Genomic DNA, 56,754 nt, shown 5'->3' on the forward strand with positions numbered 1-56,754 from the left:
CATCAGGATCAGGGCAGGGTGGCGGGCGAGGGCGGCGTCGAGATCAAACTCCTGCACCAGACGACCACGGTGCTGAATGCGTTTTGGCGGCAGCAGGCTCAGGCCGGGCAGCAGGGCCTCAGTCTCTTTACGCCCGTGGGTTTCCACCACGCCGACCAAAACATCGAGGCCCGTGGCGCGTAAACGCTGGGCCTCTTGTAACATGGCAAAGGTTTTTCCAACGCCCGCACAGGCACCGAAAAAGACTTTTAATTGACCGCGCGGCTTCTCATTAGCGAGCGCCAGAAGACTATCGGGGTCGGGGCGTTGTGATTCTTCCACCATGTGTTTTCCCATCATAATTTAGAAAGCCGAACGGGCGCAGCATGTTGCATTTTCCGAGGGGGAATCTCGAAAGGTGCAGCGTGTTGCGCCCTAATCACTGATCCTCTTTATCTAGAGGACATCTTTATTCGAACCCTTACTGCGCTTTCAGGTTGTCCAGCGCATGGTTTAATTCAAGCACGTTGACCACGGTTGGGCCGATAAAGCTCGCCAGCGGCGACGAGGTATTATCATCAATCAGTTTATTGACTTGCGCCAGCGTTAAGCCACGCGCCGTTGCCACGCGCTGGGCCTGCCACTGTGCGGCTTCCACCGAAATTTGTGGGTCAAGGCCGCTGCCCGATGCGGTGACTAAATCCACCGGAACCTGTGGCGAACTTTGTGGGTTCGCTTTACGCAGTGCCGCCACGCGATCCGCCACGGCTTTGTCCAGCGCCGGATTGCTCGCCGCCATGTTGCTGCCGCCGGACGCCATTGGATTATAGGGGGTATCGGACGTCGCCGACGGACGCCCCCAGAAATAGTTGTCGCGAGTGAAGTTCTGGCCAATCAGCTCAGAACCGACAATCACGCCATTGTCACGGATCAGCGAACCTTCAGCGCGGTAGTTGAATACCGCGGTGGAGATCCCGGTGGTGACGAACGGGTAGACCACCCCGGTCGCCAGCGTCAGCAGCACCGTCATCACAATCGCAGGACGCAGATAGCTCATGCGGGTTGGCGCTGGAGCTTGGTTAGCAGACTGAGCACGTAAAACAGACATAGTCTTTATCCCTTAACTTAAGTGTAAAACGGTGAGGATCACGTCGATAATCTTGATACCGATAAACGGCACCACCAGACCACCCACGCCATAAATCCACAGGTTGCGACGCAGCAGCGACGCGGCGCTCATGGCTTTATAACTCACACCGCGTAACGCCAGTGGGATCAGGAACACAATCACCAAGGCGTTGAAAATCACTGCTGACATAATCGCCGAAGCAGGGGAGGTCAGGTGCATCACGTTCAGCGCGTTCAGCTGCGGATAGGTCGCCGCGAACGCCGCCGGGATAATGGCGAAATACTTCGCCACGTCGTTGGCGATACTGAAGGTGGTCAGCGAGCCGCGCGTCATCAGCATCTGCTTACCGATATGGACCACTTCAATCAGCTTGGTCGGGTTGGAATCCAGGTCCACCATGTTGCCGGCTTCTTTCGCCGCTTGGGTACCTGAGTTCATCGCCACCGCCACGTCAGCCTGTGCCAGAGCAGGGGCGTCGTTGGTACCGTCGCCGGTCATCGCCACCAGACGGCCTTCTGACTGGTATTGGCGAATCAGCGCCAGCTTGGCTTCCGGCGTAGCTTCAGACAGGAAGTCATCCACCCCGGCTTCTGCCGCGATAGCGGCGGCGGTCAGACGGTTGTCACCGGTGATCATCACCGTTTTGATCCCCATCTTACGCAGCTCGGCAAAGCGCTCTTTGATGCCGCCTTTGACGATGTCCTTCAGCTCAACCACGCCCAGAACGCGCGCACCTTCAGCCACGACCAGCGGCGTACCGCCTTTACGAGCCACGTTTTCCACCAGGCCTTCGATAGCCTGCGGGAAGCTGCCGCCGTTGGTTTCCACGTGGCGACGAATGGCGTCCACCGAGCCTTTACGAATGCTGCGGTCGCCGATGTTCACGCCGCTCATGCGGGTTTGCGCAGAGAACGGAACAAAGGTGGCGTTCAGCGAATGGATATCGCGTTCGCGCAGGTTAAAGCGCTGTTTCGCCAGCACCACGATGCTGCGGCCTTCCGGCGTTTCGTCCGCCAGTGAGGATAACTGTGCGGCATCGGCCAGTTCCTGTTCCGTCACCTGAGGTGCGGGCAGGAACTGCGATGCCTGACGGTTACCCAGCGTAATGGTCCCGGTCTTGTCGAGCAGCAGCACGTCAACGTCACCCGCCGCTTCTACAGCACGGCCGCTGGTGGCAATCACGTTGGCTTCCAGCATGCGGCTCATACCCGCCACGCCGATGGCCGACAGCAGGCCGCCGATGGTGGTAGGGATCAGACAGACTAACAGCGCGACCAGTACGGTGACGGTGACTGGAACGCCCATGTGGCTGGCGTCAACGCTAAACAGCGAGAACGGATAGAGCGTTGCTGTGGCTAGAACGAACACCAGCGTCAGCGCAACCAGCAGAATAGTCAGAGCCACTTCGTTTGGCGTTTTGCGACGTTTTGCGCCTTCCACCATGGCGATCATCCGGTCAAGGAAGGTGTCGCCTGGGTTCGCCGTACACTCAACAATCAGCCAGTCAGACAGCACGCGAGTACCGCCGGTGACGGAGGAGAAGTCACCGCCTGACTCACGAATCACCGGTGCGGATTCACCAGTAATGGCGCTCTCATCCACTGACGCACCGCCGACCAGTACTTCACCGTCGCACGGCACGGTATCACCGGCTTCGATCAGCACCATGTCGCCTTTACGCAGGCTGTCGGCGGCCACTTTAACCACCGGAGATTCCGGGCGCGGTTCGTAGATTTTCTTCGCCCAGCTGGTCTTCTGCACGCCTTTCAGGCTCTGTGCCTGCGCCTTGCTGCGGCCTTCTGCCAACGCTTCGGCAAAGTTGGCGAACAGCACGGTGAACCACAGCCACAGTGACACGCTGCCGGTGAAGGCGGCGCTGCCGTCAGTCTGTTTGAACAAAATAGCCAGCCAAATAATGGTGGTCAGAATACTGCCCAGATACACCACGAACATCACCGGGTTACGCCACTGGACGCGCGGGTCCAGTTTCTTCACCGAGTCGAGCAGGGCGGTGCGGATCAGGCGCGGTTCAAACAGCGCACGTTGTTTACGAGTCATTTTATTAATCTCACTCATTATCAGTTCAACGGGTTACGCGGCATTAATGGCCGGACCACACCTGCAAATGTTCTGCTACCGGACCGAGGGCCAGGGCCGGAACGAAGGTCAGCGCACCAACCAGCAGAACCGTACCGACCAGCAGGCCGATAAACAGTGGGCCGGAGGTAGGCAGCGTACCGTTGCCCGCTTTCTGACGTTTTTTCGCTACCAGTGAACCAGCGATAGCCAGCACCGGCAGAATCACCCCAAAGCGACCGAAGAACATACATACCGACAACAGCACGTTATAGAACGGGGTGTTGACGCTTAAACCACCGAAGGCGCTACCGTTGTTGTTGGCGGCAGAGGAGACGGCATACAGCACTTCGCTAAAACCATGCGCACCTGGGTTGGAAATACCGGCGCGACCTGCGTCAGTCACCAGAGCCAGCGCGGTACCCAGCAACACCAGCGTTGGTGTCACCAGAATCGCCAGCGCGGTCATCTTCATGTCGTAAACATCAATCTTCTTACCAAGGTATTCCGGCGTGCGGCCAATCATCAGGCCAGCGATAAACACCGTCAGCAGCACGAACAGCAGCATGCCGTACAGGCCAGAGCCGACGCCGCCGAACACCACTTCACCAATCTGCATCAGCCACATTGGCACCAGACCACCGAGGGCGGTGAAGGAGTCATGCATGGCGTTCACCGCACCGCAAGAGGCGGCGGTAGTGACGGCAGCAAAGAAGCTAGAAGCTAAGATGCCGAAGCGACTCTCCTTACCTTCCATATTGATGTTGCTGGTCGCACCGAGCTGCGTGAAGTGCGGGTTACCCTGCAATTCGGCGTACATAATGACCACCACCGACACCACGAAAATCACTGACATCGCCCACACCAGCGCGTGGCCCTGACGGTTGTCACCGACCACGCGACCGAACGCAAAGCACAGTGCGCAAGGGATCAGGAAAATCGACAGCATCTGCACCATGTTGGTCATGGCGGTTGGGTTTTCGAACGGGTGCGCGGAGTTAGCGCCGAAGAAGCCACCGCCGTTAGTCCCGAGCATTTTTATCGCTTCTTGAGAGGCGACTGGGCCCATTGGCAACAGCTGCTGCGCGCCTTCCAGCGTGGTTACGTGCTGATAAACTTCGAAGTTCTGAATCACTCCTTGGCTGACGAAGTAGAGCGCTATCAACAGAGAAATTGGCAGCAGCAGATAAATCGTGATGCGCCACAGGTCTGCCCAGGCGTTACCAATGGTGTGAGCCGAAGGGCGCGCGAAAGCGCGGATCAGCGCAAAGGCCACGGCAATACCGGTGGCGGCGGACAGGAAGTTCTGCACCGTCAAACCAATCATCTGGCTGAAGTAGCTCAGCGTGCTTTCGCCGCTGTACGCCTGCCAGTTGGTGTTACTCACAAAGCTGACTGCCGTGTTGAAAGCCAGATCCCATGACAGGCCGCCGAAGTTCTGCGGGTTCATTGGCAACCAGCCTTGCGCCAACAGCATCACCATCAAAACGACGATGCCTAAAATGTTGAACACCATGATGGCGAGGGCGTACTGCCACCAGTTCATTTCTGTTTCGGAACTACCTGCTGTGCGAAATACCCCACGATCAAAACGTTGTAACAACCCTACAGGCTGACCTTCAATCAGCTGAGCAATGAAATTCCCCAGTGGTTTTGAGAGCAGCAATAACACCAACATAAAGCTGGCGATCATTAAAAAGCCCGAAGCTGCCATTTTTAAAACTCCTCCGCATTAAGCAGGGCATAAACCAAGTAGCCGAGTAACAACAGAACCAGCAGTGCGCCGCAGATTACGCCAACAGTCACAGTCCACCTCCACAGGTGTTTTTTTATGTTGCAGCGAGGATAGGGAATCGCAGGCAAAGATCCTGAAAAGAAAGCAGTCTTCAGTATAAAAATTATATAAAAATCCCGGCGCCCTTTGAGTTGTCTCGGCGTTGGCTGCCCTCACTCACCCCAGTCACTTACTTATGTAAGCTCCTGGGATTCATTCAGTTGCCGCCTTGATACAACTCAAATGGCTTGGGATTTGGGCTGGAGAGTAAAAATCTGATAGGTGATCGAGTTGTTATAAAAATGAAATGTAAGAAGTGTTTTTATTTAACTTTTCTGTAACTCAATTACATCGATAGGCAAAATTTGGTGTTTTTTTACACTTTAAGTGGTCAGATGAGTAGTAAACTTTCAGCCATTGCGGTAAAATTTTGTTCAATTTACAGATTCCATTAATTCTTAAACATTTCCGAAAGGAGCAACGCTATGTCTGATTACACGCCGTATACGCTGACCCGTATTCTTGTTCGCCGCGCTCTGGTGCTTGCCGCAGGCGTGCTGGCATTACCGGTGATGCTGTTCCGCCAGGACCGCGCCCGTTTTTATAGTTATTTACACCGCGTCTGGCTGAAAACCAGCGATAAGCCTGTTTGGCTGTCGCATGCGGAACTCGCTTCGCAAGATTTTTATTGATCTTTGCTCCTTCCCTTCCTGATAAGGAAAGAAGCTAAAAACCCCGACTGAAAAGCCGGGGTTTTTTATTACCTCAATCTAAAGTTGTACAACATTATTTTGTTGTATAACTTATACTGATTCATAACGAGGGCAGATAGCTCTTTTCCTAAGTGCCATGGCCAACATCATCAGGGAGTTGCTAATGAGTGAACACATTCCGATCGGCATCAGTGCCTGCCTGCTGGGGGAGAACGTGCGTTTTGACGGCGGCCACAAGCGGCTGGCTTTCGCCGTTGAGCAACTTGCGCCCTATGTACGCTTCGAAGCGATTTGCCCTGAGATGGCGATTGGCCTGCCGACGCCGCGCCCAGCCTTGCGTTTGGTTCGTCAGGATGACGGCGTGGCGATGCGTTTCAGTAATGATGAATCCATTGATGTGACAGAGAAAATGCAGAGTTATGCCGAGGAGCGCATTGAGCCTTTGGGGCATCTGTGTGGCTATATTCTCTGCGCCAAGTCGCCGAGCTGTGGCATGGAAAGAGTGCGGGTCTACAGCGCCAACGGCAAAGACGGCAAGAAATGCGGCGTGGGCATTTATGCCGCCGCGTTGATGAAACGCTACCCGTGGCTGCCAGTGGAAGAGGATGGGCGGCTCAATGACCCGGTACTGCGTGAGAACTTTGTCGAGCGCGTGTTTGCCTTATATGAGCTTAACCAGCTGCGGGCCAGCGGCCTGTCGCGCGGCAAGCTGATGGCTTTCCACAGCCGTTACAAACTTTCGCTTTTGGCACACTCCCAGCCACAATATCGCGAGTTAGGCCGATTCGTCGCGGGCATGGCCGAGTGGACTTCGCTGGAAGAGTACTTCGTCGAATATCGCCAGCGGCTGATGAATCTGTTGCAGCACAAGGCCACGCGCCGCAATCACACCAACGTATTGATGCACGTTCAGGGCTATTTCCGCCGCCAGCTTAATGCTCACCAGCGCCAAGAACTGACCCAGCTTATCGACCGCTATCGTCAGGGCGTTCAGCCTCTGCTGGCACCCATCACCCTGCTTAAACACTATATGGCTGAGTATCCGGACGCTTATCTAGCGGATCAGCGGTATTTTGAGCCATATCCAGAGGCTCTGCGGTTACGCTACGGCCATTAATGAAGGATCTTTATGACTACCCATCTCGTCTGGTTCCGCAACGACCTGCGTATCACCGATAACCGCGCGCTGCACGCCGCCTGCGAGGACCCGCAGGCTAAGGTGCTCGCGCTATTTATCGCCACGCCGAAACAGTGGCAACAGCACGTCATGGCGCCGCGTCAGGCGGCCTTTATTTACCAGCACGTTCAGGCTTTGCAGGCTTCCCTGGCCGAGCGTGGCATTCCGCTGTTCTACCAGCAGTGCGATGACTTCGCCGCCAGCAATGTCTGGCTGAAGGATTTCTGCGCCGAGCAAAACGTGGATGCGTTGTTCTACAACCGCCAGTATGAAATCAACGAGTTAGAGCGCGACGCCGCCCTCGAAAAAAGCCTCTCCGGCGAGGTCATTTGTCGCAGTTTTGATGACAGCCTGCTGTTACCCCCCGGCTCGGTAACTACCGGCGAAGGCAGCATGTACAAGGTCTACACGCCATTTCGTCGCGCCTTTCTTGAACGCCTGACCGAGTCCGACAGCCGCTCGCTGCCTGCGCCGCAGGCCCGCGACATCGACGGCGAAGTCAAACTGCACGCGCTGACTCCCTTCGACTATCCGCAGCAGGAGATTGGCGATGACTTCCCGGTCGGCGAAGAGGCGGCGCGTGACCGTTTACGCCGTTTTTGCCGCGAGCAGGTGCAGGATTATCTCGAGCAGCGCGACCTGCCCGCCGTCGACGGCACCAGCTCGCTTTCCCCTTATTTAGCCATCGGCGTGCTGTCGCCACGCCAGTGCTTTAACCGCCTGCGCACCGAATGCCCGGACGTGCTCGAGCGCCGCGACGGCGGGGCCTTTGGCTGGCTGAACGAGCTGGTGTGGCGCGAGTTTTACCGTCATTTGTTGGTGGCCTGGCCGATGCTGTGTAAACACCGGCCTTTCATCGACTGGACCGATAATGTCCGCTGGCGGCACGCGCCGGAAGATCTTCAGGCGTGGAAAGAGGGTAAAACTGGCTATCCGATTGTCGACGCGGCCATGCGCCAGTTGAACGCCACCGGCTGGATGCACAACCGCCTGCGGATGATTGTCGCCAGTTTCTTGGTCAAAGATCTGCTGATCGACTGGCGCGAGGGCGAACGCTATTTTATGTCGCAACTGCTGGATGGTGATTTGGCGGCCAACAATGGCGGCTGGCAGTGGGGCGCGTCCACCGGCACCGACGCCGCGCCTTACTTCCGCATTTTCAACCCTACCACTCAGGGGGAGCGTTTTGACAAAGCCGGGCGATTTATCAGAGCTTGGGTGCCGGAGTTGACCGATGTCCCAGAAAAAGGAATTCACCAGCCACATCAATGGGCTGAGAAAACCCAGCGCGTGCTAGACTATCCTCAGCCGGTTATCGATCACTCCACCGCCCGTAAAGACACACTGGCGGCGTTCGAGGCGGCGAAACGAGGGAATCAGCCACAGGGCTGAGAACCAACAGAAATCTTCACCACACACGGAGCGATGTGATGAGAAACAAAATGTTGGCGCTGATCCTGGCGTGTTCCGCGAGTCAGGCATTCGCAGGTTTTGACGTGGTGGCGCTTGGCGTTCACGGCGGCGTTGAGGAGGGCAACCTGACCTCCTATCTGATTCGCAGCGATGACCAAAAAGTTTATCTCGGGCTGGATGCCGGTTCGGTTCTGCCCGGGATCAGTAAGGCGTTGGAAAAGGGCGCCTTTCCTCAGGTGACGCCAGAAAATGCCGCGCCTTACACCCCGCAGGGCGCGGTTTTCCGCAATCTGATTGGCGGCTACTTCATCAGCCACGGCCATCTCGACCATCTTGCCGGGCTTATCATCAGCTCTCCCGAAGACAGTAAAAAACCGATTTACGGCACCGCCGATACCATCGGCACCCTGCGCCAGCACTACTTCAACGGCAAAGTGTGGCCAAACTTCACGGATGCCGGCAGCGGCCTACGCATCGGCACCTATCGCCTGAATGCGCCGCGCCCGGCCCAGCGTTTTTCCGTCGGGCTTACCGGGCTTGATGGCGTGATTTACCCCCTCAGCCACGGCGGTACGCCGTCGAGCATGATCCTGCTCAGCCGCAATAAAGAGTCTTTTGCCTACTTTGGCGATACCGGCCCGGACGCGGTGGAGAAGTCGAACAATCTGGCGGCGGTGTGGCAGGTGCTGGGTGCTGAGGTGAAAGCCAAGCGGCTCAATGGCATCATCATCGAAACCTCTTATCCCGACGACGTGGCCGACGGCAAGCTGTTTGGTCATCTGACCCCTGAATGGCTGCTCAAAGAGCTGAAAGTCTTGGAAACCGCCAGCGGCGGCAAAGGCTCTCTCGACGGCCTGAGTGTGATCATCAGCCACATCAAGCCCAGCCTGAAAGCCGGTGAAAATCCAGAAACCGCAATCATGCAGCAGTTGGAGAAAGGCAATGACCTTGGGGTGAAGTTTATCAGGATGCAGCAGGGCGACCACTTAACCTTATAGCCAGCCGTGTTGAAGGTTGGGTGTTAGCGGCTTGTCAGTTATCATCACCCTAAATATTCAGACCCAATGAGAGACCGATATGATCACCAACCTTCAGCTTGAATCCTTGATTAATCAGAAACTTGATGTCAGTAGCTTCCATGACTATGCGCCGAACGGCTTACAGGTGGAAGGGCGCAAGGAGATCAACCGCGTCGTGACCGGCGTGACGGCTTCTCAGGCTTTACTGGACGCGGCGGTGGAGCACAAGGCCGACGCTATCTTGGTTCACCACGGCTATTTCTGGAAAAACGAGCCATCGGTAGTGCGCGGCATGAAGCGCAACCGGTTGAAAACTCTGCTACTTAACGACATAAACCTCTACGGCTACCACTTGCCCCTTGACGCCCACCCGGAGTTGGGCAACAACGCGCAGCTGGCCAAAATGTTTGGCATTGAGGTGCTGGGTGAAGTGATGCCGCTGGTGCCTTTCGGCGAGCTGAAAACGCCACTCAGCGGCGAAGCTTTGCGCCAGCGCATTGAAGTGCTGCTGGACCGTAAGGTGCTGCACAGCGGCCAGGGCGGCCCGGCTGAGATTCGTCGCGTGGCCTGGTGCTCCGGCGGCGGTCAGGGCTTTATCCAGCAGGCGGCGGAGTTTGGCGTTGATGCCTTTATCAGCGGCGAAGTCTCCGAGCAGACCATCCACATTGCCCGCGAGATGGGCCTGCACTTCTACGCCGCAGGCCACCACGCCACCGAGCGCTATGGCGTGAAAGCGCTGGGGGAGTGGCTGGAGAAAGAACACAAATTAGAAGTCACATTTATAGATATCGATAACCCAGCTTAAAGGCTATTTTTAGCCATTAAAGCACGCGCCGCTCTTTCTCTTCGGGCGGCTCTTCCGGCGCGCTATCTTCCAGCAGGGTGAAGGCGCGCTGTAAGCCGGTATCGGCGTCGGGGTCTGCCCCCTGTGGCGCGAAGGCGCTCGGCTCCTCCTCTTCTTCCTTCTCAATATCATCATTGGCGGCCGCGTCTTCATTGGCCATTTCCGGTGCGGGCATGGTTTCCTGAATCAGCTGCTCATCAAAGGCTGGGTTCAAGGCTGGCGACAGCGGCGAACTGCTCAAGCTGTCCGGCATGGCGATATGCGGCAGTGGCGCATCCATCGCCATCACCGTCTCTTCCTCTTTGGCCGAAGTTCGGCTCAGGGCCACAATCCCGCCGCCGCACAGGGCAAAGAAGGCATACAGAATGTTGCCGCCCAGAGGTTCAATCAGCGCACCCACCGCCAGCGGGCCTATACAGGCACCTACGCCAAAGGCCATCAACAGACAGGCGGAAAGGGAAACGCGCCGCTCCGGCTCAATCATATCATTCGCTAACGCCACCACCAGTGGATAGAGGGTGAACTGCATCAGGCTGACCACAAAGCCGACGCCCAGTAGCACCGGGAAAGAGATATGGGTGAAGATCGCCAGCGGCAGCGCGGTTACCGCCAGCAGCACGGCGTTAATGCGCATCAGCATGTTGCGGTTGTAGTGGTCCGACAGCCAGCTCAGCGGGAACTGCGCCAGCAGCCCGGCGAAAATCGCCAGCGCCATAAACAGGCCGGTTTGCTGAGTGGTTAGCTCTTGCTGGCTGGTGTAAATGGGCGCCAAACCGTAGAACGACCCGACCACCATGCCAATCAGCAGGGTAGTGGCGAGCACCTTAGGAATAGCGCCAATAAAGAACTTCAGCTCCATCGGCGCGGGGGACATATGGCTGACATTGGTGCGGGTGGTTAGAGCAATCGGCACCAGACAGAGGGCGAAGCAGAGCGCGATGATAATCAGCGTGCTGACCCCCAGCCCGTCGTTAATCATCAGCACCACCTGCCCCAGCGCCATGCCGAGATAAGAGGCGACCATATAGAAGCCAAACACCACGCCGCGCTGGGCGGCTTCCGCCTGATCGTTCAGCCAGCTTTCCAGTACCATGTATTGGCACATCATGCACAGGCCGATGATTAAACGCAGCACCACCCAAATCGGGATCATCTCAGTCAGACCGTGGCCTAGCACGGCGGCGGTGATGATCCCCGAGCAGGAGACATAGGCGCGAATATGGCCGACGCGGGCGATAAGGATATGGCCGATTTTGCCGCCAATCACCAGCCCGATGTAGTTGGCGGCGATGATGGCACCAATCATTGCGCCGCTGACGTGGATAGCCGACAGCCGCAGAGAGATGTAAGTGGTGAGCAGGCCCGAACCGAGCAGCATCAGCAGGGTGGTGGTGTATAGCGGAAAGAATAATGCCAGCGGCTTTTTCAAATCATCTCCCTTGGTGTTTCTAAAAAGGCTTTATCCGAAAGCACAAAAATAAAGCAATAGATTGAGAGTAGCAGTAGAACACGGGAGGCGAAACCTGAAAGGGGTCCGAAACTGGCGGTTGTTGAGTTGACATCCTCCGTCCGTTTCACGCATAACTGTTTCCAGTCTAACGATTTTCTTTCTGCAGTTTATTTAACAGCTGCTTTTGCGGCTGCATCAACAACGGCTTTTTTGAGGAGTGTTTGAGTGCAACGAGCACGGTGTTACCTGTTGGGCGAACGCGCGGTGGTTCTGGAGCTTGAACCGCCAGTTTCATTAGCCAGCCAGCAACGCATTTGGGGACTTGCCCAGCGTTTGCAGGACTATCCCGGCGTGCGGGAAGTGATCCCCGGCATGAATAATCTCACAGTATTACTGACCGACCCGGAAAGCTTTGTGCTGGACGCCATTGAGCGTTTACAGCAGTGGTGGGAAGAGAGTGATTCGGTGGAGCTTGAGTCGCGAGTGGTTGAAATCCCAGTGATTTACGGCGGTAAGCACGGTCCCGATTTGGAATTTGTTGCCCAGCACACTGGCATGAAACCGCGCAAAGTGGTGGAGTGCCATGCCAGCGCTGAGTACATCGTCTACTTCCTCGGCTTCCAGCCCGGTTTTCCTTATCTCGGCGGCATGCCGGAGAAGCTCAATACCCCGCGCCACGCGGAGCCTCGGCTGACGGTACCTGCCGGCTCTGTGGGCATTGGCGGCAGCCAAACAGGCATTTACCCACTGATCACCCCCGGCGGCTGGCAAATTATTGGCCATACGCCGCTGGCGATGTTTGACGCGCGCCAGTCCCCGCCAAGCTTGTTGCGTCCCGGAGATAAAGTGCGCTTTGTGCCGCAAAAGGAGGGGGTATGTTAAGCATTATTCGCGCAGGTATTTTCACCACGGTGCAGGATTTAGGCCGCAGCGGTTATCGCCAACTGGGCGTCAGCCAGACCGGCGCGCTGGACGCTCCCGCGCTGCGCATCGCCAACCTGCTGGTGGGCAATGACCAAAACGCCGCCGGGCTGGAAATCACCCTCGGGCAGTTCAGCGCCGAATTTAAACGCGCGGGCTGGATAGCCCTGACTGGTGCAGGCTGCCACGCCGAGCTGGACGGCAAAGTGTTGTGGACCGGCTGGCGTTATCCGGTAAAAGCCGGGCAGGTCATCACCCTCAAAACCCCCGCGCGCGGCATGCGCAGCTATCTGGCGGTGTCCGGCGGTATCGACGTGCCGGAGGTGCTCGGCTCGCGCAGCACCGACCTTAAAACGGCCTTTGGTGGCTTAGAGGGCCGCCCGCTGCGCGACGGCGATAAGCTACCGATCGGCAAGAAAGGCCAGACTCCGCAGCAGTCGACTGGCATCAAACAGCTGCTGTTCGGTAATCGCATTCGCGCCCTGCCGGGGCCGGAATATCTGGAATTTAGTGAAGAGGCGCGCGAGGCGTTTTGGCGCACCTCTTGGCAGCTTAGCCCGCAGAGCAATCGCATGGGGTATCGCCTGCACGGCCATAGTCTGAAACGTGAAAGCAATCGCGAAATGTTGTCCCACGGCCTGATCCCAGGCGTGGTGCAGGTGCCGCACGGCGGCCAGCCCATCGTGCTGATGGCTGACGCGCAGACCACCGGCGGCTATCCGCGCATCGCCTGCGTGATTGAAGCTGACCTCTACAACTTGGCGCAAATCCGCCTCGGCGAGCCGGTGCATTTCGTCAAATGCTCGCTGGAAGAGGCGCAGCTGGCGTCGAAAGAGCAGGAACGCTTTATCGAACAGATTAAGTGGGGGCTGCATGGCCGCTGATCTCAGGGTGGATTTAAACGCCGATCTCGGCGAAGGCTGCGACAACGATCAGGCCCTGCTGCAGTTGGTGAGTTCGGCCAATATTGCCTGCGGCTTCCACGCCGGTGACGCCCAAACCATGCTGCAATCGGTGCGCTGGGCGCTGCAATACGGCGTGGCGATTGGCGCGCACCCAAGCTTCCCGGATCGCGAAAACTTTGGCCGCACGGCGATGCAGCTGCCGCCGGAAACGGTCTATGCGCAGGTGGTGTATCAGCTTGGGGCGCTGGCGGCGATTGCCCGCGCCGAGGGCGGCAAGATGGTGCACGTCAAGCCGCACGGCATGCTCTACAACCAGGCGGCGACTGACCCGGCCTTGGCCGACACCATTGCCCGCGCGGTGCACAGTGTAGATCCTGCTTTGAAGCTGGTGGGGCTGGCGGGCAGCGAGCTGATTCGCGCCGGATCGCGTTTGGGGCTGGCGACGTCGCAAGAGGTGTTTGCCGATCGCCGCTATCAAAGCAGTGGCAATTTGGTGCCGCGCAGCCAGCCGGATGCGCTGATTGAAAGTGACGAGTTGGCGCTGCAACAGACCCTGATGATGGTTCAACAGCAAAAAGTGGTCAGCCGCGAGGGGGTCGCAGTGCCGGTGCAGGCCGATACTGTCTGCCTGCACGGCGACGGCGAGCACGCTCTGGCCTTCGCCCGCCGTCTGCGCGAGGCGTTTCGTCAGCAGAATATTCAGGTTTCAGCCTGAAACAATAAAAGGATCTCTTATGCGTAAAGTTCTGGTAACCGGTTTTGAGCCCTTTGACGGGGAGCGCCTTAATCCTTCGTGGGAAGTGGTGAAGAAGTTAGAAGATCTGGAGATCTCCGGCGCGCGCATTGTGATTCGCCAACTGCCTTGCGTGTTCGGCAAAGCCATTGACGCGCTGAATGCCGCGATTGATGAAGTGGATCCGGCGATGGTGATCGCGGTGGGGCAGGCGGGCGGTCGGGCTGACTTTAGCGTCGAACGTGTGGCTATCAACGTCGATGATGCAAGAATTCCCGACAATGACGGCAACCAGCCGGTTGACCTGCCTATCGTCGCCGACGGCCCGGCGGCCTACTTCTCACTGCTGCCAATCAAGGCGATTGTCAGCGGGTTGCGCGAGGCGGGCATTCCGGCCTCGGTGTCGCAGACGGCGGGCACTTACGTCTGTAACCACATCATGTACGGCCTGCTGCATCGTCTGGCGCAGCCGGGCTGCAAGGTGGTGAAGGGCGGCTTTATTCATATCCCATATTTGCCCGAACAAGCGGCAAAACATCCCGGCCAGCCGAGTATGTCGGTGAAAACCGTGCTTGAAGCGCTCGAGCTGACCATCGCTATTGCCCTGCATACTGAGGAAGATTTGAGGGTGGCGGGAGGCGCGACGCACTGATGCCTGAAGGTCCTGAAATTCGCCGCGCCGCTGACCAGTTAGTGCGCGCGGTGGTCAATAAACCGCTGACCGACGTCTGGTTTGCCTTTCCCGAGTTACAGCCCTACCAGTCGGCGCTGATTGGCACGCAGATTACGGCGATTGAAACGCGCGGTAAGGCGCTGCTGACGCATTTCTCCAATGGCTTAACCCTCTACAGCCATAATCAGCTGTACGGCGTCTGGCGGGTGGTTGAGGCGGGGCAGCAGCCGAAGGAGAGCAAGCGTTCGCTGCGGGTGAAGCTGCAAAGCACCGACGGTACCATTCTGCTCTACAGCGCGTCTGAGATTGAGATGTGGTCGAGCGATGAGATAGAAAATCATCCGTTCTTGCAGCGTATTGGCCCCGACGTGCTGGATGAGACGCTGACCGTGGAGCAAGTGCGCGAGCGGCTACTCTCTGCCAAATTCCGCAATCGTCAGCTGGGCGGCATGCTGCTCGATCAGGCATTCTTGGCTGGGCTAGGCAACTATTTGCGGGCGGAAATTCTCTGGCAGGCCAAGCTGCTTCCCACGCATAAACCCAAAGACTTGAATGAACAGCAGCTAGATGACTTGGCTGACGCCTGTCTGTCCATTGCACGCTTGTCTTATGCTACGCGCGGGCAGGTGCAGGAGAACAAACACCACGGCGCGCTGTTCAGCTTTCGGGTATTTGGTCGGGCAGGCAAGGCCTGTAAGCGCTGTGGCGAAACCATCGTCAAAACCTCGGTGTCTACCCGGCCCTTTTTCCACTGTCCCGGCTGTCAGCACTAGGTTTTGAGCAATAAAAAAGGCACTCAATGAGTGCCTTTTTCTCGTCTGCTGACAGACTTATTTCTTTTTCACCTGAGAGCTGAAATCACGTTTGTCATAGCCGGTGTACAGCTGACGTGGACGAGCGATTTTGATGCCGTCCTGGTGCATTTCGTTCCAGTGTGCAATCCAACCCACGGTACGCGCCATCGCGAAGATAACGGTAAACATGGAAGAAGGAATACCCATGGCTTTCAAGATGATGCCTGAGTAGAAGTCTACGTTCGGGTAGAGTTTCTTCTCGATGAAGTACGGGTCGTTCAGCGCGATGTGCTCAAGCTCCATCGCCACTTCCAGCAGGTTGTCTTTCAGATCCAGCTCTTTCAGCACTTCGTGGCAAGTGTCACGCATTACGGTGGCACGAGGGTCATAGTTTTTGTAAACACGGTGACCGAAGCCCATCAGACGGAACGAATCGTTTTTGTCTTTCGCACGTTTGATGAATTCTGGGATGTGATCGACGCTGCTGATCTCTTCAAGCATTTTCAATGCAGCTTCGTTGGCGCCGCCGTGAGCCGGTCCCCAAAGAGATGCGATACCCGCCGCGATACAGGCAAATGGGTTAGCGCCAGAAGAGCCTGCGGTACGCACGGTAGAGGTTGATGCGTTCTGTTCGTGGTCAGCGTGCAGGATAAGAATTCGGTCCATTGCGCGTTCCAGCACTGGGTTCACCACATACTCTTCGCAAGGGGTTGCGAACATCATGTGCAGGAAGTTGCCAGCGTAGGAGAGGTCATTGCGCGGATAAACGAACGGTTGGCCAATGGAATACTTGTAACACATGGCGGCAACGGTCGGCATTTTGGACAGCAGACGGTAAGCAGCGATTTCGCGGTGACGCTCGTTTTCCACGTCGATAGAGTCGTGGTAGAACGCCGCCAGAGCACCGGTCACGCCGCACAGCACGGCCATTGGGTGCGAGTCACGGCGGAAGCCGTGGAACAGGCGAGTGATCTGCTCGTGAACCATGGTGTGGCGTTCAACGATTTTTTTGAAATCTTCGTATTGAGCCTGAGTTGGCGCTTCGCCGTACAGCAGCAAATAGCTCACTTCCAGGAAGGTTGACTCTTTCGCCAACTGATCAATCGGGAAACCGCGGTGTAACAGAACGCCTTCGTCACCGTCGATGTAAGTAATTTTGGATTCGCAAGATGCGGTAGAGGTAAAGCCGGGGTCAAAGGTGAACAAGCCTTTGGAGCCGAGGGTACGAATGTCAATTTCGTCCTGACCCAAGGTGCCGGATAGCACGTCGAGTTCAATTGGGTCTTGACCTTGTAGGGTAAGTGTCGCTTTCTTATCAGCCATTTACAGTCTCCTTAGCGCCTTTATTTTAAAAATCGTCAACAACTGAACAGCCTAAAATATCACCTCAATCCCCGTCATTATTATTTCGGCGGACTCTGCGATCGATTTTAGAAAGGGAACGTAGAGCCAATCGGCTGTGACCTTGGATCACGATTTGACGGACAGGCGACACTTCATCGTTGTTAAAGATTCGATAGATCTTACAATTCTGTTACTCAGCTTTCGGTGGATCAGTACTTACGACAAGGTTATGGATATAACACAATCCCCACTTTTGCATAACTTGGCGTAACAGGGAAGGGTGGATGTGTCTGTCGTAGTCATCACGGATGTGAGCGAATGGCTAATATGTAATGGAAATGTTGATCCAATGTCAAACTACATAATTTATTTTGTTTGGATTGTGAAAAATGGGAGCCTAATCACTGTTTCGCAGAAATGTGACCAAAGCGTTTGTAGGGGAATTGTAATAGGAATGTGATCAACCTATACTTTGCGCCAGGTCTCCGGGTAACCCGAAGTAGGAGCACCCAGCACATCTTCTTTGTCTTTCAAATTTCTGCCTTGGTGGCTGATTTTTCGCCTGTTAGCAGTGATTTAAAAGCCTTTGAAACATGAATTCAGTCTACGCGTCTTGATTACAATGGATGTCGTTGTTTGAGCGTACGACCTGAAGAGCATATCGCTCATTCATGCTCGAAGTGAGTGAAGTTGCAGGAAGGCGGCAATTGAGTGAACACGATGAGCTTACGTTGGTAAGTGATTCGGGTGAACGAGTGCAGCCAACGCATCTGCGGCATCACTCAAGAAGAGGATGAGTTGTCTGAACACCGCCAAGGCCGGAGGAAGGAAAATAATAAGACCTTCGTCATCAACGCGATTGCCGCGATCACGAAAAGGTTCTATGAGGTGTGTGGGCAAAACCGTGAAAAAACAAAGACCTGTCAATCTGGATCTGCAAACGATCCGGTTTCCCGTAACTGCAATAGCGTCCATCTTACACCGTGTCTCCGGCGTCATTACCTTCGTCGCTGTCGGTATCCTCCTCTGGCTGCTCGGCATGTCACTCTCTTCGCCTGAAGGGTTTGCACACGCAGCTGAAATCATGAATGGCTTCATTGTGAAATTCATCTTCTGGGGAATACTCACCGCACTGGCCTATCACGTCTGCGGTGGCATTCGTCACTTGCTGATGGATTTCGGCTATATCGAAGAGAGTTTAGCTGTCGGTACCCGTTCAGCCCAAGTGGTGATCGGCCTTACCGTCGTGCTGTCAATTCTGGCTGGAGTCTTCGTATGGTAAACAATGTTTCGGCATTAGGACGCAATGGTGTCCACGACTGGCTGCTGCTGCGCGCATCGGCGATCGTTATCACGCTGTATATCCTTTATATTCTGGGCTTCGTTGTGATGGCTCAGGACATTACTTTTGATGTCTGGCAAGGCTTCTTTGCTTCCTCCATTACCAAAGTATTTACCCTGCTGACGCTGCTTTCGATTCTGATCCACGCGTGGATTGGCATGTGGCAGGTGTTAACGGACTACGTCAAGCCTCTGGCTGTGCGACTGGTGCTGCAACTGGCTATCGTCGTGACGTTAGTGGTTTATCTACTTTATGGAACAATTGTTGTTTGGGGAGCGTAGTCAATGAGTCTGCCAGTCAGAGAGTTTGATGCTGTCGTTATCGGTGCAGGTGGCGCCGGTATGCGTGCCGCATTACAGATTTCACAAACGGGCCAAACTTGCGCCCTGATTTCTAAAGTATTCCCAACCCGCTCCCATACGGTGTCAGCGCAGGGCGGTATCACCGTAGCCCTCGGTAACACCCATGAGGATGACTGGGAATGGCATATGTACGATACCGTGAAAGGCTCCGACTACATCGGTGACCAGGACGCGATTGAATATATGTGTAAAACCGGCCCGGAAGCGATTCTTGAGCTGGAACATATGGGTCTGCCTTTCTCCCGTCTTGACGACGGCCGAATTTATCAGCGTCCGTTTGGTGGCCAGTCGAAGAACTTCGGCGGCGAGCAGGCGGCACGTACTGCGGCAGCGGCTGACCGTACAGGTCACGCCCTGTTGCACACCCTTTATCAGCAGAACCTGAAAAACGGCACCACTATCTTCTCCGAATGGTATTCACTGGATTTAGTGAAAAACCAAGACGGCGCGGTAGTCGGTTGTACTGCAATCTGTATCGAAACCGGCGAAGTGGTTTACTTCAAAGCGAAAGCTACCGTGCTGGCGACCGGCGGTGCAGGCCGTATTTACCAATCCACCACTAACGCACATATCAACACCGGTGACGGCGTAGGTATGGCATTGCGTGCAGGCGTTCCGGTGCAGGATATGGAAATGTGGCAGTTCCACCCGACGGGTATTGCGGGCGCGGGCGTGCTGGTGACCGAAGGTTGCCGTGGTGAAGGTGGTTACCTGCTGAACAAAGACGGCGAGCGCTTCATGGAGCGTTACGCACCTAATGCTAAAGACCTGGCGGGTCGTGACGTGGTGGCGCGTTCCATCATGATCGAAATCCGCGAAGGCCGTGGCTGTGACGGTCCTTGGGGCCCACACGCCAAGCTGAAACTTGACCACTTGGGCAAAGACGTTCTGGAATCACGCCTGCCGGGCATCCTTGAGCTGTCTCGTACCTTTGCTCACGTTGACCCAGTCAAAGAGCCAATCCCGGTTATCCCAACCTGTCACTACATGATGGGCGGCATTCCGACCAAGGTGACCGGTCAGGCGCTGCGCGTGAATGAGAAAGGCGAAGACGTGGTGATCCCAGGTCTGTTCGCAGTAGGCGAAATTGCCTGCGTATCCGTTCACGGTGCTAACCGTCTCGGGGGGAACTCACTGCTCGACCTGGTGGTCTTCGGCCGCGCGGCGGGTCTGCATCTGCAAGAATCCATCAACGAGCAGGGCGACAGCCGCGATGCATCGCAAGATGATATCGACCACGCCCTTGAGCGTCTGAACCGTTGGAACAACACCCGTTCCGGTGAAGATCCGGTGGCGATTCGTAAAGACCTGCAATCCTGTATGCAGCACAACTTCTCGGTATTCCGCGAAGGCGATGCGATGGCGAAAGGTCTGCAAGAGCTGAAAGAGATCCGTGAGCGTCTGAAAAATGCCCGTCTGGATGACACTTCAACAGAATTCAACACCCAGCGCGTTGAATGTCTGGAGCTGGATAACCTGATGGAAACCGCATTCTCCACCGCCGTTTCTGCGAACTACCGTACTGAAAGCCGTGGCGCGCACAGCCGCTTCGACTTCCCAGATCGTGATGATGCTAACTGGCTCTGCCACACGCTTTATCAACCGGAAACTGAGAGCATGACTCGCCGTGAGGTGAACATGCAGCCTAAGCTTCGCGCGGCGTTCCCGCCGAAAGCGCGTACTTACTAGGGCGTTGCGGAGACAGATTATGAAACTCGAATTTTCGATTTATCGCTATAACCCAGATGTTGACGACGCGCCGTACATGAAAGATTACGTACTGGAAGCGGAAGAAGGGCGCGACATGATGGTGCTGGACGCGTTAATCCAGCTGAAAGAGCAGGATCCAACCCTCTCTTTCCGTCGCTCCTGCCGTGAGGGCGTGTGTGGCTCAGACGGCATCAACATGAACGGTAAAAACGGTCTGGCTTGTATCACGCCAGTTTCGGCTTTACAGAAAGGCAGTAAGAAGATTGTTATCCGTCCTCTGCCGGGTCTGCCAGTGGTGCGTGACTTGGTTGTGGACATGGGGCAGTTCTATAAGCAGTATGAGAAAATCAAACCTTACCTGTTGAATGATGGGAAGAATCCCCCGGCGCGCGAGCACTTGCAGATGCCGGAAGAGCGCGAAAAGCTGGACGGATTGTACGAATGTATTCTCTGCGCCTGCTGTTCGACTTCTTGCCCGTCGTTCTGGTGGAACCCGGACAAATTCGTTGGTCCGGCCGGTTTGCTGGCGGCTTATCGCTTCCTGATCGACAGCCGTGACACAGAAACGCAATCTCGTCTGGATAATCTGGACGACGCTTTCAGTGTATTCCGGTGCCACAGCATCATGAACTGTGTCAGCGTGTGTCCTAAAGGCCTTAACCCTACCAAGGCTATCGGTCACATCAAATCGATGCTGCTTCAGCGCGGTGCCTGAGTCAGTAAGATGATGTTCAATAGCGGGAACTCAGGTTCCCGCTAACATTAAGTGAGTTATTGGTAACATATTCGCAACAAGGTGCAACAAAGTTGCCCCCGATTGGAGTAGTATAAGAACAGGAGAAAATAATAAGGTCGGATAACGCAGGGTAGCGCCAAAAGCCAACATGTAACACGAGGCAGCAAGTTGATTTTTGGAGGTTCCTTGACAGAGCCGCAGGCTCCAGACCAATGAACTGAATATGTATGGAAAACCGTCTTACCACGGTGTATCACGGTCAATATTATTAACCACGGCGAAAACTAAAGCTTCAATGCTTAAGGGATCACGATGCAGAACGGCGCAATGAAGGCCTGGCTGGATTCCTCCTATCTGGCGGGTGCAAACCAGTCTTACATAGAACAACTCTATGAAGACTACTTAACCGATCCTGGTTCCGTTGACGATAGCTGGCGTTCAATTTTTAAACAGCTTCCGACAGTGGGTGTCAAACCAGAGCAACTCCATTCTCAAACACGCGATTATTTCCGACGTCTGGCAAAAGACGCTTCTCGCTATAACTCCGCTATCAGCGATCCGGAAACGGATGCCAAGCAAGTTAAAGTGTTGCAGCTGATTAACGCCTTCCGCTTCCGCGGCCACCAGAATGCAAATCTTGATCCTCTCGGCTTGTGGAAACTTGACGACGTGCCTGATTTGGATCCGGCTTTCCACAATCTGACTGAAGCTGATTTCCAGGAAACCTTCAATGTAGGTTCTTTTGCCATTGGTAAAGAAACCATGCAGCTCGGCGAGCTGTACAAAGCACTGAAGCAAACCTATTGCGGCTCTATCGGCGCTGAGTACATGCACATCACTAACACTGAAGAGAAACGCTGGATCCAACAGCGTATCGAATCTGTGGTAGGGCGCGCTAACTTCAGCGATTCAGAGAAGAAAACCTTCCTGAAAGAGCTGACCTCTGCTGAAGGTCTGGAACGTTACCTCGGCGCTAAATTCCCGGGAGCAAAACGCTTCTCGCTGGAAGGTGGCGACGCGCTGGTGCCGATGCTGAAAGAGATGATTCGTCACGCCGGTAAAAACGGTACGCGTGAAGTGGTGCTGGGTATGGCACACCGCGGTCGTTTGAACGTGCTGATCAACGTGCTGGGTAAAAAACCTCAGGATCTGTTCGACGAGTTTGCTGGTAAGCATAAAGAACATCTGGGCACCGGTGACGTTAAGTACCACATGGGCTTCTCCTCCGACGTGGAAACCGAAGGCGGCATGGTTCACCTGGCGCTGGCGTTTAACCCGTCGCACCTGGAAATCGTTAGCCCGGTGGTTATTGGTTCTGTTCGAGCCCGTCGTGACCGTCTGGACGAAGCGCGCAGTAACATGGTTCTGCCAATCACCATTCACGGTGACGCTGCTATCACCGGCCAAGGCGTCGTTCAGGAAACCCTGAACATGTCACTGGCTCGCGGTTATGAAGTGGGCGGTACCGTGCGTATCGTTATCAACAACCAAGTTGGTTTCACCACCTCTAACCCGAAAGACGCGCGTTCTACGGATTACTGTACTGACATCGCGAAAATGGTGCAGGCACCTATTTTCCACGTCAACGCAGATGACCCGGAAGCCGTGGCTTTTGTGACGCGTTTGGCACTGGATTTCCGCAACACCTTTAAACGTGATGTGATGATCGACCTCGTTTGTTATCGCCGTCATGGCCACAACGAAGCCGATGAGCCAAGTGCAACTCAGCCGCTGATGTACCAGAAAATCAAAAAACATCCTACGCCGCGCAAACTGTATGCCGATATTCTGGCTGAGCAGAATGTCGCCAGTGCGGAAGATGCGACCGAAATGGTTAATCTCTACCGTGACGCGCTGGACGCGGGCGACTGCGTGGTTGAAGAGTGGCGTCAAAATGACATGCACACTTTCACCTGGTCTCCGTACCTGAACCACGAGTGGGATGAAGAGTACCCGAGCAAGGTTGATCCTAAGCGTCTGCAAGAACTTGCTCGCCGCGTCAGCCATGTGCCAGAAGCGATTGAAATGCAGGCTCGCGTGGCGAAAATCTACGCCGACCGTATTGAAATGGCCGAAGGCAACAAGAAGTTTGACTGGGGCGGCGCCGAGAACCTGGCTTACGCAACATTGGTCGACGAAGGTATTCCTATCCGTATTTCCGGTGAAGATACCGGCCGTGGCACCTTCTTCCACCGCCATGCCGTCGTTCACAACCAGAAAAACGGTTCTGTCTACGTGCCGCTGTCTAACATTCATAACAGCCAGGGCGAGTTCAACGTCTGGGACTCCGTGCTGTCTGAAGAAGCGGTTCTGGCATTCGAATATGGCTACGCCACGGCTGAGCCGCGCACCCTGACTATCTGGGAAGCGCAGTTCGGTGACTTCGCCAACGGTGCTCAGGTGGTTATCGACCAGTTCATCAGTTCCGGTGAGCAGAAGTGGGGCCGCATGTGTGGTCTGGTGATGCTGCTGCCACACGGCTACGAAGGGCAGGGTCCAGAGCACTCATCCGCTCGTCTGGAGCGTTATCTGCAACTCTGCGCTGAGCAGAACATGCAGGTTTGTATCCCGTCGACCCCGGCGCAGGTTTACCACATGATCCGCCGTCAGGCGCTGCGCGGTATGCGCCGTCCGCTGGTGGTGATGTCGCCTAAATCTCTGCTGCGTCATCCTCTGGCCGTTTCGACCATGGATGAGCTGGCAAACGGTAGCTTCCTGCCGGCAATCGGTGAGATTGACGAGCTGGATCCGAAGCAAGTTAAGCGCGTCGTGATGTGTTCCGGTAAGGTCTACTATGACCTGTTGGAGCAACGTCGTAAGAACGAGCAAACTGATGTCGCCATCGTTCGTATCGAGCAGCTGTATCCATTCCCGCACAAAGCAATTCAGGAAGTGCTTGAGAAATTCTCACACGTTCATGATTTCGTTTGGTGTCAGGAAGAGCCGCTGAACCAGGGTGCCTGGTACTGCAGCCAACACAATTTCCGTGAAGTGATTCCTTTCGGGGCTTCTTTACGTTACGCAGGACGTCCGGCGTCTGCCTCTCCGGCAGTTGGCTATATGTCCGTTCACCAGAAGCAGCAGCAAGATCTGGTCAATGACGCGTTAAACGTTAATTAACGAATTTTAGAAGGATTGAGAATGAGTAGCGTAGATATTTTGGTCCCTGACCTCCCTGAATCCGTAGCAGACGCCACGGTTGCCACCTGGCACAAAAAGCCGGGCGACAGTGTAGAACGTGATGAAGTTCTGGTTGAAATCGAAACTGACAAAGTGGTTCTGGAAGTCCCGGCAAGTGAAGCCGGTATTCTGGACAGCATCCTCGAAGACGAAGGTGCAACCGTCGTTTCTAAACAGATTCTGGCGCGCCTGCGTCCGGGCAACAGCACCGGCAAACCAAGCCAGGAGAAAGCGTCTGATAAAGAATCGACGCCTTCACAGCGCCACACTGCGGCACTGGATGACGAAAGCAGCGATGCACTCAGCCCGGCTATCCGCCGCCTGATTGCTGAGCACTCCCTTGACGCCAGCGCTATCAAAGGCAGCGGTGTGGGTGGTCGTCTGACTCGCGAAGATATCGAAGCGCACTTGGCTAAGTCTGGCAAAGACGCTAAGTCTGACGCGGCGCCGGCGAAAGCTGAAACTGCGGCTGCTCCGGCGATCGGCGCGCGTAGCGAAAAACGCGTTCCTATGACTCGTCTGCGCAAACGCGTTGCCGAGCGTCTGCTGGAAGCGAAAAACAGCACCGCCATGTTGACGACGTTCAACGAAATCAACATGAAGCCAATCATGGACATGCGTAAGCAGTACGGCGAAGCGTTCGAGAAACGTCACGGCGTGCGTCTGGGCTTCATGTCCTTCTACCTGAAAGCCGTGGTTGAAGCACTGAAACGCTTCCCAGAAGTTAACGCTTCTATCGATGGCGATGATGTGGTTTACCACAACTACTTCGACGTGAGCATTGCCGTTTCAACTCCACGCGGTCTGGTAACGCCAGTGCTGCGCGACGTTGACACGCTGGGTATGGCTGACATCGAGAAGCAAATCAAAGAGCTGGCCATCAAAGGTCGCGACGGTAAGCTGAAAGTAGAAGAACTGACCGGCGGGAACTTCACAGTGACCAACGGCGGCGTATTCGGCTCGCTGATGTCTACACCAATCATCAACCCACCGCAGAGCGCGATCCTTGGCATGCACGCCATTAAAGATCGCCCAATGGCGGTGAATGGTCAGGTTGTTATTCAGCCAATGATGTATCTGGCGCTGTCCTATGACCACCGTCTAGTTGACGGCCGTGAGTCAGTAGGCTTCCTGGTGACCATCAAAGAAATGCTGGAAGATCCGGCTCGTCTGCTGCTGGACGTCTAGTCCAAGCGGGTCAAGAAAAGAGATCGAAAAGTCTATGGCGCGGTGCGCCGTGCCATAGAGATGCCTTACTACTGAATGGATAGAACATCATGAATTTACACGAGTATCAGGCGAAACAGCTGTTCCTACGCTACGGCCTGCCAGCACCATCAGGCTTCGCCTGTTCCACTCCGCGCGAAGCGGAAGAAGCAGCATCAAAAATCGGTGCTGGCCCGTGGGTAGTTAAATGCCAGGTTCACGCTGGCGGCCGCGGTAAAGCGGGCGGCGTGAAAGTGGTTAAAAGCAAAGAAGAGATCCGCGCTTTTGCTGAAAACTGGCTGGGCAAACGCCTGGTTACTTACCAGACAGACGCACAGGGTCAGCCGGTAAACCAGATTCTGGTTGAAGCAGCGACTGATATCGACAAAGAGCTGTATCTCGGCGCAGTAGTAGACCGTAGCTCCCGTCGCGTGGTGTTCATGGCTTCTACCGAAGGCGGCGTGGAAATCGAGAAAGTGGCAGAAGAAACGCCACACTTGATCCACAAAGTTGCTCTGGATCCACTGGCAGGTCCACAGCCTTACCAAGGCCGTGAACTGGCGTTCAAACTGGGTCTGACCGGTAAGCAAGTTCAGCAGTTCACTAAGATCTTCATGGGTCTGGCGACTATCTTCCTTGAGCGCGACCTGGCGCTGATCGAAATCAACCCACTGGTTGTGACCACTGCTGGTGACCTGATCTGCCTCGACGGCAAGCTGGGCGCAGACGGCAACGCCCTGTTCCGTCAGCCAGAATTGCGCGAAATGCGCGACCACAGCCAAGAAGATGCCCGTGAATCTCAGGCTGCTCAGTGGGAACTGAACTACGTTGCTCTCGACGGCAACATCGGTTGCATGGTTAACGGCGCGGGTCTGGCGATGGGGACTATGGACATCGTTAAACTGCACGGCGGCGAGCCAGCTAACTTCCTCGACGTAGGCGGCGGCGCAACCAAAGAGCGCGTAACTGAAGCGTTCAAAATCATCTTGTCCGATGAGAAAGTTAAAGCGGTATTCGTTAATATCTTCGGCGGCATCGTGCGCTGTGACCTGATTGCCGACGGTATCATCGGCGCAGTCGCAGAAGTGGGCGTCAACGTGCCAGTCGTGGTACGTCTTGAAGGTAACAATGCCGAGCTGGGCGCTAAGAAATTGGCGGACAGCGGTTTGAACATCATTGCAGCGACCAGCCTGACCAATGCGGCTCAACAAGTCGTCGCGGCAGTGGAGGGGAAATAATGTCGATTTTAATCAACAAGAACACCAAAGTTATCTGCCAAGGTTTCACCGGCAGCCAGGGTACTTTCCACTCTGAACAAGCGGTTGCTTACGGCACCAAAATGGTTGGCGGCGTAACGCCAGGCAAAGGCGGCACCGAGCATCTGGGTCTGCCAGTGTTCAACACCGTGCGCGAAGCCGTGGAATCTACAGGCGCTACGGCTTCTGTGATCTACGTTCCGGCTCCGTTCTGCAAAGATTCCATCCTGGAAGCTATTGATGCAGGCATCAAGCTTATCATCTGTATCACTGAAGGCATCCCAACGCTGGATATGCTGATTGTGAAAGCTAAGCTTGAGCAAACTGACGTAGTGATGATCGGGCCAAACTGTCCGGGCGTTATCACACCGGGCGAATGCAAAATCGGCATCATGCCGGGCCACATTCACAAGCCGGGCAAAGTGGGTATCGTTTCCCGCTCTGGTACCCTGACTTATGAAGCCGTTAAGCAGACCACTGACAACGGCTACGGCCAGTCAAGCTGCGTGGGTATCGGCGGTGACCCGATCCCTGGCTCTAACTTCATCGATATCCTGAAACTGTTCCAGGAAGATCCACAGACTGAAGTTATCGTCATGATCGGTGAGATCGGTGGTAACGCAGAAGAAGAAGCAGCTGCTTACATCAAAGATCACGTGACCAAGCCTGTTGTGGGCTACATCGCGGGCGTGACGGCACCTAAAGGCAAACGCATGGGCCACGCAGGCGCCATCATTGCCGGTGGTAAAGGTACTGCTGACGATAAATTTGCTGCATTGGAAGCCGCTGGCGTGAAGACTGTTCGCAGCCTGGCTGACATCGGCGACGCAGTAAAAGCGGTTCTGCCAAACTAAATAACTTCGCGTTATTATTTAAATTAAGGCCACTTTCGAGTGGCCTTTTTTATTGCTGCTATAATATTTAACAATTATCCATTTAGATGATTATTTTTAACAATTAAGGGTTGGGTTAATTCGAAAATAAATAGGTGTAATTGAATTTATAATGTGGCGGAAATGATATTTGTTTCACCATAAATTCACAAATAATTAACCCATTGGCTTTCAATAAAACCGAATGAAACCAATAATTAACAATGTCTAAGATTTTTTGTAGAAAGCCTAAGAACAATATAGAAATAAATAGCCAGATAGGCTTAAATTGTTGCAGATCAATATCAGGGGATCCTGATGTTTCAGCCATTAATTGACCTGTAAATGGAAATACGATTTAGCTCACGCAAAAACCTATTTATTGTGTGGGATTAGTGGCGTAACATTGTCAACCTGTAGCATCAGTACCCAAGAACAGATCTAGGTTGCTAACTTTTCCAATCTTCACATCCCTTAGCGCTGCGGCCTTTTTTGCAGAGTTTTTGCCTACGCATGCGGTGAGATTGGGCGTCAAACGCTACAGTTATCAGTGGCGTATTTGACAGTTTTACTTGTTTGGCAGGTTTTGAAATTGGAAGTCATGAGGCGTTCCGGCAATCGGTTCGTCAGAGAGTCGCAAGTTGGAGTCTTCCTCCGAGGAGCAAGGGGTCAAGATGTTTGATATCGTTGAACTGTCGCGTTTACAGTTTGCTTTAACTGCCATGTACCATTTCTTATTTGTCCCATTAACGCTAGGTATGGCGTTTTTACTGGCAATTATGGAAACGGTATATGTACTTTCCGGCAAACAAATCTATAAAGATATGACCAAATTCTGGGGCAAGTTATTTGCAGTTAACTTTGCTCTGGGTGTGGCCACGGGTTTGACCATGGAATTCCAGTTCGGAACCAACTGGTCATATTTCTCACATTACGTCGGTGATATCTTTGGGGCCCCGCTGGCCATCGAAGGTTTAATGGCGTTCTTCCTTGAATCCACGTTAGTCGGGTTATTCTTCTTCGGCTGGGACCGTTTATCGAAAGTCCAGCACATGACGGTAACCTGGTTTGTCGCGCTCGGCTCAAACTTATCCGCACTCTGGATCCTGGTTGCCAACGGCTGGATGCAAAACCCGATTGCCTCGGACTTCAACTACGAAACCATGCGTATGGAAATGGTCAGCTTCTCCGAGCTGGTCTTAAACCCGGTTGCACAGGTTAAATTCGTTCACACCGTGGCGGCAGGTTATGTCACAGGTGCGATGTTCATTCTGGCTATCAGCTCTTACTACCTGTTGAAAGGTCGTGACGTAGGCTTCGCTAAGCGTTCATTCGCGATCGCAGCAAGCTTCGGTCTGGCTGCCACGCTCTCCGTTATCGTGCTGGGTGATGAATCCGGTTACGAAATGGGTGACGTGCAGAAAACCAAGCTGGCGGCTATCGAAGCAGAGTGGGACACCCAACCTGCACCGGCCAACTTCACGCTGATTGGCTTGCCAAATCAGGACAAGATGGAAAACGAATACTCCATCCAAATTCCTTACCTGCTCGGCCTGATTGCCACGCGCTCCGTCGATACGCCAGTGACGGGTCTGAAAGACCTGATGGCGCAGCATGAAGTGCGCATTCGTAACGGGATGAAGGCGTACACGCTGCTGGAAGAGTTGCGCTCAGGCAATACCGACCCAACCGTGCGTAGCGACTTCGAGAGAACTAAGCAGGATCTCGGCTACGGCATGCTGCTAAAACGCTATACGCCGAACGTGGCGGATGCCACCGAAGCACAAATCCAGCAGGCGACCAAAGATTCCATTCCTCGCGTTCTGCCGCTGTACTTCGCATTCCGTATCATGGTGGCCTGTGGCTTCCTGATGCTGGCCATCATCGGTCTGTCGTTCTTCATGGTACTTCGCGGCAAGATTGGTCAGAAGCGTTGGCTGCACCGCGCGGCGCTGTGGGGCTTACCGCTGCCGTGGATCGCCGTCGAAGCAGGGTGGTTTGTTGCCGAATATGGCCGCCAGCCTTGGGCTATCGGTGAAGTCTTACCGACGGCTATCGCTAACTCTTCCCTGACTCGCGCTGACGTGTTGATGTCGATGGGGCTGATTTGCGGTCTGTACACCTTGTTCCTTATCGCTGAGATGTTCCTGATGTTCAAATTCGCCCGTCTGGGGCCAAGCAGCCTGAAAACTGGCCGCTACCACTTTGAACAACCTTCAGCACCGCTTGAACAAGCTCGGTAATAGGGAGTCTAGCTATGTTTGATTATGAAGTATTACGATTCATCTGGTGGGCATTGATCGGCGTGCTGTTCATTGGCTTCGCCGTGACCGACGGTTTCGACATGGGCGTGGGCATCTTGCTGCGCATCATTGGCAAAACCGACACTGACCGCCGCGTGATGATCAACTCCATTGCTCCGCACTGGGACGGCAACCAAGTCTGGCTGATCACGGCGGGCGGTGCGCTGTTCGCCGCATGGCCAATGGTCTATGCCGCCGCCTTCTCCGGCTTCTATGGCGCGATGATCCTGGTGCTCTGCGCCTTGTTCTTCCGCCCATTAGGTTTCGACTACCGTTCGAAGCTGGAAAACGCGCGCTGGCGTGGCATGTGGGACTGGGGCATCTTCATCGGTAGCTTCGTGCCTGCATTGGTGTTCGGCGTGGCGTTCGGCAACCTGCTGTTGGGCGTGCCATTCCACATCGACAATGACTTGCGCCTGTTCTACACCGGCAGCCTGTTCGAGTTGCTGAATCCGTTTGGCCTGTTGGCGGGTATCGTGAGCCTGACCATGCTCATCACTCAGGGCGCGACCTACCTGCAAATGCGTACCACTGGCGAGCTGCATTTACGCACTCGCACGGCATCGCAGATCTCAGCCTTGGTGATGATGGTGTGCTTCCTGTTAGCGGGCGTGTGGCTGGTGAAAGGGATTGATGGCTATCTGGTGACGTCGACGCTGGATCACGCAGGTCCATCGAACCCACTGCATAAAACCGTCGCACATCAAGCTGGTGCATGGTTGGTGAACTTCAACAATATGCCGAGCCTGTGGGCTATTCCGGCACTGGGCGTTATCTTGCCACTGTTCACCATCCTGTTCTCACGCATTAATAAAGGCGCACTGGCTTTCGTCAGTAACTCACTGACCATCGCTTGCGTTATTTTGACTGCTGGGATCACCATGTTCCCGTTCGTCATGCCGTCGATCACTAACCCTGACGCCAGCCTGACCATGTGGGATGCAACCTCGACATTGCTGACCTTGAAAGTGATGACCGTGGTGGCCTGTATCTTCGTGCCGATCATTCTGATCTACACCAGTTGGGCGTATTACAAGATGTTTGGTCGTCTCGACAAAACTTACATCGAAAACAACAAACACTCTTTGTATTAATCGTTCAACTGAACGGGAGATAACACTATGTGGTATTTTGCGTGGATCCTCGGGACTCTGTTAGCGTGCTCATTCGGCATTATTACCGCACTGGCTTTCGAGCACAGTGAAGAGAATAAAGCCGCTGCGGCGAAAGAGCGCGAATAATGAGCGCGCTCGCGGATAGAGTTTATGCCGTGACTGACAAGGGCCCCTTGCGGGCCCTTTCATTAGTGATGGCGCTCGTATTAGCTGGATGCGTATTTTGGCAACCGGGTGAATTCGCTTCTTCCACCAGTCAGCTGGAAGTCTGGCATGGGATCATTCTGATTTGGGCCGTTTGCACAGGCCTAATTCACGGCTTTGGATTCCGTCCCCATCGCTCTGTATGGAAAGCGTTCTTTTCACCACTCCCGGCGATGATTATTCTGCTGGCGGGGCTGGTTTACTTTTTTAGCTAGTTTGTTTATCTAATATTGATAGATATTTACACTACTTTTCCTATGGGCCATTCAGGCCCATAATTATTTTCGTTCCTGACTTGCAACCCATTCCCATCAAGAAATCTCTTGCGTATAGTAGGCCCGTCAAATTGCATTACGGGATGTAGAGTGAGTAATTCGTTGTTCCGATGGCCGGTCCGTGTTTATTACGAAGACACAGACGCTGGTGGGGTGGTCTATCACGCCCAGTACATCGCCTTTTATGAAAGGGCTCGCACAGAAATGTTGCGCCAACGCAATATTCACCAGCAACAGTTGTTGGATGAACACGTCGCTTTTGCTGTCCGCCGCATGACGGTCGAATACTTGGCTCCTGCTTGTCTTGATGACTTGCTGGATGTCCAAAGTGAGATAACGTCTATTCGGGGGGCCTCACTTACCTTTGCACAACGAATTCTTGATGCACGTGGCAACCTTCTGAGTACTGCAGAAGTGTTGATTGCATGTATCGATCCACACCAAAAGAAGCCAAGAGCGCTTCCTAAGTCTTTTGTCGCGGAGTTTAAGCAGTGACTGACATGAACATTCTTGATTTATTTTTAAAGGCCAGCATCCTGGTTAAGCTGATCATGCTTATTCTGGTGTGCTTCTCTGTCGCGTCTTGGGCAATCATCATTCAGCGCACCAAAGTGTTGAATGCTGCTACGCGTGAGGCAGAAGCGTTTGAAGATAAATTCTGGTCCGGTATCGAGCTTTCACGCCTTTACCAGGAAAGCCAGGGCCGTCGTGAGACTCTCACTGGCGCCGAACAAATTTTCCATTCAGGTTTCAAAGAGTTCGCTCGTTTGCACCGTGCAAACAGCCATGCGCCAGAGTCGGTCATCGACGGCTCCTCTCGCGCCATGCGTATCTCCTTCAACCGTGAAATGGAAACCCTCGAAACCCACATTCCTTTCCTCGGCACCGTTGGTTCTATCAGCCCATACATTGGTCTGTTCGGTACTGTTTGGGGGATCATGCATGCGTTCATCGGTTTGGGTTCTGTTAAACAGGCTACCTTGCAGATGGTTGCGCCGGGTATCGCCGAAGCCTTGATCGCGACAGCAATCGGTCTTTTCGCTGCAATTCCAGCAGTTATGGCCTACAACCGATTGAACCAGCGCGTGAACAAGCTCGAGCAAAACTACGACAACTTTATGGAAGAATTTACGGCTATCCTGCACCGTCAGGCTTTCTCTCGCGAAACAAGCAGTAACTAAAGGGGGATAGCATGGCTCGAGTACGTGGTCGCCATCGTCGCGAATTAAAGTCAGAGATTAACATTGTTCCGCTGCTCGACGTGCTGTTGGTACTGCTGCTGATATTTATGGCTACAGCGCCAATCATCACGCAAAGCGTGGAAGTTGATCTTCCTGATGCGACAGATTCTAAAACGGTATCTACTGATGATAACCCGCCGGTCATTGTTGAAGTTTCCGGTGTTGGTCAATACACCATCGTGGTGGATCATCAGCGTATGGAGCAGTTGCCGGAACAGCAGGTTATTGCGGAAGCAACCAGCCGTATCCAAGTCAATCCGAAGACAGTCTTCCTGATCGGCGGTGCAAAAGATGTTCCTTATGATGAAATCATCAAGGCGCTGAACATGCTCCATCAGGCAGGTGTGAAATCTGTCGGACTTATGACACAGCCTATTTAACGATAGGTAATTTGTAACACTTATTGGAAACCCGGCTTTTCTTGGCCTGATAAAACAGTTGTCTGCAAAGCGATAACTGGTGCAGAAGAAATTCGGGTTTTTGGCAATCCTGTGTTGGGAAATCTATTTTGGTAAAGGCAACTGCAACTGAACAAAACGATAAGCTCAAACGCGCCGTTATTGTTTCGGTCGTTCTGCATATCATCATAATTGCCCTGCTTATCTGGGGATCGCTGGACGAAGATACCAGCATGAGTGGCGGTGGCGGCGGGAGTGACATCTCAGCCGTTATGGTTGATCCAAGCGCGGTGGTTGATCAGTACAATCGCCAGCAGCAGCAACAAGCCGATGCTCAACGCGCTGCACAATCCCGTAAGAAAAAGTCCGAGCAGCAGGCTGAGGAACTTCAGCAGAAGCAGGCAGCAGAGCAGCAGCGACTGAAAGAATTAGAGAAAGAGCGTTTGCAAGCACAGGAAGATGCTAAGCAGGCGCAGGAAGATGCCAAAGAGCAGCAAAAACAGGCTGCTGAACAACAAAAGCAAGCTGCTGCAGAGCAACAGAAAGAAGCTCAGGAGCAGGCGCAGAAGGCCGCTGCAGATGCTGCAGCCAAGGCGAAAGCCGAAGCCGCGAAGCAACAGGCTGATGCCGCTGCCAAAGCGAAAGCCGAAGCTGACAAAGTCGCCAAAGCTCAGGCTGACGCACAGAAGAAAGCCGCCGCTGAAGCGAAGAAACAGGCTGAAGCCGAAGCCGCTGCCACTGCGGCAGCTGCCAAGAAGCAAGCAGAAGCAGACGCCAAAAAACAGGCCGAAGCTGACGCGAAGAAACAAGCTGCTGCTGAGGCAAAAGCCGCCGCAGCCGCAGAAGCGAAAGAAAAAGCAGAGGCTGCTGCTCAGGCCAAGGCCGATGCTGCGGCAAAAGCGAAAGCTGATGCCGCCGCTGAGAAGAAAGCCGAAGCTGCCGCTGCTGCTAAAAAAGCGGCTGCTGACAAGAAAGCTGCTGCCGCCGCCGCGGCGAAAGAGTCTGAGTCTGTTGATGACCTATTTGGTGGTTTGGCTAACTCTAAAAACGCGCCGAAAGGCGGTGGTGGAGCCAGTGCGCCAGCAGGGCAGGGCAAGAATAAGGCGGCCGGTGCTTCTGGTGCAGATATCGCTAACTATGGCAGCCAGATTAAGGCAGCTATCGAAAGCCGGTTCTATGATGCTTCCTCGTATGCAGGCAAAACCTGTACGCTACGCATTAAGATGGAACCAGATGGCACACTGAAAAGTGTGACGCCAGAGGGGGGAGATCCGGCACTCTGTCAGGCAGCTGTTGCAGCAGCTCGACAGGCTAAATTCCCGAAACCACCTTCAGAAGCTGTTTACGAAATATTTAAAAATGCGCCATTGGACTTCAAACCATAGTAATAGTCGAAAGTTATCGTTTTTCGGATTATTACGAAGGTAAATGTGGTCGACTTATAGTTTTGTGTGCGTTGGTTTGTTAAAATTCTGCTAATTTATCGCGGGCAGATCGGTCCAGATAAGGGAGATACAATGAAGCAGGCATTTCGAGTAGCGTTTGGCCTTTTGATACTGTGGGCGTCTGTGTTACACGCAGAAGTTCGCATTGAAATTACCCAAGGGGTCGACACCGCGCGCCCAATTGGCGTGGTGCCTTTTAAATGGGCTGGTCCTGGTAATCCACCGGAAGATATCGGTGCTATTGTTGCTGCTGACTTACGTAACAGCGGTAAATTTAATCCAATTGATGCATCACGCATGCCTCAACAACCGACAAGCGCATCAGAAGTCACCCCTGCTGCCTGGACGGCGCTGGGTATTGATGCCGTAGTGGTTGGTCAGGTTCAGCCAAGTGCTGACGGCAAGTATTTGGTTTCTTATCAGCTGGTTGATACCTCTGGTTCACCAGGTACTGTTCTGGCACAAAACCAATACCAAATCACTAAGCAGTGGCTGCGTTATTCCGCACACACCGCCAGTGACGAAGTGTTTGAAAAATTAACCGGCATTAAGGGTGCTTTCCGTACTCGTATTGCTTACATCGTGCAGACCAACGGCGGTAAATTCCCGTATGAATTACGCGTTGCTGACTACGATGGCTACAACCAGTTCGTGGTTCACCGTTCACCAGAGCCTTTGATGTCTCCGGCTTGGTCTCCAGACGGTAGCAAACTGGCCTACGTAACATTCGAAAGTGGGCGTTCTGCTCTGGTTGTACAGACTCTGGCTAATGGCGCAATCAAACAGATCGCCTCATTCCCGCGTCACAACGGTGCTCCAGCGTTCTCTCCAGACGGCAGCAAACTGGCCTTCGCCTTGTCTAAAGGCGGCAGTCTGAACGTTTATGTAATGAATCTTGGCTCGGGTCAAATTACCCAAGTTACTGATGGACGTAGCAACAACACCGAACCAACCTGGTTCCCAGATAGCCAGACTCTGGCTTTCACCTCGGATCAGGGCGGTCGTCCACAGCTTTATAAAGTCGGTATTAATGGCGGTGCGCCTCAGCGTCTGACCTGGGAAGGTTCTCAGAATCAGGACTCTGATATCAGCTCGGATGGTAAGTTCCTGGTTATGGTGAGCAGCAACAATGGCTCGCAGCACATCGCTAAACAAGATCTAGTAACGGGAGCCGTTCAAACATTGACGGACACGTTCCTGGATGAAACGCCTAGTATCGCCCCAAATGGCACCATGGTGATTTACAGCGCCTCTCAAGGTCTGGGTTCCGTGTTGCAGTTGGTCTCGACTGATGGGCGTTTCAAAGCGCGTCTTCCGGCAACTGATGGACAGGTAAAATTCCCTGCCTGGTCGCCGTACCTGTGATGCATATAAAACTATGTATGGCAAAAATTATAAAAGGATCAACGAGATGCAACTGAACAAAGTGCTTAAAGGGCTGCTGCTGGCTGTGCCTGTACTGGCAATCGCCGCGTGTAGTTCTCACAAAAGCGCAGACAATGGCCAATCTGGTATGGGCGCTGGCGCTGGCACTGGTGCAGAGAGCGGCAACATGTCTTCTGAAGAGCAAGCGCGTCTGCAGATGCAAGAGCTGCAAAAGAACAATATCGTTTACTTCGGTCTGGACAAGTACGATATCGCTTCTGACTTCGCTCAAATGCTGGATGCGCATGCTGCATTCCTGCGCAGCAACCCTTCATACAAAGTGACTGTTGAAGGTCATGCGGATGAACGTGGTACTCCGGAATACAACATCGCTCTGGGTGAGCGTCGTGCTACTGCAGTTAAAATGTACCTGCAAGGCAAAGGCGTTTCTGCTGACCAGATCTCTATCGTTTCTTACGGTAAAGAGAAGCCAGCTGTACTGGGCCACGACGAAGCGGCTTACGCTAAAAACCGTCGTGCCGTACTGGTATACTAAGAGAGTCGCATGAGCAGTAACTTCAGACATCACTTGTTGGGTCTGTCGTTACTGGTTGGCGTAGCGGTCCCATGGGCCGCTACTGCCCAAGCGCCAATCAGTAATGTCGGCTCAGGCTCGATAGACGATCGAGTCACCTCTCTGGAGCGTATTTCTAACGCTCACAGCCAACTATTAACTCAACTTCAGCAACAACTCTCTGACTCCCAACGCGATATTGATTCTCTCCGTGGTCAAATTCAGGAAAACCAATATCAGTTAAGCCAGATTGTTGATCGCCAAAAGCAAATTTATCAGCAGATGGACAGTCTTAGCAGCCAGGGTTCTGGTAATGCGAATGCTGCCGCTTCAGGCGCTGCTGCTGGAGCTGCTGCCGGCGCAGCCACTGATTCATCCACTCCTGCTCCTACGCAGGCTCCTGCGAGCACGGGTGATGAAAACACTGACTACAATGCTGCCGTTGCACTTGCCCTGGAAAAGAAACAGTACGATCAGGCTATTTCAGCTTTCCAGGCGTTCATCAAGCAATACCCGAAATCGACTTACCTGCCTAACGCCAACTATTGGTTAGGCCAGTTGTATTACAACAAGGGTAAGAAAGATGACGCGGCTTATTTCTACGCCGTGGTGGTTAAAAGCTATCCAAAATCTCCAAAAAGTTCGGACGCGATGTATAAGGTTGGGGTGATCATGCAAGAGAAAGGGCAGGCTGATAAAGCCAAGGCTGTCTTCTCGCAGGTCGTAAAACAGTACCCAAATACCGATGCGGCCAAACAAGCTCAAAAACGCTTGTCTTCACAGTAATTCGTTATTCAGGCCCAGAAAATATCCATTTCGATGGTTTTCTGGGCTTGAATGCGTGAAGAACAAGCAGTCAGAGTTTTTTCTTCAATTAAACGTTGCACTGAAAAGTTATATAAGTAATATATGCCGCCGTTGCCTAGGCAACTGTAACGCGTTAAAGCAGCGAGAGATTTAGTGTTTGAGCGGGCCGTTAGCTCAGTTGGTAGAGCAGTTGACTTTTAATCAATTGGTCGCTGGTTCGAATCCAGCACGGCCCACCACTTTCGAAGTGGAACTCAGAGTAAAGCAGTGCAGGATGAGAACCTTTGGTTCGAGCCGAGCGAAGCGAGACGACAACGCAATAGCGTTGCCCGTAGGGTGAGCTCGCAGAGCGAATCAATCCAGCACGGCCCACCACTTTTAAAGTGGAATTCGTAGTGAAGCAGTGCAGGATGAGAACCACTGGTTCGAGCCGAGCCGAGCGAAGCGAGACGACAACGCGAACGCGTTGCCCGTAGGGTGAGCTCGCAGAGCGAATCAATCCAGCACGGCCCACCACTTTTAGATAAGTGGCAGCATAGGGAGTGATTCGTTTTCAACGAATTGCGCAGCAGTAAGAAGTATCGCGACATACCGCGGGCCGTTAGCTCAGTTGGTAGAGCAGTTGACTTTTAATCAATTGGTCGCTGGTTCGAATCCAGCACGGCCCACCACTTTCTAAGTGGGACTCAGAGTAAAGCAGTGCAGGATGAGAACCACTGGTTCGAGCCGAGCGAAGCGAGACGACAACGCGAACGCGTTGCCCTCAGGGTGAGGTCGAAGACCGAATCAATCCAGCACGGCCCACCACTTCTCTTACAAGAACCTGTTAAGAGAAGCAGACTAAAACGCCTCAAGGCGTTTTTTTCGTTTCTAGCCCTCCTAAACCTCCAATCTCGTCACCTTTTTTAAGTCCCTTAAACACTTTTATCTTAAAGCACAAAATACAAGCGACTTTTCTCCACATCTGCGCTATTTTGTTTAGCATACAAAACAAATGGGTGTTTTATCCCATTATTGGTGCCTTTGTCAGACTGAGCCCCTGACGACAAGAGATGATGAGCGATGAGCGAGACTTTAGATCTGAACGCCGCGGTGTATCCATTTCCTCCCAAGCCTGTGCCTTTAAGCCAGGATGAAAAAGCCTTCTATAAAGCCAAGATTAAAACTCTGCTGAAGCAGCGCAATGCGGTGATGGTTGCGCACTACTACACTGATCCTGAGATTCAGCAGCTAGCTGAGGAGACGGGCGGCTGTGTGGCAGACTCGCTGGAGATGGCGCGCTTCGGCAGCCAACATCCGGCTTCAACCTTGTTGGTTGCAGGCGTGCGCTTTATGGGCGAGACGGCGAAGATCCTCAGCCCGGAGAAAACCGTGCTGATGCCAACTCTGAATGCCGAGTGTTCTTTAGATCTTGGCTGCCCTGAGCAGGCGTTTTCTGATTTTTGCGACAGTCACCCGGATCGCACCGTGGTGGTTTACGCCAATACCTCGGCGGCAGTAAAAGCCCGTGCAGACTGGGTGGTGACCTCCAGTATCGCGGTGGAGTTAATCGAGCATCTCGACAGTCTGGGTGAGAAAATCATCTGGGCTCCTGACCGCCACCTCGGTAACTATGTGCGCAAGCAGACGGGCGCCGACGTGCTGTGCTGGCAGGGCGCCTGCATCGTGCATGACGAGTTTAAGACGCAGGCATTGTCGCGCATGAAGGCGCTGTATCCTGACGCGGCCGTGTTGGTGCATCCTGAATCTCCACAGGCGATTGTGGATATGGCCGATGCCGTGGGTTCTACCAGCCAGCTGATTCAGGCGGCCAAGAGCTTGCCTAATAACAAACTCATTGTGGCCACCGATCGCGGTATTTTTTACAAAATGCAGCAGGCGGTGCCGGATAAAGAGTTGTTCGAAGCGCCAACTGCCGGTGAAGGTGCCAGTTGCAGAACCTGCGCCCACTGCCCGTGGATGGCGATGAACGGCCTGAAAGCCATTGCCGAAGGATTAGAACTGGGCGGTGCCCAGCACGCGATTGAAGTGGATGAAGCCCTTCGCGTGAAGTCATTGATTCCACTGAACCGCATGCTGGACTTCGCCGCGCAGCTTAAGCTGCGAGTGCAGGGTAACGCTTAAACATTTTCATTAACGAAGGCTACAGAAGGGAATCGCGATGGATTTTTTCAGCACCAGCAATATTCTGGTTCATATCCCGCTCGGTAAAGGCGGCTATGACCTGTCGTGGATTGAAGCTATCGGCACGCTGTTTGGTCTGCTGTGCATCTGGTTTGCCAGCAAAGAGAAAATCATTAACTACCCGTTTGGGCTGATTAACGTCACGCTGTTCGCGGTGATCTTCTTCCAGATCCAGCTTTATGCCAGCCTGCTGCTACAGATATTCTTCTTCGCCGCCAACATTTATGGTTGGTACGCGTGGAGTCGTCAGACTGAAGATAAGCAAGCCGAGCTGCAAATCCGCTGGCTGCCCCGTGGTAAAGCGTTGGTATGGGGCGCGGTCTGCGTGGTGGGCATTCTGTTTATGACTTTCAATATCGACCGCGTTTTTGCGGCACTCAGTCTGCTAGCCGTTAATCTGATGCAAGGGCTGGGGCTGAATGTGCATATGCCTGAACTGCAACCCGACGCCTTCCCGTTCTGGGACTCATCAATGATGGTGCTGTCGATCATCGCCATGCTGCTGATGACCCGAAAATATGTGGAAAACTGGCTGGTGTGGGTGGTTATCGACGTGATTAGCGTGGCGATTTTTGCTTATCAGGGCGTGTATGCCATGGCGCTGGAATATGTGCTGTTGACGCTGATTGCCCTGAATGGCTCGTGGCTTTGGATTAAGAGCGCCGCTCAGAATGGCTCTAAGCCGCTACAGCGCGTTTAAACAGTAAGTTAATACGATTTACTCAAGAGCCTCCCTGTGGGAGGCTCTTGGCGTTTGAGGCGGGATTAATGATGGTGATGCGCGTGGCTGTGACCAAGATGGCTGTGGCCTTCTTCCGCCACACTGTCGCTGATCACACAGTCTGGCGTGCTGCAGGTACCATATTCCATCTGAATCGTGGCGTGGCCGATGCGGTATTTATCCAGCAAGTAAGCCTGAATCCGGCCTAACAGCGCGTCGTGGTCGTGAGGTGGCACAACCTGCACGTGCAGCGTCATCAGGCGTTTCTCGCCAATTTGCCAGACGTGAACGTGATGAACGCTGCGCACTTCGGGAATAGTGACCGACAAGTCTTTGCGCAGTTTCTCAATATCAATTTCCTGCGGCGTGCCTTCCAGCAGTTCGTGGAAACTCTCCTTCATCAAGCGCCACGCATTGCTTAGCACCAGACAGGAAACCAGAACCGACAGAATCGGGTCAATAGGCGTCCAGCCGGTTTTCATGATGATAATGGCTGCCGCCACGGCACCAATCGAGCCGAGCAGATCACCCAGCACGTGGAGCGCCGCGGCGCGCACGTTAATATTGGCTTTCTCCTCGCCCTGGTGCAGTAACCAGAATGAGAACAGATTGGCAATCAGGCCGGCAATACCAATCGCCAGCATGGTGCCGCCCATCACGGGCTGTGGGTTGGCGAAGCGGACGATGGCCTCCCACACTATCAGGATGACGATAACCAGCAGGGCGGCGGCGTTGACGAAGGCCGCCATGGTGGTCAGGCGCAGGTAGCCAAAGGTGTGGCTGGCGCTCGGTTTGCGTTTCGCGAAATGCACGGCCAAGAGTGCAATGAGCAGGGCCGCGGCGTCGGTGAGCATATGCCCAGCATCGGCGATCAGGGCCAGCGAGCCGGAGATCAGGCCGCCAATGACTTCGACAACCATGAAAACGACGGTAACCAAAAAGGCTAACAATAACCGACGGCTATTTTTATCCTGAGGTAAAAATGACATAGCTTTCCTTAAGTAATGATTTGCCGGTTTTCAGCAGCCGGATTGAGTTGTCTATCAAGCTGCTGAAGCAAATCCTGCAACAGTTGATGCATTGTAGTATAGGCTTCGGGCGCAGTCTTGCCTTGCTGGCAGGCGTTGATCACCGCCTGAAATGCCTCTGCGGGCTGCGAATAGCCCAGAATCAGCAGGCTGCCCTTCATTCTATGGGCCGCATCTTTCAGAGTTTCCCTATCTTCCACGGCGTAAGCCTGAGCCGCGCGCTGCTGGTCGACCCGCAGGGTGTGAAGCAGCGTCTCGCGCAACTTCTCAATTAGCCTCGGGTCGTGATTGCCCGTCAGGGCCAAACGCTCGCCAATATCTTGAAATAGCGAGCTATTGCTGGGAAGCAGTTGGCGGATATCCTCCAGTAAAATCGGCTTGGTTAGGCAGTGCGGGACTTTAAGCTGTTGTAGAGGCAGGCGGGTGAACTCCTGCACATCCGCCGAGCAGAGCACGATTTGGCTGGCAGCAAGCTGTGGATGCTGGCGCTCGCGGCGGCGGATCAGCTTGGTCAGCAGCACGCCGTCGGGGCGCGGCATGTTGTAGTCAATAAACAGCAGTTCAAATGGGCGCTCGACGTGCGCCCGCAACAGCGCACGGCCATCATCAAACAGGGTCGCGGTGATGCCCAATGCCGAGAGCTGGCGCTGCATCAGTAGCAGATTGGTCGGGTGGTCATCAATCACCGCCACGCGAAGCTGGCTCAGGCTGGGAGCCGAAGGCGCTGGCGGCGGGGCGAGAGTTGGCTCGTGGGTTTCTGCCGCCGGAAGCATCACCCGCACCTCAGTTCCCGCATCCGCACGCGAGAGCAGTTCAATCTTGCCGGACATCTTATCGACAATCTCTTTGCACACCGACAGGCCCAGCCCGCTGCCCTGAACCGAGAAGCGCTGGGCACCTTTGGCGCGGTAATAGGGATGGAAAAGCAGTTCGGCCTCGTCGGGATCAATGCCGCACCCGGTATCCAGCACGCGAATATCCAGCTCATCCTGCTGCCAGCGCACCTCAACCCGGATTTCCCCTTCCGCCGTAAATTTGATCGCATTGCCAATCAGGTTATTCATCACCTGCATCAATCGGTCGGGATCAATAAGCCATCTGGCGGGCAGAGAGGAGAGGGCGATGACCTGAAAATCGACCCGTTTCTTACCCATTAGCGGCGGATAAAGGCGGCTGAGCTGGGCAATCCACTCAGTAGGCGACATCGGCTTGGGTGCCAGCGTCAGAATGCCGCTGTCGAGGCGGGCGTGGTCCTGAAGGTCATTCAGCAGGTTCATCAGCGACGACGCGGAGCTGTAAATCACCGGCAGATTTTCGCTGGTGGCGGGCTGGCGCTGAAGTTCCAGTTCGAGCAGGCCGAGAATGGCGTGCATCGGCGTGCGCAGTTCGTGGCTCAGCGTGGCGAGGAATTGGCTCTTGCTGCGGTTTGCCTCCTCCGCCTGCTGGCGCGCCAGTTCAATCATCTGCCTTTCCTGTTGCTCTTTGCGCTGCTCGCGGCGCTGTAGCCACTGGCGGCGCGCGAGGATCACCAGCAGCACCGCGACGACGCTGGCAAGCAGGCCGAGGAGCCACGTAGTTTGCGGCGGCATGCGATTGTCATTGACCGCATCAATCACATTGCGGCGATCGCTGGTCCAGTCATCGCGCAGCGATTGCAGCGTCTGCGGCGGGATCTGCTGTAGGCTTTTGTCCAAAATTGACAGCAGCAGCGGAGAGGCCGCGTCGACGCCAAAGGAGATGGGGTAGGAGATATTATTGGCGGCGAAAGCCAGCTTTATCTGGCCGGAATAGCGCGAAAGCGAGATGAAGTTGGCCGAAACAATATTATCGATCAGCGCGTCGATTTGCCCATTAGCCAGAGCGTCATACAGGGTTTGGGTATCGTCGAAGGCGATTTGCTGGACGTCCGCGGGAAGCAGAGACGCGGCGAGATCCCCGCGCATGACGCCAATCCTTTTACCAGCCAGATTCTGCCACGTGGAGACACCTTCGCTGCTTTGGCGGACATACACGCCCCACAGCGAGCGATGGAAAGGCATGCTGCTGAGGTAGTTCTCGCGCGAATTCGCCGACAGTGGCAGCACCGCGCGGAACAGCGCCTGCCCCTGACGCACCTGAGCATCGGCGCGCTGCGGGTTGCTTCCCCAAACTGGTTCGAACTTCAGCCCGGTGTTTTGCGCGATGATGTTGAGAATATCCACCACGTAGCCGTGCGGCAGCCCGTCGGATCCGCGATAAACGAAGGGATAATTGTTCTCCGTCGCGGCATAGTTGACCTGCGGATGTTGATGAACCCACTCTTGTTCCATCGCCGTCAGCGAGGCATTTCCGGCGTCCAAATAGCTAGGGATCGGCTTATTCCAGCGGCCTTGCAGGGTGTTCATCACCTCCATCGGCGTGGTGGTGATGGTCTGGTTGAGCACCTCGAGCAGGGCCGGGTTTCTACTGACGAAAACAAAGGAGAGGTTGCCAAAATCCAGCGCGCTTTCAATGCGATAGATTTGGCCGAGTTGCAGCTGATCCAAAATGAAACTGGCGCTGGCCTCATCGGCAATCAGGTAATCACTTTTGCCATTAAGCAGGGAGTAAATAGCCTGCAGGTTGTTGTCGAACAGGTGGACGTCAGGGGTTAATTTTCTAATACGATCAAAAGCCTGCATGCCGGTCATCTTACTAATGGCGATTTGGGCGTCGTGGGAATTGACCATGACCTGACGGCCGTTTTGCCGGTTGCGCAGGACACGCAGCGGGCTGACGTAATAAGGTTTTGACGCCCACATCCCCGAAGGCAGGGCGTTTAGCGGGATGCCATAAAACAGGTCGATCTCCCCCTGAGCCAGCGCGCTCTGCAAAGCGGGCAGGGAAGGGTAGCCGCGCAGGTCCAGTGTGATACCTAATGCCTGCTGGACATAGCTCAGATAGTCGGCATTTAGCCCATAAAAATCATTGTTGATCAAAATGTTGTAGGGGCTTGTATTGTCGCTGAGAATGCCAATGCGCAGCGTTTTTCCGCGCCACGGATTGTTGACCCCGTTGAGTAAAACGTCGGTGGGCAGGCTGAGATTATTCATTAAGTGCAGGGTGGTCGGCGCAGCCTGAAGGGGAGAAGTCAGCAGCAAAAACAGCGTCAGCCACAGGCCGTGAAGAGCCTTTCTCACTGCTGTAACTCTTTATAAACGGCTGCCAGCTCGAACAGGTTCTTGGCGCCGGTTTTACGCAGAATAGTATTTTTATGGGTGCTGACGGTTTTATTGCTGATGTTGAGCATGTCGGCAATTTGCACGTTCGACAGCCCCTGCGACAGCAATCCGATGACCTGCAACTCTTTCGGCGTCAACGCCAGCGTCTCTTCCACCTCTTCTTGCAGGCAAGGGTTGATGAAGTCGGGGAAACTGCGCTCGCCCTGACTCAGCGCGTCAATGGCGGCGATAAGCTGCGGCATCGGCTGGCCCTTGCTGACAAAGCCGCTGGCTCCGGCGTTAAAGGCCAGGCGAGCGTAAACCTCTTCCTCCTGAGCAGTGTAAATCAGCACGGTGAGGTCGGGATAATGGCGCAGCATGCGGCGCATAAGCTGTAAACCGTCCACCTGCGGCAAGCCAATATCCAGCACCACGAGGGCAAATTGCTCCTCCGCCAGAGACGCCATCGCCTGAACGTCGTCCGAGACGCTGGTCATCTGCCATGAAAAATTCGATTTTTGCAGGGCAGCTTCCAGGGCAACCTGAACTAAGGGATGATCGTCAACGAGGAGCAAGGCTGGCATAAAATACGTTCACTGCATGTGGCCAAAAGGACTTTCAGCATAACCGAAGCCGGATCGCTTGCAAACGCCGATAAAAAAGGGAGCCGAGGCTCCCTTTGGGCGGTTAACGAGGTAATTGACTGACGAAATCTTTGCTTTCCGTCATAACACCTTAGTTACCGGTGGCTTTAGATTGGTTGGTACCCGGAACCTGGTCTGGGCAGCGGCCGTCTTTACACATGGCCTTTTTGTGATCTACCGATTTTTTGTGTGCTTCGCTGTGTTTCTTGGTCGTGTCTTTGTGCGCTTTGTCTTTGTGCACTTCATTCACGGGTTGGTCAGTAGTGTTGATTTTGCTGTTATCAACATTGTTCGGGGCAATTTTCTGGATTGAACCCGGGTCGTTCGCCTGATTCGCCGCACCATTGTTAGAGCCTGAATCTTCTGCAAAGGCTGCACCCGTACCCATCGCCATTGAAGCAGCAAATACCATCATAATGATCTTCTTCATACCTGACTCTCCATCTCATGGTTGTGAATATTCATTTGTCGTAGGGCTGTACAAAAAACGCCATATCTAAAGATTAGCTTAAGTTAGACAGGTCGAAGGATTATTGAGACTAATCGCAATAGCCATACTGGCTTAAAGTGCATTTACACCAGCTGACATTGCAGCTAGATTGGATGCGTTCAGCATTCTGCTACGCCTTTATTTTGAAATACCCATTGGAACAGCTATGACCTATCAAAACGACGACTTACGCATCAAAGACATTAAGGAACTTTTGCCGCCTGTAGCCCTGTTAGAGAAATTTCCCGCTACCGATAAAGCCGCAAAAACGGTATCTCAGGCACGTAATGCCATTCATAAGATACTGAAAGGGAACGATGATCGTTTACTCGTCGTTATTGGTCCTTGTTCGATTAACGATCCCAAAGCCGCGAAAGAATACGCTGCACGTTTACTCAGCCTGCGCGAAGAACTGCGCGGTGACCTGGAAATCGTGATGCGCGTTTACTTCGAAAAACCGCGTACCACCGTGGGCTGGAAGGGTCTAATCAACGACCCACACATGAACAACAGCTTCCAGATTAATGATGGTTTGCGCATCGCGCGTAAATTGTTGCTGGATATTAATGACACTGGCCTGCCGGCTGCTGGTGAGTTCCTCGATATGATCACGCCGCAATATTTAGCGGATTTGATGAGTTGGGGTGCAATTGGCGCGCGTACTACTGAATCTCAGGTACACCGCGAGCTGGCGTCTGGCCTGTCTTGCCCGGTGGGCTTCAAAAACGGCACCGACGGCACCATCAAAGTGGCCATCGACGCTATCAACGCGGCGGGCGCGCCACACTGCTTCCTGTCGGTCACCAAATGGGGCCACTCGGCGATTGTCAGCACTAGCGGCAACAACGACTGCCATATCATCCTGCGTGGCGGCAAAGAGCCAAACTATAGCGCTGACGATGTGAAAGCCGTGAAAGAAGGCCTGAAAAAAGGCGGACTGCCAGCCCAAATCATGATCGACTTCAGCCACGCCAACAGCAGCAAACAGTACAAAAAGCAGATGGAAGTCTGTACTGACGTTTGCGGCCAACTGGCAAACGGCGAACAGTCGATTATTGGCGTGATGGTTGAAAGCCACTTGGTGGAAGGCAACCAGAGCCTCGACAGCGGCGAACCACTGGTTTACGGCAAAAGCGTCACCGACGGCTGCATTGGTTGGGAAGACACTCAGGTGCTGCTGCGCCAGCTGGCGGATGCAGTGAAAGCGCGTCGCGGTTAAGTTTTAATACGCCGCTCGCTGAAAAGCAGACATAAAAAACGGGGCCGATTGGCCCCGTTTTGCTATCTGAAGTTTAGCCGAGGCTAATTACTTCGCTTTACCTTGGTTAGCAACGGCCGCGGCTTTCGCTGCGATTTCGTCTGCATCACCTAAGTAGTAGCGTTTGATAGGTTTGAAGTTTTCGTCGAATTCGTAAACCAATGGAACACCGGTAGGGATGTTCAGTTCCAGAATTTCGTCTTCGCTCAGGTCATCAAGATATTTAACCAGCGCACGCAGGGAGTTACCGTGAGCCGCAACGATCACGCGCTCGCCGCTTTCAATGCGTGGTTTGATAACGTCAGTCCAGTAAGGGATAACGCGATCGATGGTCAGAGCCAGACTTTCAGTGGTTGGCAGCTCTTCAGGGCGCAGTTTTGCGTAACGCGGGTCGTGCCCTGGGAAACGCTCATCGCTCTTGTCTAATTCTGGTGGGGTTACCGCGAAGCCGCGACGCCACTGTTTAACTTGCTCGTCGCCATATTTAGCGGCGGTTTCAGCTTTATCCAGACCCTGCAACGCGCCGTAGTGACGTTCGTTCAGTTTCCAGGATTTCTCAACCGGCAGCCAAGGCTGGTCCAGTTGATCTAATACGTTCCACAGCGTGTGGATAGCGCGCTTCAGCACGGAGGTGTAGGCGAAATCGAACTGGAAGCCTTCGTCTTTCAGCAGTTTACCCGCAGCTTTAGCTTCTTTCTGCCCTTTCTCGGACAGGTCAACGTCGTACCAACCGGTAAAGCGGTTTTCTTGGTTCCACTGGCTTTCGCCGTGTCTTACCAGAACCAGCTTGGTTACAGCCATAGCTAAACTCCTCAATTAACTGAATATTCAATGATAACTGTTATCATTATAGGGTCTGTGCGCCGCAGACGGCAATCTGATTGTTGCATCTCATGCTGCCTGCGGCGCGCATTGGTCACTCACCATAGCGAATTTAAGAGTTCAGTTCAGCCGCTTAGCCTGCTTTTTTCAGGCACGTGCTCATGAACGTCTTACGAGCATCACCTTTCAGCTCTTTTTTGGCTGCGTCGGCATTACAGGTTTTCATCTTGTTTTGTTGATCGGTCAACTTCTGATCCGGCTTGGTTTCAGCCTTCAAACAGTGGCTCATAAAGGTCTTACGCTCATCGCCTTTCAGCGACTGCGTGGTGGCCTGTTGATTACAATCAGTCATTTTCTGACGTTGTGCCGTCTGTGCGGCGGAAGGGGCTTTTACAGCATCAGCGGCCAGCGCAGAGCCGCCAATTAACAGCGTAGTAAGCAGAGGTAAAACCACAGATAAACGCATAACGGATTCCTTTTCAGACGTCCCCCTAACGGGACACTCCCTAAGCGTAGATCGGCCTTTGCGCTTTAGCATTAAAAAAGCGTAACAGCTGGCGCAGAAAGTGATGAAAAGGGGAGAGAGCGCAAAGAAAACAGGGCCTTGCGGCCCTGAGTGTGGAATCAATCTGGCGCTTTATAATGCGAAAAATTGATAAACCGTCTGCGAACGGTAGCCCTGGCCGGGTTTTATCCAGCAGCTAGGCTGTGGCCATTCAGGGTGATTCGGACTGTCGGGCAGAAACTCGGTTTCCAGCGCCACGCCCTGATAGTTTTCATATTCCCCGCCTGAGCGATTCGGCGTACCGCGCAGGAAATTGCCGGTGTAGACCTGTAGCGCCGGGGCTGAGGTAAACAGGCTCATTTTAACCTTGCCGTCGGCTGACCATAGGTGCGCCGCCGGATGCTCCGCGCTGTTACAGGTGCGATTGAGCAACCACGCGTGGTCATAGCCTTTCACTCGCTGCTGCTCGCGATCGCGCAGGAAATCCTCGGCCAGCGTTTTAGGCGCGCGGAAATCCAGCCCGGTGTGCTCGACAGGGATCAGATCAGCACTGGGAATGCCGTCACTGTCGACCGGCAAGAAACGCTCGGCGAACAGTTGCAGCTTCTGTTTGCGCGCATCGTGACCTTCGCCATCCAGATTGAAATAGGCGTGGTTGGTGAGGTTAATCGGGCAGAGTTTGTCGACCGTCGCCTGATAGCGAATTTCCAGACGATGATCGTCAGTAAGGCGATAGTGAACCTCCGCCGTCATATTGCCCGGATAACCCTGATCGCCATCGGCGGAGAGCAGTTGGAAGCTCACCGCCTGCGCGCTGCGTGACAGTAGCGTCCAGCGCCGCGCGTGGAAGCCCTCAGGGCCGCCGTGCAGCTGGTTTTCACCCTGATTTGGCACCAGCGCATAAGTTTGCCCGTCAATCGTCAGCTGCGATTTGGCGATGCGATTAGCGTAGCGGCCAACGGTGGCACCCAGATAGGCACTTTGATTGACATAGCCCTGCGGTGATTCGCAGCCCAGCAGCAGCTCGCGCTTGCTGCCATCGGCGAGAGGGAATTCCAGCGAAAGCCAAGTCGCGCCCCAATCCATGAACGTGGCGGTGGTGCCCGCCGCATTCTGCAGGGTGATCAGCTCGAACGGGTCGCCGTCCGGTGCCAACGGGGTGTTTTCCGGTTTTAGCATACGCCCGCTCCCTGAGAAGCGGTGCAGACGTAAAACGTCTCTTTCAGCCCGGTTTGCTCAGGGTATTCACGGGCCACCGCGCTGCGCACGTCGTCAACCAAAGATTCAGGGATAAGCGCCACGATACAGCCGCCGAAGCCGCCGCCGGTCATGCGCACGCCGCCCTGATCGCCAATCACGTTTTTCACGATGTCGACCAACTTATCGATTGGCGGAACGGTAATTTCGAAGTCGTCACGCATGGAGGCGTGGGACTCGGCCATCAGCTGGCCCATTTTCTTCAAATCACCGGCGGCCAGGGCATCTGCCGCCGCCAAGGTGCGAGCGTTTTCGGAAATCACATGGCGCGCGCGGCGGGAAACCAGCGGATCCAGCTCGTTAGCCACCACGTCAAACTGCTCTTGTGTCACGTCGCGCAGGGCTTTCACACCAAAGAAGCGGGCGGCGGTTTCGCACTGCTCGCGACGCTGGTTGTATTCGCTATCCACCAGGCCGCGTTTCACATTGGAGTTGATGATCACCACGGCGGCGTTTTTCGGCATCGACACCGCGCGGGTTTCCAGCGAACGGCAGTCAATCAGCAGCGAGTGATCCTGCTTGCCGAGGGCGGAAATCAGCTGATCCATGATCCCGCAGTTACAGCCGACGAACTGGTTCTCGGCTTCCTGACCATTGAGCGCCAGCGCCACGCCGTCCAGCGGCAGGTCATACAGTGATTTCAGCGCCTGACCGACCGCCACTTCCAGCGAGGCCGACGAGCTAAGGCCCGCGCCCTGCGGCACGTTGCCGCTGATCACCATGTCCGCGCCAGAAAAATCTTTGTTGCGCTGCAGCAGGTGTTTCACCACGCCGCGCACATAGTTGGCCCACGGCAGGGTTTTGCTGCTAAGGATTGGATCGTCGAGGGAGAACAGGTCTTCCTGATTGTCGTAATCTGCCGCCACCACGCGGATCTGGCGGTCATTGCGCTGGGCGCAGGCGATCACCGTTTCATAATCAATGGCGCAAGGCAGCACAAAGCCGTCGTTGTAATCGGTGTGCTCGCCAATCAGGTTAACGCGGCCCGGTGCTTTGATCGTGATCGTCGCCGGATAACCGAATTTCTGTTCGAAGATTTCTAACGTTTTATTTTTCAGTTTCATCATTTCACTCCGGCTTCACGATAGTGCACATCACTGACGGCGCGCAGGCGCTCGGCGGCTTGCTCGGCGGTCAGGTCGCGTTGGGTTTCGGCCAGCATTTCGTAGCCAACCATAAATTTACGAACCGACGCCGAACGAAGCAGCGGCGGATAGAAGTGGGCGTGTAGCTGCCAGTGTGCCTGGTCGCCTGCGGTGAACGGCGCACCGTGCCAGCCCATGGAGTAGGGGAAGGAGCACTGGAACAGGTTGTCGTAGCGGCTGGTGAGCTTTTTCAGCGCCAGCGCCAGATCACTGCGCTGGGCGTCGCTCAGCTCGGTGATGCGCTGCACGTGGGCCTTCGGCAACAGTAAGGTTTCAAACGGCCACGCCGCCCAGTAAGGCACCACCGCCAGCCAGTGTTCGGTTTCTACCACGGTGCGGCTGCCATCGGCCTGCTCGCGCTTGGCGTAATCGAGCAACATCGGCGAATCCTGCTGCTCCAGATAGGCGCGCTGCAAACGGTCTTCACGCTCGGCTTCGTTCGGCAGGAAGCTGTTGGCCCAAATTTGGCCGTGCGGATGGGGGTTAGAGCAGCCCATGGCCGCGCCTTTATTCTCAAACACTTGCACCCACGGGTAGGTTTTACCCAAGTCCGCGCTCTGTTCCTGCCAGGTTTTAACCACTTCTTCTAACGCGCTGAGCGACAGCTGCGGCAGGGTTTTACTGTGATCTGGCGAGAAACAGATAACGCGACTGGTGCCGCGCGCGCTCTGGATGCGCATTAACGGATCGTCGCTTTCTGGTGCGAACGGCGTGTCGGGCATCAGGGCGGCAAAGTCGTTCGTAAACACGTGAGTGCCGTGGTAGTCCGGGTTCACATCGCCCGTCACGCGGGTATTGCCCGGACAAAGGAAGCAGTCAGGATCATGCTGTGGCAGCGTCTCCTGCGACGGCGTTTCCTGCTGGCCCTGCCACGGACGTTTCGCCCGGTGCGGGCTGACCAAAATCCATTGGTCAGTCAACGGGTTATAGCGTCGATGTGGATGATCTATCGGGTTGAATTCTGACATGTTAATTCCTTTATTCGGGCAGTGGCGCGATTAGTCTGGATAACCCTGCGGGTTTTTGGACTGCCATAACCAGGTATCGTTAGCCATATCTTCCAGCGTGCGGGTGACGCGCCAGTTCAGCTCATTGGCGGCTTTGTTTGGGTCAGCCCAGTAGGCTGGCAGGTCGCCGTCGCGACGCGGGGCGAAGTGGTACTTCACCGGCTTGCCGCAGGCTTTGCTGAAAGCATTAACCACTTCCAGCACGCTGTGGCCAAAGCCCGCGCCGAGGTTATAAATGTGCACGCCAGCGCGGTTATGCAGGGTTTTCATCGCGGCAATGTGGCCGTCGGCCAGGTCCACTACGTGGATGTAGTCGCGCACGCCGGTGCCGTCTTTGGTCGGGTAATCATTGCCGAAAATTGACAGGGATTCGCGGCGGCCCACGGCGACCTGCGCGATAAACGGCATCAGGTTGTTCGGGATGCCCTGTGGGTCTTCGCCCATCAAACCTGACGGATGCGCACCCACCGGGTTGAAGTAACGCAGTAGGGTGATGCTCCAGTCCGGCTCAGCGCGCTGCACGTCTTGCAGAATTTGTTCCACCATCAGCTTGCTGCGGCCATACGGGCTAGAAGGGTTGCCGGTCGGGAAGTCTTCCACATAAGGCGTCTTCGGCTGGTCGCCGTAAACCGTCGCGGAAGAGCTGAAAATCAGGTTCTTCACGCCCGCGTCGCGCATGGCTTCCACCAACACCAGCGTGCCACTCACGTTATTGTCGTAATAGGCCAGCGGCTTGGCGACGGATTCTCCCACGGCTTTCCAGCCTGCAAAGTGAATTACCGAATGCACGGCGTGCTCGCTGAAAATCTTATCGAGGATGGTGCGATCGCGGATATCGCCCTGATAGAACAGCGGCGTTTTGCCACTCAGCGTAGTGATACGCTCGAGCACGCTGGCTTTGCTGTTATGCAGGTTATCTAAAATGATTGGCGTGTAGCCCGCTGCAATCAATTGCACACAGGTATGACTACCAATGTAACCGCTACCACCCGTAACTAAGACGTACATAATTGCTCCCTGAGAGTCATGTTGAGCTTAAGATACCATGCAGCGAGGCTGAAAAAGGTGATCTATGCTCAAGTTCATGGAATCGCTTACATCACAGTCTAGCACCAGTATCCGCCTTAATACAGCGAGGCGCACAGGCGGGGACAAATCAGGAAGGAAGCACAGGGGGATTGGAGTGTAATCGTTTACACTAGAAGAATTCCCCAAATATCACGACGACTATTTGGGGATTTAGGGCGTTTTTACTTCAAGGCATCGAGCTGGTAGCGGTAGATATTGCCATCCGGCACGAAGGAGAGACGGTGAGTAATGCACTCCGGCGCGTCTTCCGCGTGGTGCGAGACAAACAGCAGTTGGGTGTCGCCCTCGCTAATCAGCACGTCGACAAAACGCCGCACCAGCTGGCGGTTAATCGGGTCCAGCCCTTGCAGCGGCTCGTCGAGGATTAAAAGCGCCGGGTGCTTGACCAACCCGCGAGCTATAAGCGCCAGACGCTGCTGCCCCCACGACAGGCTATGGAATGGCGTGTCGCCCTTGCTGCCGCCCAAGCCCAGCAGCTCCAGCCACTGGTTGGTGAGGAACAGTTGGCGGTCTGATACGGCCTGATAAATGCCGATTGAGTCGAAGAAGCCTGAGGTGATGACGTTGCGCACGCTGGAGCTGACGCGGTAATCCAGATGCAAGCTGCTGCTGACATAGCCGATGTGGCGTTTGATGTCCCAGATGGTTTCGCCAGAGCCGCGACGGCGGCCAAACAGCGTCAGGTCATTGCTGTAGCCCTGCGGGTGGTCGCCGGTGATCAGGCTCAGCAGGGTGGATTTGCCCGCGCCGTTCTCGCCGACGATTTGCCAGTGTTGGCCTTGATCCACCTGCCAACTCAGGCCGTGCAGGATAGGGCGGTCATTATATTCCACCACGCCGTTGCGCAGAATGATCAGCGGGCCGTCGGCCGGGCGGGCGCGCTGTGCCGGGTCTTCCGGCTCAGGCAGCGCCATGCCTTGCAGGTTTTCGCTGTGCGCCAACTGGACCACCAGCGCGTCTGCCATGACTTTCCCGCGCGGGCCAATGGTCGCTAGCGTGCAATCCGCCAGAACGCCCACGTGCTGAACAAAGGCGGGGATGTCGTCAAAACGGTTGAGCACCAGCACCAAGGTCTGCCCCTGTTGGGCAAGCCCGGCCAGTAGCTCGGCTAACTGCGCACGGGCGTTGACGTCCAGCCCGTCGAAAGGCTCGTCCAGCACCAGCAAATCGGGCTGCTGCATCAACACCTGACAGAGCAACGTCTTGCGGGTTTCCCCCGTGGAGAGGTATTTGAAGCGGCGATCGAGCAGCTTGGTAATGCCAAACTGCGCGGCCAAACTGGCGCAGCGCTGCGGGTCTTTCACCTGCTCTTGGATTATCTCGGCGGCGGTGCGGCCAGTGTCGTCTTCGTCCGGGCTGAGCAGGTCGGTGTTATTGCGCTGCCACTCTTCTTCCACCAGCTTCTGTAGCTGTTCGAATGACAGGCGCACGATGTTGTTGAAATCGCTTTGGCTTTCACCTTGCAGCTGGACCAGTTCGCCCGCCAGAGCACGCGCCAGCGCCGATTTCCCACTGCCGTTGGAGCCAACAAAGGCCCAGCTTTCGCCTTGTTGAATGCGTAAATCAGAAAGAGTAAGGGTGCGGGTGTCGCTCAGGCGAAAAACGCCCTGCGAGATATGCAACGAAGCCATGTCTCATCCATAAATTGCAGTGATATTCTTTTCCTAGGGATAATCCCGGAACAAAATGAAGTCAATTGACGATTCTGCAAATTATCAAATCTTATTGTGCAAGATGATGATAAATAAACTCTTTCTAGCATAGGGTGGCTATGATTGCTTTGTCGTCGTCGAATTCAGCAAACACATTCTGGCCCTCGACTAATGACAGTTGTGTAACAGCGGCATTGGGCACCGTGGCGCAGAGAATGTCTCCACCGGCCAGGCGTAGCAGCACTTCGCTACTCTCTTGTCCCTGTTGAATGCTCTGTATCTCGCCGGAGAGAGAGTTATCGGCGTGGGTGGCTTCAGGACTCAGGTTGACCCAAGGCGCTTTTATCAGCACCAACACCTCTTTGCCCGGTGTCAGGGTCAGTCGGTCGGCACTTTGCTCGGTTAGCGCGACGCGAATCCGGGTCTTTTCATCATTGAGCAGCACTTCAATATGCTGCTGGACGGAGAGATGGTCGCGCTCAACCACTTTGCCGAAGAACTGGTTGCGGGCGCTGGTTTGCAGGGAGAAGCGCGAAATGGCGGCCAGCAGGCTGTCGAGAGGCAGGGAGTCATCCTTCAGCACGTCAAAGGCTTTTTGCTGGATTTGTGCCAGCAGATCATAGAGTTGCAACAGCCGCTCACCGTAGCGGGTGATCAGCGCGCCGCCGCCGCCTTTGCCGCCGGTACTGCGTTCAACCAGCACCTCGTCGGCCAGCTGGTTCATTTCATTAATCGCATCCCAAGCACTTTTATAGCTAATGCCCGCCAGCTTGGCGCCCTGACTGATCGAACCCGTCACCTTGATCTGCTTTAAGAGTTCAATTCGACGCGGATCGGCGAACAGCTTCTGCTGTAATTTCAGGGTTAATAAGATTTCAGCTTGCATATGGGGTTCCTTTGAATGCGTTTCAGCTATTGTCGCCTATCCTCTAACTGACATATAGCGGTGTGAAGGCTTTTTGCGGGGCTAAGTTGGTTAAAAGCTAAAGTATTCTGCTGTTATGGCTGCTATTATCGACAACAGTAATGCTTTTAACACCGCCACTTGGGCGCGTGTCGGCCAGTTAAGTGAGGCTATCATGTTAGAACTTTTAGGAAGTTTGGTTTTTGCCGTGGTCATGGTGCCTATCTTCATCGCCGTGATCCTTGGGCTGATTTGGGGATTGGGCGAAGTGTTCAACGTGCTTTCCAATATCGGTCACTCCAAAGAGAGCCGTAATCAGCAGCAACAAGAGCAACAGCATCGTTAAGCTGGTGGCAAGATTCTCTAAAGAACCCGATTTTAACATCGGGTTTTTTTATTCCTTATGTAAACCGCACACCCTTCTGCACCCTTTCTTTCTGTCCCAGATCAAAAACTTTTAAGTTCCTCAAAGCCCTGCCGATAAATCGAATGACAAGACTGTTTTCCACGCTATATTAACGCCTATATAACGATGCGTTCTATCAACGAGGAAACATAAAATGAGTACTTCTTGGGGTAAATTAATCGCCGGTTCCGTGCTGGTGGCGGGCCTGGCAGCTCAGGCCCAGGCTGCGGATAAAGTCACCGTGTTTGCCGCCGCTTCGCTAACTAACGCGATGCAGGACATTGCCGCCCAGTATCAGAAAGAGAAGGGCGTGCAGGTGGTTTCCTCCTTTGCTTCCTCCTCGACGCTGGCTCGCCAGATTGAGCAGGGCGCGCCGGCAGACCTGTTTATTTCTGCCGACCAGCAGTGGATGGATTACAGCATCAGCAAGCAGCAAATTGTTGAAAATACTCGCTATACTCTGCTGGGTAACGAGCTGGTGCTGGTGGCAGCTAAAACCAGTAAAATCGACAACGTCGAGATTGATGACAAAACCCAGTGGACCAAGTTGCTGGGCGATAGCCGTCTGGCGGTGGGCGACCCTGACCACGTCCCGGCGGGCATTTATGCCAAAGAAGCCCTGCAAAAGCTGGGTGCCTGGAGCACCCTTGAGCCGAAACTGGCGCGCGCCAGCGATGTTCGCGGCGCACTGGCCTTGGTCGAACGTGAAGAAGCCCCGCTGGGGATTGTTTATGGCTCAGACGCCATTGCCAGTAAAAAAGTCAAAGTGGTGGGGACCTTCCCGGCATCCAGCCACAAGCCGGTCGAATACCCAATGGCCATTGTTAAAGATCACGAAAAGCCTGTAGTTCGCGCGTTTTATGACTATCTGAAAACGCCGGCGGCCTCAGCCATTTTCAAACAATATGGATTTGCGCCCAAAGAATGATGCTGAGTGAATATGAGTGGCAGGCGGTACTTCTAAGTCTGAAGGTGTCCAGTCTGGCCGTGGTGTGCAGTTTGCCGCTTGGTATTCTGATGGCGTGGGTGTTGGTCCGCTGCCGTTTTCCCGGCAAATCGCTGCTCGACAGTATTATCCATTTGCCGCTGGTGCTGCCGCCAGTGGTGATTGGCTATTTGCTGCTGGTG

Annotated in this window: 54 protein-coding genes, 2 tRNA genes and 3 other RNA genes (2 of these 59 cut by a window edge); 40 read left to right on the forward strand and 19 right to left on the reverse strand. The window is 54.4% G+C overall.

Annotation, left to right across the window (positions count from 1 at the left end):
• The 5 genes from kdpD to ACT3RR_RS01375 form a co-directional block, all read right to left on the reverse strand.
• A protein-coding gene (kdpD, locus tag ACT3RR_RS01355) for a two-component system sensor histidine kinase KdpD (protein ID WP_496199591.1) crosses the window boundary here: on the reverse strand, positions 1-324 show its 5' end (the start). Its footprint begins 2,370 nt before the window's first position; 324 of the gene's 2,694 nt are visible here — the first part of the coding sequence; its start codon is at positions 322-324; the stop codon falls past the left edge of the window.
• A 136-nt stretch (positions 325-460) separates the two neighbouring features.
• Positions 461-1,036, reverse strand: a complete 576-nt coding sequence (gene kdpC, locus ACT3RR_RS01360) for a potassium-transporting ATPase subunit KdpC (protein ID WP_353503924.1) — start codon at positions 1,034-1,036, stop codon at positions 461-463.
• A 63-nt stretch (positions 1,037-1,099) separates the two neighbouring features.
• The gene (gene kdpB / locus ACT3RR_RS01365) at positions 1,100-3,166 is read right to left on the reverse strand and encodes a potassium-transporting ATPase subunit KdpB (RefSeq protein WP_353501355.1); all 2,067 of its coding nucleotides are present in this window, start codon (positions 3,164-3,166) and stop codon (positions 1,100-1,102) included.
• A 43-nt stretch (positions 3,167-3,209) separates the two neighbouring features.
• Complete coding sequence (gene kdpA / locus ACT3RR_RS01370; RefSeq protein ID WP_496199592.1) at positions 3,210-4,898, reverse strand: potassium-transporting ATPase subunit KdpA; 1,689 nt, start codon at positions 4,896-4,898, stop codon at positions 3,210-3,212.
• A gap of 2 nt (positions 4,899-4,900) precedes the next feature.
• On the reverse strand, positions 4,901-4,990 hold the full coding sequence (locus ACT3RR_RS01375) for a K(+)-transporting ATPase subunit F (RefSeq protein ID WP_100937756.1): 90 nt from the start codon (positions 4,988-4,990) through the stop codon (positions 4,901-4,903).
• A gap of 453 nt (positions 4,991-5,443) precedes the next feature.
• Here ACT3RR_RS01375 and ACT3RR_RS01380 point away from each other — a divergent pair, with 453 nt between their 5' ends.
• The 5 genes from ACT3RR_RS01380 (at position 5,444) to ACT3RR_RS01400 (ending at position 10,085) form a co-directional block, all read left to right on the forward strand.
• Positions 5,444-5,650 (forward strand): YbfA family protein, encoded by a 207-nt coding sequence (locus tag ACT3RR_RS01380; RefSeq protein ID WP_100937755.1) that lies wholly within the window; start codon positions 5,444-5,446, stop codon positions 5,648-5,650.
• A gap of 184 nt (positions 5,651-5,834) precedes the next feature.
• The gene (locus ACT3RR_RS01385) at positions 5,835-6,788 is read left to right on the forward strand and encodes a YbgA family protein (protein ID WP_353501357.1); all 954 of its coding nucleotides are present in this window, start codon (positions 5,835-5,837) and stop codon (positions 6,786-6,788) included.
• A gap of 12 nt (positions 6,789-6,800) precedes the next feature.
• Positions 6,801-8,240, forward strand: coding sequence for a deoxyribodipyrimidine photo-lyase (gene phrB / locus ACT3RR_RS01390; protein WP_496199593.1), 1,440 nt, complete (start codon positions 6,801-6,803; stop codon positions 8,238-8,240).
• Positions 8,241-8,278: 38 nt separating this feature from the next.
• Entirely contained in the window at positions 8,279-9,259 is a 981-nt protein-coding gene (locus ACT3RR_RS01395; RefSeq protein WP_496199594.1) for an MBL fold metallo-hydrolase, read from the forward strand.
• A 79-nt stretch (positions 9,260-9,338) separates the two neighbouring features.
• Positions 9,339-10,085 carry a type 2 GTP cyclohydrolase I gene (locus ACT3RR_RS01400; protein WP_486032167.1) on the forward strand — a complete coding sequence of 249 codons (747 nt, stop codon included), beginning with the start codon at positions 9,339-9,341 and terminating at the stop codon, positions 10,083-10,085.
• A 16-nt stretch (positions 10,086-10,101) separates the two neighbouring features.
• Here ACT3RR_RS01400 and ACT3RR_RS01405 read toward each other — a convergent pair whose 3' ends face one another.
• Positions 10,102-11,553: an MFS transporter gene (locus tag ACT3RR_RS01405; RefSeq protein ID WP_496199595.1), complete on the reverse strand. Its 1,452-nt coding sequence runs from the start codon at positions 11,551-11,553 to the stop codon at positions 10,102-10,104.
• Positions 11,554-11,799: 246 nt separating this feature from the next.
• On the opposite strand from ACT3RR_RS01405, the gene pxpB reads away from it, so the two are divergent.
• The 5 genes from pxpB to nei are packed head-to-tail and all read left to right on the forward strand — an operon-like array spanning position 11,800 to position 15,579.
• A complete protein-coding gene (pxpB, locus tag ACT3RR_RS01410) occupies positions 11,800-12,456 on the forward strand; it encodes a 5-oxoprolinase subunit PxpB (protein ID WP_496199596.1) in 657 nt (218 codons plus the stop codon).
• On the forward strand, positions 12,450-13,379 hold the full coding sequence (gene pxpC / locus ACT3RR_RS01415; protein ID WP_353501362.1) for a 5-oxoprolinase subunit PxpC: 930 nt from the start codon (positions 12,450-12,452) through the stop codon (positions 13,377-13,379). Before pxpB ends, pxpC begins: the two co-directional genes overlap by 7 nt.
• Positions 13,369-14,115 carry a 5-oxoprolinase subunit PxpA gene (gene pxpA / locus ACT3RR_RS01420; RefSeq protein ID WP_485901555.1) on the forward strand — a complete coding sequence of 249 codons (747 nt, stop codon included), beginning with the start codon at positions 13,369-13,371 and terminating at the stop codon, positions 14,113-14,115. The genes pxpC and pxpA overlap by 11 nt, the downstream gene beginning before the upstream one ends.
• Positions 14,116-14,134: 19 nt before the next feature.
• Positions 14,135-14,785, forward strand: coding sequence for a pyroglutamyl-peptidase I (pcp, locus tag ACT3RR_RS01425; protein WP_353501364.1), 651 nt, complete (start codon positions 14,135-14,137; stop codon positions 14,783-14,785).
• Positions 14,785-15,579, forward strand: a complete 795-nt coding sequence (nei, locus tag ACT3RR_RS01430; RefSeq protein ID WP_485901553.1) for an endonuclease VIII — start codon at positions 14,785-14,787, stop codon at positions 15,577-15,579. The genes pcp and nei overlap by 1 nt, the downstream gene beginning before the upstream one ends.
• Before the next feature lie 57 nt (positions 15,580-15,636).
• On the opposite strand, the gene ACT3RR_RS01435 is transcribed toward nei, so the two are convergent.
• On the reverse strand, positions 15,637-16,923 hold the full coding sequence (locus ACT3RR_RS01435; RefSeq protein WP_353501366.1) for a citrate synthase: 1,287 nt from the start codon (positions 16,921-16,923) through the stop codon (positions 15,637-15,639).
• Positions 16,924-17,836: 913 nt separating this feature from the next.
• On the opposite strand from ACT3RR_RS01435, the gene sdhC reads away from it, so the two are divergent.
• From sdhC to pnuC, 26 genes are all read left to right on the forward strand, one after another.
• A complete protein-coding gene (sdhC, locus tag ACT3RR_RS01440) occupies positions 17,837-18,226 on the forward strand; it encodes a succinate dehydrogenase cytochrome b556 subunit (protein WP_034788669.1) in 390 nt (129 codons plus the stop codon).
• Entirely contained in the window at positions 18,220-18,567 is a 348-nt protein-coding gene (gene sdhD / locus ACT3RR_RS01445; protein WP_034788463.1) for a succinate dehydrogenase membrane anchor subunit, read from the forward strand. The genes sdhC and sdhD overlap by 7 nt, the downstream gene beginning before the upstream one ends.
• A 3-nt stretch (positions 18,568-18,570) precedes the next feature.
• Positions 18,571-20,337, forward strand: a complete 1,767-nt coding sequence (sdhA, locus tag ACT3RR_RS01450; RefSeq protein WP_034788466.1) for a succinate dehydrogenase flavoprotein subunit — start codon at positions 18,571-18,573, stop codon at positions 20,335-20,337.
• Positions 20,338-20,356: 19 nt separating this feature from the next.
• Positions 20,357-21,073 carry a succinate dehydrogenase iron-sulfur subunit gene (locus ACT3RR_RS01455; protein WP_034788470.1) on the forward strand — a complete coding sequence of 239 codons (717 nt, stop codon included), beginning with the start codon at positions 20,357-20,359 and terminating at the stop codon, positions 21,071-21,073.
• Between the two features lie 333 nt (positions 21,074-21,406).
• A complete protein-coding gene (gene sucA / locus ACT3RR_RS01460; RefSeq protein WP_353501367.1) occupies positions 21,407-24,214 on the forward strand; it encodes a 2-oxoglutarate dehydrogenase E1 component in 2,808 nt (935 codons plus the stop codon).
• A 21-nt stretch (positions 24,215-24,235) separates the two neighbouring features.
• Positions 24,236-25,462 carry a 2-oxoglutarate dehydrogenase complex dihydrolipoyllysine-residue succinyltransferase gene (gene odhB / locus ACT3RR_RS01465; protein ID WP_034788475.1) on the forward strand — a complete coding sequence of 409 codons (1,227 nt, stop codon included), beginning with the start codon at positions 24,236-24,238 and terminating at the stop codon, positions 25,460-25,462.
• 89 nt (positions 25,463-25,551) lie between these two features.
• Positions 25,552-26,718, forward strand: a complete 1,167-nt coding sequence (gene sucC / locus ACT3RR_RS01470; RefSeq protein ID WP_034788478.1) for an ADP-forming succinate--CoA ligase subunit beta — start codon at positions 25,552-25,554, stop codon at positions 26,716-26,718.
• A complete protein-coding gene (gene sucD / locus ACT3RR_RS01475) occupies positions 26,718-27,590 on the forward strand; it encodes a succinate--CoA ligase subunit alpha (RefSeq protein ID WP_034788481.1) in 873 nt (290 codons plus the stop codon). The genes sucC and sucD overlap by 1 nt, the downstream gene beginning before the upstream one ends.
• 692 nt (positions 27,591-28,282) lie before the next feature.
• Positions 28,283-29,851 carry a cytochrome ubiquinol oxidase subunit I gene (cydA, locus tag ACT3RR_RS01480; RefSeq protein ID WP_100937741.1) on the forward strand — a complete coding sequence of 523 codons (1,569 nt, stop codon included), beginning with the start codon at positions 28,283-28,285 and terminating at the stop codon, positions 29,849-29,851.
• 14 nt (positions 29,852-29,865) lie between these two features.
• Positions 29,866-31,005 (forward strand): cytochrome d ubiquinol oxidase subunit II, encoded by a 1,140-nt coding sequence (gene cydB, locus ACT3RR_RS01485; protein ID WP_353501368.1) that lies wholly within the window; start codon positions 29,866-29,868, stop codon positions 31,003-31,005.
• Between the two features lie 27 nt (positions 31,006-31,032).
• Positions 31,033-31,152, forward strand: coding sequence for a cytochrome bd-I oxidase subunit CydX (gene cydX / locus ACT3RR_RS01490; protein WP_072009860.1), 120 nt, complete (start codon positions 31,033-31,035; stop codon positions 31,150-31,152).
• Positions 31,152-31,445: a cyd operon protein YbgE gene (gene ybgE, locus ACT3RR_RS01495; protein ID WP_353501369.1), complete on the forward strand. Its 294-nt coding sequence runs from the start codon at positions 31,152-31,154 to the stop codon at positions 31,443-31,445. The genes cydX and ybgE overlap by 1 nt, the downstream gene beginning before the upstream one ends.
• A gap of 150 nt (positions 31,446-31,595) precedes the next feature.
• A complete protein-coding gene (gene ybgC / locus ACT3RR_RS01500) occupies positions 31,596-32,000 on the forward strand; it encodes a tol-pal system-associated acyl-CoA thioesterase (RefSeq protein ID WP_034788497.1) in 405 nt (134 codons plus the stop codon).
• Entirely contained in the window at positions 31,997-32,686 is a 690-nt protein-coding gene (gene tolQ / locus ACT3RR_RS01505; RefSeq protein WP_034788502.1) for a Tol-Pal system protein TolQ, read from the forward strand. The genes ybgC and tolQ overlap by 4 nt, the downstream gene beginning before the upstream one ends.
• A gap of 11 nt (positions 32,687-32,697) precedes the next feature.
• Positions 32,698-33,126: a colicin uptake protein TolR gene (gene tolR / locus ACT3RR_RS01510; protein WP_496199597.1), complete on the forward strand. Its 429-nt coding sequence runs from the start codon at positions 32,698-32,700 to the stop codon at positions 33,124-33,126.
• A gap of 128 nt (positions 33,127-33,254) precedes the next feature.
• Positions 33,255-34,529: a cell envelope integrity protein TolA gene (gene tolA, locus ACT3RR_RS01515; RefSeq protein ID WP_496199598.1), complete on the forward strand. Its 1,275-nt coding sequence runs from the start codon at positions 33,255-33,257 to the stop codon at positions 34,527-34,529.
• A gap of 132 nt (positions 34,530-34,661) precedes the next feature.
• Positions 34,662-35,954: a Tol-Pal system beta propeller repeat protein TolB gene (gene tolB / locus ACT3RR_RS01520; RefSeq protein ID WP_353501371.1), complete on the forward strand. Its 1,293-nt coding sequence runs from the start codon at positions 34,662-34,664 to the stop codon at positions 35,952-35,954.
• 46 nt (positions 35,955-36,000) lie between these two features.
• Entirely contained in the window at positions 36,001-36,510 is a 510-nt protein-coding gene (gene pal / locus ACT3RR_RS01525) for a peptidoglycan-associated lipoprotein Pal (RefSeq protein WP_140470458.1), read from the forward strand.
• Positions 36,511-36,519: 9 nt separating this feature from the next.
• Positions 36,520-37,314: a cell division protein CpoB gene (gene cpoB, locus ACT3RR_RS01530; RefSeq protein WP_396130229.1), complete on the forward strand. Its 795-nt coding sequence runs from the start codon at positions 36,520-36,522 to the stop codon at positions 37,312-37,314.
• A gap of 184 nt (positions 37,315-37,498) precedes the next feature.
• Positions 37,499-37,574, forward strand: a tRNA-Lys gene (locus ACT3RR_RS01535).
• A 14-nt stretch (positions 37,575-37,588) separates the two neighbouring features.
• Positions 37,589-37,710: non-coding RNA, RtT sRNA (locus tag ACT3RR_RS01540), on the forward strand.
• Positions 37,711-37,724: 14 nt separating this feature from the next.
• Positions 37,725-37,851: non-coding RNA, RtT sRNA (locus tag ACT3RR_RS01545), on the forward strand.
• Positions 37,852-37,930: 79 nt separating this feature from the next.
• A tRNA-Lys gene (locus ACT3RR_RS01550) sits at positions 37,931-38,006 on the forward strand.
• 14 nt (positions 38,007-38,020) lie between these two features.
• Positions 38,021-38,142: non-coding RNA, RtT sRNA (locus ACT3RR_RS01555), on the forward strand.
• A 255-nt stretch (positions 38,143-38,397) separates the two neighbouring features.
• Positions 38,398-39,459, forward strand: coding sequence for a quinolinate synthase NadA (gene nadA, locus ACT3RR_RS01560; RefSeq protein WP_353501373.1), 1,062 nt, complete (start codon positions 38,398-38,400; stop codon positions 39,457-39,459).
• A 37-nt stretch (positions 39,460-39,496) separates the two neighbouring features.
• Positions 39,497-40,219, forward strand: a complete 723-nt coding sequence (pnuC, locus tag ACT3RR_RS01565) for a nicotinamide riboside transporter PnuC (RefSeq protein ID WP_485902883.1) — start codon at positions 39,497-39,499, stop codon at positions 40,217-40,219.
• Between the two features lie 65 nt (positions 40,220-40,284).
• Here the strand turns inward: pnuC and zitB are convergent, their stop codons facing one another.
• The 4 genes from zitB to ACT3RR_RS01585 form a co-directional block, all read right to left on the reverse strand.
• The gene (gene zitB / locus ACT3RR_RS01570) at positions 40,285-41,229 is read right to left on the reverse strand and encodes a CDF family zinc transporter ZitB (protein WP_353501375.1); all 945 of its coding nucleotides are present in this window, start codon (positions 41,227-41,229) and stop codon (positions 40,285-40,287) included.
• An 8-nt stretch (positions 41,230-41,237) separates the two neighbouring features.
• Positions 41,238-44,426 (reverse strand): ATP-binding protein, encoded by a 3,189-nt coding sequence (locus tag ACT3RR_RS01575; RefSeq protein ID WP_496199599.1) that lies wholly within the window; start codon positions 44,424-44,426, stop codon positions 41,238-41,240.
• Positions 44,423-45,031, reverse strand: a complete 609-nt coding sequence (locus tag ACT3RR_RS01580) for a response regulator (protein WP_496199600.1) — start codon at positions 45,029-45,031, stop codon at positions 44,423-44,425. The genes ACT3RR_RS01575 and ACT3RR_RS01580 overlap by 4 nt, the downstream gene beginning before the upstream one ends.
• A gap of 151 nt (positions 45,032-45,182) precedes the next feature.
• Entirely contained in the window at positions 45,183-45,521 is a 339-nt protein-coding gene (locus tag ACT3RR_RS01585; protein WP_396130235.1) for a protein YbgS, read from the reverse strand.
• 226 nt (positions 45,522-45,747) lie between these two features.
• Here ACT3RR_RS01585 and aroG point away from each other — a divergent pair, with 226 nt between their 5' ends.
• Positions 45,748-46,800 (forward strand): 3-deoxy-7-phosphoheptulonate synthase AroG, encoded by a 1,053-nt coding sequence (aroG, locus tag ACT3RR_RS01590; RefSeq protein ID WP_486030390.1) that lies wholly within the window; start codon positions 45,748-45,750, stop codon positions 46,798-46,800.
• Between the two features lie 87 nt (positions 46,801-46,887).
• Here aroG and gpmA read toward each other — a convergent pair whose 3' ends face one another.
• The 8 genes from gpmA to modE all read right to left on the reverse strand — a co-directional run bounded on the left by gpmA (position 46,888) and on the right by modE (position 55,202).
• Entirely contained in the window at positions 46,888-47,640 is a 753-nt protein-coding gene (gene gpmA, locus ACT3RR_RS01595) for a 2,3-diphosphoglycerate-dependent phosphoglycerate mutase (protein WP_185688281.1), read from the reverse strand.
• Positions 47,641-47,794: 154 nt separating this feature from the next.
• The gene (locus ACT3RR_RS01600; protein ID WP_353501380.1) at positions 47,795-48,127 is read right to left on the reverse strand and encodes a PsiF family protein; all 333 of its coding nucleotides are present in this window, start codon (positions 48,125-48,127) and stop codon (positions 47,795-47,797) included.
• A gap of 171 nt (positions 48,128-48,298) precedes the next feature.
• Positions 48,299-49,345: a galactose-1-epimerase gene (gene galM / locus ACT3RR_RS01605; RefSeq protein WP_496199601.1), complete on the reverse strand. Its 1,047-nt coding sequence runs from the start codon at positions 49,343-49,345 to the stop codon at positions 48,299-48,301.
• Positions 49,339-50,487: a galactokinase gene (galK, locus tag ACT3RR_RS01610; protein WP_353503926.1), complete on the reverse strand. Its 1,149-nt coding sequence runs from the start codon at positions 50,485-50,487 to the stop codon at positions 49,339-49,341. Before galK ends, galM begins: the two co-directional genes overlap by 7 nt.
• Positions 50,487-51,536, reverse strand: coding sequence for a galactose-1-phosphate uridylyltransferase (gene galT / locus ACT3RR_RS01615; RefSeq protein ID WP_185688278.1), 1,050 nt, complete (start codon positions 51,534-51,536; stop codon positions 50,487-50,489). Before galT ends, galK begins: the two co-directional genes overlap by 1 nt.
• A 30-nt stretch (positions 51,537-51,566) precedes the next feature.
• Positions 51,567-52,583: a UDP-glucose 4-epimerase GalE gene (gene galE / locus ACT3RR_RS01620; protein WP_353501382.1), complete on the reverse strand. Its 1,017-nt coding sequence runs from the start codon at positions 52,581-52,583 to the stop codon at positions 51,567-51,569.
• 242 nt (positions 52,584-52,825) lie between these two features.
• Entirely contained in the window at positions 52,826-54,295 is a 1,470-nt protein-coding gene (modF, locus tag ACT3RR_RS01625; RefSeq protein ID WP_496199602.1) for a molybdate ABC transporter ATP-binding protein ModF, read from the reverse strand.
• A 124-nt stretch (positions 54,296-54,419) separates the two neighbouring features.
• Positions 54,420-55,202, reverse strand: a complete 783-nt coding sequence (gene modE, locus ACT3RR_RS01630) for a molybdenum-dependent transcriptional regulator (protein ID WP_496199603.1) — start codon at positions 55,200-55,202, stop codon at positions 54,420-54,422.
• 193 nt (positions 55,203-55,395) lie between these two features.
• Between modE and ACT3RR_RS01635 the strand changes: the two genes are divergently transcribed.
• The 3 genes from ACT3RR_RS01635 to modB form a co-directional block, all read left to right on the forward strand.
• Positions 55,396-55,566, forward strand: coding sequence for an AcrZ family multidrug efflux pump-associated protein (locus ACT3RR_RS01635; protein ID WP_396130242.1), 171 nt, complete (start codon positions 55,396-55,398; stop codon positions 55,564-55,566).
• A 214-nt stretch (positions 55,567-55,780) separates the two neighbouring features.
• Positions 55,781-56,554: a molybdate ABC transporter substrate-binding protein gene (modA, locus tag ACT3RR_RS01640; protein ID WP_496199604.1), complete on the forward strand. Its 774-nt coding sequence runs from the start codon at positions 55,781-55,783 to the stop codon at positions 56,552-56,554.
• Positions 56,551-56,754: the start of a molybdate ABC transporter permease subunit gene (modB, locus tag ACT3RR_RS01645; protein ID WP_278880010.1), read on the forward strand. Its footprint extends 486 nt past the window's final position; 204 of the gene's 690 nt are visible here — the first part of the coding sequence; its start codon is at positions 56,551-56,553; its stop codon lies off the right edge, out of view. The genes modA and modB overlap by 4 nt, the downstream gene beginning before the upstream one ends.

Origin of the sequence: Ewingella sp. AOP8-B2-18, from assembly GCF_052376015.1 — a bacterium.
Lineage (GTDB): Bacteria > Pseudomonadota > Gammaproteobacteria > Enterobacterales > Enterobacteriaceae > Ewingella > Ewingella allii.

Excerpts from the sequence above, each read along its gene's own strand:
- kdpC (WP_353503924.1), bottom strand. The coding sequence starts at position 1,036 with ATGAGCTATCTGCGTCCTGCGATTGTGATGACGGTGCTGCTGACGCTG.
- kdpB (WP_353501355.1), bottom strand. The coding sequence starts at position 3,166 with ATGACTCGTAAACAACGTGCGCTGTTTGAACCGCGCCTGATCCGCACC.
- kdpA (WP_496199592.1), bottom strand. The coding sequence starts at position 4,898 with ATGGCAGCTTCGGGCTTTTTAATGATCGCCAGCTTTATGTTGGTGTTA.
- ACT3RR_RS01380 (WP_100937755.1), top strand. The coding sequence starts at position 5,444 with ATGTCTGATTACACGCCGTATACGCTGACCCGTATTCTTGTTCGCCGC.
- ACT3RR_RS01385 (WP_353501357.1), top strand. The coding sequence starts at position 5,835 with ATGAGTGAACACATTCCGATCGGCATCAGTGCCTGCCTGCTGGGGGAG.
- phrB (WP_496199593.1), top strand. The coding sequence starts at position 6,801 with ATGACTACCCATCTCGTCTGGTTCCGCAACGACCTGCGTATCACCGAT.
- ACT3RR_RS01395 (WP_496199594.1), top strand. The coding sequence starts at position 8,279 with ATGAGAAACAAAATGTTGGCGCTGATCCTGGCGTGTTCCGCGAGTCAG.
- ACT3RR_RS01400 (WP_486032167.1), top strand. The coding sequence starts at position 9,339 with ATGATCACCAACCTTCAGCTTGAATCCTTGATTAATCAGAAACTTGAT.
- pxpC (WP_353501362.1), top strand. The coding sequence starts at position 12,450 with ATGTTAAGCATTATTCGCGCAGGTATTTTCACCACGGTGCAGGATTTA.
- pxpA (WP_485901555.1), top strand. The coding sequence starts at position 13,369 with ATGGCCGCTGATCTCAGGGTGGATTTAAACGCCGATCTCGGCGAAGGC.
- pcp (WP_353501364.1), top strand. The coding sequence starts at position 14,135 with ATGCGTAAAGTTCTGGTAACCGGTTTTGAGCCCTTTGACGGGGAGCGC.
- nei (WP_485901553.1), top strand. The coding sequence starts at position 14,785 with ATGCCTGAAGGTCCTGAAATTCGCCGCGCCGCTGACCAGTTAGTGCGC.
- ACT3RR_RS01435 (WP_353501366.1), bottom strand. The coding sequence starts at position 16,923 with ATGGCTGATAAGAAAGCGACACTTACCCTACAAGGTCAAGACCCAATT.
- sdhD (WP_034788463.1), top strand. The coding sequence starts at position 18,220 with ATGGTAAACAATGTTTCGGCATTAGGACGCAATGGTGTCCACGACTGG.
- sdhA (WP_034788466.1), top strand. The coding sequence starts at position 18,571 with ATGAGTCTGCCAGTCAGAGAGTTTGATGCTGTCGTTATCGGTGCAGGT.
- ACT3RR_RS01455 (WP_034788470.1), top strand. The coding sequence starts at position 20,357 with ATGAAACTCGAATTTTCGATTTATCGCTATAACCCAGATGTTGACGAC.
- sucA (WP_353501367.1), top strand. The coding sequence starts at position 21,407 with ATGCAGAACGGCGCAATGAAGGCCTGGCTGGATTCCTCCTATCTGGCG.
- odhB (WP_034788475.1), top strand. The coding sequence starts at position 24,236 with ATGAGTAGCGTAGATATTTTGGTCCCTGACCTCCCTGAATCCGTAGCA.
- sucC (WP_034788478.1), top strand. The coding sequence starts at position 25,552 with ATGAATTTACACGAGTATCAGGCGAAACAGCTGTTCCTACGCTACGGC.
- sucD (WP_034788481.1), top strand. The coding sequence starts at position 26,718 with ATGTCGATTTTAATCAACAAGAACACCAAAGTTATCTGCCAAGGTTTC.
- cydA (WP_100937741.1), top strand. The coding sequence starts at position 28,283 with ATGTTTGATATCGTTGAACTGTCGCGTTTACAGTTTGCTTTAACTGCC.
- cydB (WP_353501368.1), top strand. The coding sequence starts at position 29,866 with ATGTTTGATTATGAAGTATTACGATTCATCTGGTGGGCATTGATCGGC.
- cydX (WP_072009860.1), top strand. The coding sequence starts at position 31,033 with ATGTGGTATTTTGCGTGGATCCTCGGGACTCTGTTAGCGTGCTCATTC.
- ybgE (WP_353501369.1), top strand. The coding sequence starts at position 31,152 with ATGAGCGCGCTCGCGGATAGAGTTTATGCCGTGACTGACAAGGGCCCC.
- tolR (WP_496199597.1), top strand. The coding sequence starts at position 32,698 with ATGGCTCGAGTACGTGGTCGCCATCGTCGCGAATTAAAGTCAGAGATT.
- tolB (WP_353501371.1), top strand. The coding sequence starts at position 34,662 with ATGAAGCAGGCATTTCGAGTAGCGTTTGGCCTTTTGATACTGTGGGCG.
- pal (WP_140470458.1), top strand. The coding sequence starts at position 36,001 with ATGCAACTGAACAAAGTGCTTAAAGGGCTGCTGCTGGCTGTGCCTGTA.
- cpoB (WP_396130229.1), top strand. The coding sequence starts at position 36,520 with ATGAGCAGTAACTTCAGACATCACTTGTTGGGTCTGTCGTTACTGGTT.
- nadA (WP_353501373.1), top strand. The coding sequence starts at position 38,398 with ATGAGCGAGACTTTAGATCTGAACGCCGCGGTGTATCCATTTCCTCCC.
- pnuC (WP_485902883.1), top strand. The coding sequence starts at position 39,497 with ATGGATTTTTTCAGCACCAGCAATATTCTGGTTCATATCCCGCTCGGT.
- zitB (WP_353501375.1), bottom strand. The coding sequence starts at position 41,229 with ATGTCATTTTTACCTCAGGATAAAAATAGCCGTCGGTTATTGTTAGCC.
- ACT3RR_RS01580 (WP_496199600.1), bottom strand. The coding sequence starts at position 45,031 with ATGCCAGCCTTGCTCCTCGTTGACGATCATCCCTTAGTTCAGGTTGCC.
- ACT3RR_RS01585 (WP_396130235.1), bottom strand. The coding sequence starts at position 45,521 with ATGAAGAAGATCATTATGATGGTATTTGCTGCTTCAATGGCGATGGGT.
- aroG (WP_486030390.1), top strand. The coding sequence starts at position 45,748 with ATGACCTATCAAAACGACGACTTACGCATCAAAGACATTAAGGAACTT.
- gpmA (WP_185688281.1), bottom strand. The coding sequence starts at position 47,640 with ATGGCTGTAACCAAGCTGGTTCTGGTAAGACACGGCGAAAGCCAGTGG.
- ACT3RR_RS01600 (WP_353501380.1), bottom strand. The coding sequence starts at position 48,127 with ATGCGTTTATCTGTGGTTTTACCTCTGCTTACTACGCTGTTAATTGGC.
- galM (WP_496199601.1), bottom strand. The coding sequence starts at position 49,345 with ATGCTAAAACCGGAAAACACCCCGTTGGCACCGGACGGCGACCCGTTC.
- galK (WP_353503926.1), bottom strand. The coding sequence starts at position 50,487 with ATGAAACTGAAAAATAAAACGTTAGAAATCTTCGAACAGAAATTCGGT.
- galT (WP_185688278.1), bottom strand. The coding sequence starts at position 51,536 with ATGTCAGAATTCAACCCGATAGATCATCCACATCGACGCTATAACCCG.
- galE (WP_353501382.1), bottom strand. The coding sequence starts at position 52,583 with ATGTACGTCTTAGTTACGGGTGGTAGCGGTTACATTGGTAGTCATACC.
- modF (WP_496199602.1), bottom strand. The coding sequence starts at position 54,295 with ATGGCTTCGTTGCATATCTCGCAGGGCGTTTTTCGCCTGAGCGACACC.
- modE (WP_496199603.1), bottom strand. The coding sequence starts at position 55,202 with ATGCAAGCTGAAATCTTATTAACCCTGAAATTACAGCAGAAGCTGTTC.
- ACT3RR_RS01635 (WP_396130242.1), top strand. The coding sequence starts at position 55,396 with ATGTTAGAACTTTTAGGAAGTTTGGTTTTTGCCGTGGTCATGGTGCCT.
- modA (WP_496199604.1), top strand. The coding sequence starts at position 55,781 with ATGAGTACTTCTTGGGGTAAATTAATCGCCGGTTCCGTGCTGGTGGCG.